The organism is Amycolatopsis sp. NPDC041971 (genome assembly GCF_055588925.1).
Window position 1 is genome coordinate 1 of the sequence record NZ_JBVJCE010000015.1, and the last position, 54,768, is coordinate 54,768.

Sequence of the window (54,768 nt, forward strand, 5' to 3'; positions counted from 1 at the left end):
CCCCCCCCCCCCCCCCCCCCCCCCCCCCCCCCCCCCCCCCCCCCCCCCCCCCCCCCCCCCCCCCCCCCCCCCCCCCCCCCCCCCCCCCCCCCCCGGCCCCCTGCTCAAGTACATGAAGGACCCCTTCCTTGCGCCTAGCTCCATGAAGGCCCCCTTCATGTACTTCCCCCTAGCGCCGGATCGCGTTTAGCCGGCTAAACGCGATCCGTAGAGAGTGACCGGCGGCGAAACGGGTCAGACGGCTCCGTACTGCCGGTCCCCCGCGTCCCCCAGGCCCGGCACGATGAAGCCGGAGTCGTTCAGCCGCTCGTCGATGCTCGCGGTCACCACCCGCAGCGGCAGCCCGGCCTTCTCCAGGTGCTCGATGCCCTCGGGCGCGGCGAGCGCGCAGATCGCGGTGACGCCGGTGGCGCCCCGGTCGGTGAGCAGCCGGATCGTGTACTCCATCGAGCCGCCGGTCGCCAGCATCGGGTCGAGCACCATCACCGGCCGGTCGGCGAGCGATTCGGGCAGCGACTCGAGGTACGGCGTCGGCTTGAGCGTCTCTTCGTCGCGGGCGAGGCCGACGAAACCCATCTGGGCGTCAGGGATCAGCTTGTGCGCCTGATCCGCCATCCCGAGCCCGGCGCGCAACACCGGCACCAGCAGCGGCGGGCTCGCCAGCGCGTAGCCGTCGGTGCGCGCCACCGGCGTGTGGATCCGCTCGATCCGCACGGGCATGTCGCGCGTGGCTTCGTAGACCAGCATGACGGTCAGTTCGTGCAGCGCCGCGCGGAAGGCGGCGCTGTCGGTGCGCGCGTCGCGCATGGTGGAGAGCCTGGCCTTGGCCAGGGGGTGATCAACGACGTGCACATCCATGCCGGTCAACTTAGCTCTTCACGCCTGCCGCGCGAACCAGCCGACCCAGCGGCGCTGCCAGGGCGTCTCCACCGAACGCTTGTCGTGGTTGGCCCGCGCCCACGCCACCGCCTCCTCGGCGCTCAGCCCGGAAAGGGTGGCGAGACAGGACAGCACCGTGCCGGTCCGCCCGACTCCGCCGTAACAGGCGACCTCGACGCCTTCGCCCGCCGCCGCCCGGGTGTGCAGGTCGACGATCCGGCGCCGAGCGTCCGTCCAGTCCGTCGGCAGCAGGAAGTCGGGCCAGCGGATCCACGTCCGCTCCCAGTCCATTTTGTGATCGTGCTTCCGGCGCAGCTTCGCGCCGCCCAAATACAGTCCGAAATCCGGCGAAGGACCCTCTGGCCAGGGGCGACCCAGGCCCCGTCCACGTACCTTCGTCCCGTCCGGCAGCTCCACGGCGCCGGGTAGTGAGTTCCCCATCAACGGAGGATGCCACTGTCGACCATAAGATGGACGCTCGGGCCTCTCCTCGGCGCTAGGCTCCTCCGCGTGAGTGAAGAACCGGCCCTGCCGGGCCCCGAACAGATGCGCATCTCCGACGCCGACCGTGAGCAGGTCGCGCAGGTGCTGCACGCGGCGATGTCCGAAGGGCGCATCACCATCAACGAGCTGGAAGAACGGCTCACCACCGTCTACGAGGCCAAGACCGTCGGAGACCTCAAGCCGGTCACCGCGGATCTGCCGCAGTCCCGTTCGCCGATCCAGCCGTCGACGTCGCGCGCGCTCGGCCTGCCCGACGATCGCATCGGCGGGCATCCGGGCTCCGGCGCGTCGATCGCGGTCATGTCCGGCGCGGCGCGCAAGGGCAGCTGGGTCGTCCCGCCGCAGCACAACAGTTTCGCGTTCTGGGGCGGCGCCGAACTCGATCTGCGGCACGCGCGGTTCGCCGAAAAGCATTCGACGATCACCGCGGTCGCGATCATGGGCGGGATCGACATCATCGTGCCCGACGACATCAACGTGGACGTCACCGGAATCGGCTTCATGGGCGCCTTCGAACTGGAGGACCGCGCCGGGACGCCCCCGGCGCCGCCGACCGCGCCGACGGTGAAGATCACCGGCCTGGCATTCTGGGGTGGCGTCGTCGTGAAGCGGAAACCGCGTAAGAAGGACGTACCCGAAGTGGAAGCCTGACCTGAACTGGGGGATTCACCACATGCGCCGAAGTTTCGTCGCGATCGCTTGTGCCGCACTGCTTTCCGTCACCGCCTTCCCGGCGGTGGCCGCCGGGAAGACCGATCCGCGCCAAGCCGCGATGGACGCGGCCGTCGCCGCGGGCATCCCCGGCATGGTCGCCGTCTCCGACGATTTCCGCGGCGTCAGCGGCGTCGCGAACATCGACCGGCCGGGCAAGCCCGACGCGTCGGGCCGCTGGCGGATCGCGAGTGTGTCGAAGGTCTTCGTCGCGACACTGGTCCTGCAGCTCGTGGCCGAAAAGCGTGTCGGGCTGGACGAACCCGTGCAGCGCTACCTGCCAGGGCTGTTGCCGTATCCGGAGCCGATCACCGTCCGCCAGCTGCTGCAGCACACCAGTGGCCTCCCGCGCGACCTTGCCCCCGAGGACTCCTGGGCGACGGGGCCGGAGATCGACACCGAACGCTTCAAGCACTTCGACAGTGACGACCAGATCCGCCTGAGCGTGTCGAAGCAGCCGCTGCAGTTCAAGCCCGGAACGAGCTGGGCGTACTCCAACACCGGCTACAACGTTCTCGGCCTGCTGGTCGAGAAGACCACCCGGAAGCCGCTGGAACGCGCGCTCGCCGAGCGCGTCACCGGGCCGCTGCACCTGCGCGACACCTCGCTCCCCCGCGATTTCCCGTTCCTGTTCGGCCCGGCCGCCCGCGGCTACGAGCAGCTGTACGACGCGCCGCGCGGCCTCACCGACGTCACCACCTACAACTACTCGCGCTACTTCGGCGCGGGTGGCATGGTGTCTTCGGGCAAGGACCTCAACCGCTTCTTCGAAGCACTGCTCGGCGGCCGTCTGCTGCCCGCGGACCTGCTCGCGCAGATGAAGAAGACGGTCCCCGCCGGCGGCATGGAGTACGGCCTCGGCCTGATGAAGGTGAACCTCAAGAGCGCGGGTATCTGCGCCGAAGACGTCACCATCTGGGGGCACGGCGGTGACTTGCCCGGCTTCGCCACCCTCAGCTTCCGTGACGACTCCGGCAAGAACATCTCCACGCTGGCCACCGTCGACCTCACCGCCTCACCGGAGGCGGCGCTCAAGCGCCAGCTCCCGATGACCAGCGAGTTCTGCACGCCGGTGCTGCCCACGCGGGCCACCGCCCAGGCCCCGGTGCCCAGCCTGTAGGCCGCCTACACTCACCCGTATGACAGCTACGACCAGCTCGTCAGCGGCGACGGCCACCCCGTCGCCGCTGGCGGACGCGACTCGCGACGAGGCGAGCCTGCGCCGGTTCCTGCACGGGCTGCCTGGTGTCGACCAGGTCGGCGTCGAGCAGCGGGCGGCGGGACTCGGCACGCGCAGCATCAAGAAGGCCGCCAAGCTCTGGGCGATCGACACCGCCATTTCGATGGTCGATCTGACGACCCTCGAAGGCGCCGACACCCGGGGCAAGGTCCGCGCGCTCGCCGCGAAGGCCATGCGGCCGGATCCGGACCGCCCGGACACCCCGCGGGTCGCGGCCGTGTGCGTGTACCCGGACATGGCCGAAACGGCTGTCGAGGCGCTTCGCGGCACGGGCATCCACGTCGCGAGTGTCGCCACCGGCTTCCCGGCCGGCCGCACGAGCCGCGAGATCAAGCTGGCCGACACCAAGATCGCCGTCGAGGCCGGAGCCGCCGAGATCGACATGGTGATCGATCGCGGCGCGTTCCTGGAAGGCCGCTATCTGGAGGTCTTCGAGGAGATCCAGGCCATCAAGGCCGCCTGTGGCGACGCTCACCTGAAGGTCATCCTCGAAACCGGTGAGCTGGCCACCTACGACAACGTCCGCCGCGCGTCCTGGCTCGCGCTGCTGGCGGGCGGCGACTTCATCAAGACCTCCACCGGCAAGGTCTCGCCCGCCGCGACGCTGCCGGTCACCCACGTGATGCTGCAGGCCGTGCGCGACTGGTTCGTCCAGACCGGTGAACTGCGCGGCGTCAAACCCGCCGGCGGCATCCGGACGACCAAGGACGCGATCAAGTACCTGGTCGCGGTGCACGAGGTCGCCGGCGAGCAGTGGCTGAACCCGGACCTGTTCCGGTTCGGGGCGTCCAGCCTGCTCAACGACCTCCTGCTGCAGCGCCGCACCCAGGCCGACGGCCACTACAGCGGTCCCGACTACGTGACGGTGGACTGATCCATGGGCATCTTCGAGTACGCGCCCGCGCCCGAATCGCGCGACCTCGCGAACCTCAAACCGCATTACCGGCCGTTCGTCAACGGCGAATTCGTCGACGGCTCCGGTGAGCCGCTCAAGACGATCAACCCGGCCACCGAAGAGGTGCTCGCCGAGGTCGGCACCGCGTCGGTGTCCGATGTGGACACCGCGGTGAAGGCCGCCCGTAAGGCGTACACCGGCGTCTGGTCCAAGATGCCGGGCTCCGAACGCGCCAAGTACCTGTTCCGCATCGCGCGCCTGATCCAGGAACGGTCGCGGGAGCTGGCCGTGCTGGAAAGCCTCGACAACGGCAAGCCGATCAAGGAATCGCGGGATTCCGACGTGCCGACGGCCGCCGCGCACTTCTTCTACCACGCGGGCTGGGCCGACAAGCTCGACTACGCGGGCTATGGCCCGAACCCGAAGCCGCTCGGTGTCGCGGGCCAGGTCATCCCGTGGAACTTCCCGCTGCTGATGCTGGCGTGGAAGATCGCGCCCGCGCTGGCCACCGGCAACACCGTGGTGCTCAAGTCGGCGGAGACCACGCCGCTGACCGCGCTGGTGTTCGCGGAGATCTGCCAGCAGGCCGAGCTCCCGCCCGGCGTGGTCAACATCCTGCCCGGCGCCGGGGACATCGGCGCCGCACTGGTGGGCCACGGCGACGTGAACAAGGTCGCGTTCACCGGATCGACCGAGGTCGGCAAGGCCATCCAGCGTCAGATCGCGGGCACCGCGAAGAAGCTGACGCTGGAGCTGGGCGGCAAGGCGGCGAACGTCGTCTTCGATGACGCTCCGCTGGACCAGGCCTTCGAGGGGATCGTCAACGGGATCTTCTTCAACCAGGGCCACGTCTGCTGCGCGGGCTCGCGGCTGCTGGTGCAGGAATCGATCGCCGAGGAGGTGCTCGAGAAGCTGCGTTACCGCGTCTCGACGCTACGGCTGGGCGACCCGCTGGACAAGAACACCGACATCGGCGCGATCAACTCCGCCGAGCAGCTCGCGAAGATCAAGGGGCTGGTGGAGTCCGGCGACGCCGAGGGCGCGGAGCGCTGGACCAGCCCGTGCCCGGTGCCGGAACGCGGTTTCTTCTTCCCTCCCACGGTGTTCTCCGAAGTACAGCAGTCGATGCGCATCGCCCGCGAGGAGATCTTCGGGCCGGTGCTTTCGGTGCTGACCTTCCGCACGCCGGACGAGGCCGTCACGAAGGCGAACAACACGCCGTACGGGCTCTCCGCCGGGATCTGGACCGAGAAGGGCTCGCGCATCCTGTGGATGGCGAACCAGCTCCGAGCCGGTGTCGTCTGGGCCAACACGTTCAACCGCTTCGATCCCGCCGCGCCGTTCGGCGGCTACCAGGAGTCGGGTTTCGGCCGCGAAGGCGGCCGCACCGGACTGGAGGCCTACCTCGATGTCTGACCGTATTTCGGTGGCGAAGACCTACAAGCTCTACATCGGCGGCAAGTTCCCGCGCTCGGAGTCGGGCCGGGTGTATCCGGTCACCGACAGCAAGGGCAAGTTCCTGGCGAACGCCTCGCACGCGTCCCGTAAGGACGTCCGCGACGCGGTTTCCGCCGCCCGCAAGGCTTTCGGCGGCTGGTCGGCGGCGACCGCGTACAACCGCGGCCAGGTGCTGTACCGGGTCGCGGAGATGCTGGAAGGCCGCCGCGAGCAGTTCGTCGCGGAGGTTTCCGCGTCGGAGGGCTTGGCCACCAAGAAGGCTCAGTCCATTGTGGACGCTTCGATCGACCGCTGGGTCTGGTACGCGGGCTGGACGGACAAGATCGCGACCGTGCTCGGCGCGGCCAACCCGGTCGCCGGCCCGTACTTCTCCTTCACCGTCCCGGAACCGACCGGGGTGGTGGGCGTGCTCGCGCCGCAGAAGTCGTCGTTGCTGGGTCTGGTGAGCGTGCTCGCGCCGGTGCTGGCGACGGGTTCGACGGCCGTGGTGGTCTCCAGCGCGGACCGGCCGCTGCCCGCGATCACGCTTTCGGAGGTCCTGGCGACGTCCGACCTGCCCGGCGGGGTCGCGAACATCCTCACCGGTCGCGCGTCGGAGCTGGGCTCGTGGCTGGCCTCGCACGGCGACGTCAACGCCCTCGACCCGACAGGCGCGGAGCCGTCCGCGCGGGCGGACCTGGCGCGCGAGGCCGCGGGCACCGTGAAGCGTGTCCTGACCGTCCCGGACGTCGAGCCGGACTGGACCACCGACGCCGACATCGCCCGGCTGCGGCGGTATCTGGAAGCCAAGACTGTCTGGCATCCGCTGGGCGTCTAACCTTTTCCGCATTTAGTCCTCTAGATGCGCTTGGGCTTTGAAGCGCGTGACATCGCGAGCAAGGGGCCGACGCGGCTGAAGGGGACTTTCCCCGCATCTCACGTAGCGAAGGACGCTTTCGCCGCGTGACACGCGGCGAAAGTTCCCTTCAGCCCGGCTCCCTGCGCCACGCGCTGTCCCGCATTTAGTCCTCTGGATGCGCTTTGGGCAAGCACGTGAGGGCACGTGCGTCCCGCATTTAGTCCTCTGGATGCGCGGGGGACCTTCCCGCGTCCAGGTCGGCGCCGGTCAGAGGCCGTCCCGGCAGCGGCTCGTTCTCGTCGACGGCCCGCAGGCCGTCGATCATGATCCCGATGCAGCGCCGGGTCGCCATCCGCGCGACCTCCTCGCCCTTGCCCGGCATCTGCCGCAGCAACGTCGCGAACAGGATCGCGACGTCACCGGTGGCGACGTCCGTCCGGAGCCTGCCCTCCGCCTGCGCGCCCCGGACGAAAGCGTCCATCACCAGGACCAGCTCGTCACGCAAGGCCTTGATCGCGGGGTCACTCTTCAGGATCACCAGTGCCCGGGGCGAGACCATCGCGAGCTGGATGCTCAACTGAAGCTCTATCGACTGGTGCAGGAGCCGGATCAGGGCGTCCCAGTCCGAGGATTCCTGGTCCCTCGCGGCTTTCGCATCCCTCAGGACCCGGTCGAAATTGTCGACGGCGACCGCCCGGATCAACGCGTCCCGGTCCGGGAACCGCCGGTACAGGGTGCCGACACCGACGCCCGCCGAGCGCGCGATCTCCTCCATCGGGACCTCGGCGCCCTGGGCGGCGAAGATGGCTCTCGCGGCGGCCAGGATCTGATCCCGGTTCCGGCGCGCGTCGGCGCGCAAGCGGGTCTCGGGGTCGGCAGTCATGATCCTCGCCTCTCGAAGGGTCCTTCAGGGCCGTGATTCTCGCACGTAAGGACATGTCCTTCACGCTTCCCGGGAAACCACCCCTTCGCGAGTGGACGACCTGTCTCCACTTGAGTACCTTGGTGACATAAGCGGAATGAAACCATCCGCATACGTTTTGGGGCCCTGTCCGATCTCTCGCCCGAACCCACCCGACAACTGGGGAAGGACACCCGATGACTGACGTCGAGGAAACCACCGCGACCTTGCCGCTGGCCCGGAAATGCCCGTTTTCGCCGCCGCCCGAGTACGAGACGCTACGCACGGAAAGTCCGATTTCCCGGGTCGGTCTGCCGTCCGGCCAAACGGCTTGGGCCCTCACCCGGCTCGAAGACATCCGGGAAATGCTGAGCAGCCCGCATTTCAGCTCCGACCGGCAGAATCCCTCGTTCCCGATGATGGTCGCGCGGCAGATCCGCCGCGAGGACAAGCCGTTCCGCCCGTCGCTCATCGCGATGGACCCGCCGGAACACACCCGGGCCAGGCGTGACGTCGTCGGCGAATTCACCGTCAAGCGCATGAAAGCGCTCCAGCCGCGAATCCAGCAGATCGTCGACGAGCACATCGACACCCTGCTCGCGGGACCCAAACCCGCCGATCTCGTCCAAGCGCTTTCCCTGCCGGTTCCGTCGCTGGTGATCTGCGAACTGCTCGGCGTCCCCTATGCGGACCACGATTTCTTCCAGACCTGCAGTTCCAAGATGCTCAACCGGGAGGTCACCCCCGAAGAACGGCAGTCGGCGTTCGAGCAGCTCGAAGGCTATCTCGACGAACTCGTCACCAAGAAGGAAGCGGACGCGACCGAAGACGACCTCCTCGGCCGCCAGATCTTGAAGCAGCGGGAAGCGGGCGAGGAGAACCACGACGAACTCGTCGGCCTGGCGTTCCTGCTGCTCATCGCCGGGCACGAGACGACAGCGAACATGATCTCGCTCGGCACGGTGACCCTGCTCGAGAACCCGGATCAGCTGGCGAAGATCAAGGCTGACCCGGGCAAGACCCTTCCCGCGATCGAAGAACTCCTGAGGGTCTTCACCATCGCGGAGATCGCGACCTCACGGGTCGCCACGGCGGACGTCGAGATCGGCGGCACGCTCATCCGCGCGGGTGAGGGTGTCGTCGGCCTGAGCAACGCGGGCAACCACGACCCGGACGGATTCGAGAACCCCGACACCTTCGACATCGAACGCGGCGCGCGGCACCATGTCGCGTTCGGGTTCGGCGTGCACCAGTGCCTCGGCCAGAATCTCGCGCGGATGGAACTCCAGATCGTGTTCGATACGCTGTTCAAGCGTATTCCGGGCATCCGGATCGCCGTTCCGGTCGACGAACTGTCGTTCAAGCACGACTCGTCGATCTACGGCCTCCACGCCCTTCCGGTCACCTGGTAGGAGGATCCATGAAGATCATCGCGGACACCGGGAAGTGTGTGGGCGCGGGTCAATGCGTGCTCACCGACCCCGATCTGTTCGATCAGAGCGAGGACGACGGGACGGTCATCGTGCTGAACGCCGAGCCCGAAGGCGACGAGGCCGAGGAGAACGCGCGCACCGCCGTGCATATTTGTCCTGGGCAGGCATTGTCGGTCCAGTAGGGCATGGGGCTCGTGAGTGGCGTTTCGGGTTCGTGCTGGGTGGTGTGAGCGGGGAGGGTTCCGGGCAGTGACCGTCCGGAATCCTCCTGCTCGATGGTGGTGGGTGCAACGCCCTTACGACGATGGAGGAATCGGGACACTCACCGTCCCGATTCCTCCATCGTCGACACCCGGCACGCGCTGAGCGCGCGAGACCGGCCTGGTCAGGCGTAGGTAAGCACATACCGGTCCGTTCTAACCCGACGCCACTCACGACCAACCGGACCCAGGCCTTACTTGACCGCGCCCATCGACAGGCCGCGGACGAGGTGGTTCTGCGCGATCCAGCCGACGATCATCACCGGCAGCGACGCGAGCAGCGCGGCCGCGGACAGCTGCGCCCAGTACAAGCCCTCGCTGGTGATGAACCCGACCAGGAACACCGGCACCGTCCCGGCGCGCGCGGCGGTGAGGTTGACCGAGTAGAAGAACTCGGTCCACGAGAAGATGACGCAGATCAGCGCGGTCGCGGCCACCCCGGGCGCGACCACCGGCATGATGATCTTCCGGAGCAGGATCGGCAGAGTCGCCCCGTCGATCCGGCCCGCCTCGATCATCTCCTGCGGCACCTCCAGGAAGAACGACCGCATCATCCAGATGGCCAGCGGCAGGTTCATCGAGGTGTACAGGATGATCAGCGCCCACACGTTGTCCAGCAGCCGGGTGTTCTGCGAGATCACGTACAGCGGGATGATCGCCGCCACGATCGGCAGCATCTTCGTCGACAGGAAGAAACCGAGCGCGTTGCTCGTCCCCTTCACCGGCGCCAGCGACAGCGCGTACGCCGCCGGGATCCCCAGCAGCAGCACGAAAAGCGTCGAAACGACGGTCACGAACGCCGAATTCGACAGGTACGGCAGGAAACCGCGTTCGAGCACGCCCGCGAACTGGTCGAGCGTCGGGGTGAAGAACAGCCGCGGCGGGTCGGTGTAGGCGTCGGCCTCCTGTTTGAAAGCCGTGAGGATCATCCACAGCAGTGGGAACACGAACAGGATCGCGATCACCCAGGTCGCGACCGTCAGCAGGCCCGGGCCGAAGCGGCTTTTCATTTCGCGCCTCCCTGGACCGAGAACGTGCGGAACATCAGCCGCAGCGCGAAGGTCGCGACGATCATCGTCAGGATCACGACGATGACGCCCATCGCGGACGACTGCCCGATGTCGAAACCTTGGAACGCCCGCTGATAGATGTAGAAGGGCAGGTTCGTGCTGGCCGTCCCCGGACCTCCTTGTGTCATCAGGAAGATCGCGTCGAAGCTGTTCACGATGTAGATCGCGCCCAGCAGCGTCGCCAGCTGCAGGAACCGGCTCAGATGCGGCAGTGTGATCGCGGTGAACGTCCGCCAGCGGCCGGCGCCGTCGACCGACGCGGCCTCCAGCACGTCCTTCGGCTGGCTCTGCAACCCGGCCAGGATCAGCAGCATCATGAACGGCGTCCACTGCCAGACGACCTGGGCCATCACCGCCGCCAGCGGGAACTCCGAAAGCCAGTCGATGTCGGTGCCGAACACGAAGTGCAGCAACCCGTAGGTCGGGTCGAACATCGTCGTCTTCCACAGCAGCGCGCCCGCCGCGGGCAGGATCAGGAACGGCGTGATCAGCAGGGTCCGGACCACACCGCGGCCCAGGAACTTGCGGTCCAGCAGGATCGCCAGTCCCAGACCGAGCAACAGCGAGAAGAACACGCACACGACCGTCAACACCACGGTGTTCAGCAGTGCGCCGAGGAACGTCGAGTCGGCGAAGACGTCGATGTAGTTCCGCAGCCCGACGAAATGCCGCGAACCCGGGCGCACCAGGTTCCACGACTGGAACGAATAGAACACCGTCAGTACGAACGGCAACTGCGTCACCGCGACGACGAACAGCAGGGCGGGTAGCAACGGCAGCCGTCGTTTGAACGGCGTGTCGGTGCCACGCTTAGGAGCCGCCTTCTTGGCATGGGCGGGTTCGGTGCGGGCGGGAGCGGAGAGCGTGGCCATCACCGCACCTCCTGATACGATTTGCCGACGGTCTGCGCGTACTCCTGTGACTGCTTCAGTGCTTCGTCCACGGTGATCCGGCCCGCGATCGCCGCCGAAAGCTGCTGGCTGACGCGGGTGCCGAGGTCCTGGAACTCGGGGATACCGACGAACTGGATCCCGGGGTACGGCACCGGATTCGCCATCGCCTTCCGCTGGTCGGCGTCAGCGATGCCGTCCAGTGTCGGCTGCGCGTAGGCCCTGGCGGCTTCGCGGTACTGCGGGATGTCGTAGGTCGACTTGCGCACGCCCGGCGGGACGCGGTTCCAGTCGCCGAACTCCTGGGCGACGCGCTGCACGTAGGCCTTGTCGGTCATCCAGGACATGAACTTGAAGGCGGCGTGCTTGTCCTTGGCCACCTTCGGGATCGCCAGCGCCCAGGTGTAGAGCCAGCCGCTCGCCCGCGTCTTCTCCACTGGCGCGGGGGCGTAGCCGGACTTCCCGACGACCTTGCTGGCCGACGGGTCCTCGTTCGTCCCCGCCATGACCGTGGCGTCGTACCACATCGCGGCCTGGCCTTGGGTGTACCGCGTGCCGCATTCGGAGAAGCCCGCGCTCGACGCGCCGACCTCACCGTGGTTCCGCACGAGGTTCACGTAGAAGTCGGCGGCCGCCTTGAATTCGGGGCTGGTCAGCTTCGCGTTCCAGTCCTTGTCGAACCATTGGGCGCCGAAGGTGTTGGCGACCGTGGTGAACGGCGCGAGGCTCTCGCCCCAGCCGGGCTTGCCGCGCAGGCAGATCCCGGCCACACCCTTGGCCTTGTCGTCGAGTTTCGCGGCGAAGCCGGCGATCTGCGTCCACGTCGGCTTGGCGGGCATGGTGAGTCCCGCCTGCTCGAACAGATCCTTCCGGTAGGCCAGGAACGACGACTCACCGTAGAACGGCACCGCGTAGAGCGATCCGTTGTGCGACAAGGATTCCTTGATACTCGGGATGAAGTCGTCCGCGTCATAGGACGGGTTCGCCGCGATATGCGGGTCGAGGTTTTCGAGCCAGCCGTTCGCGGCCCACTGCGGCGCCTCGTAGTTGCTGATCATGACGACGTCGAATTCACCGCCCTCGGTGGCCGTCGAGGCGGTGATCTTCGCGCGTGCCTGGTTTTCGGGCAACGACACGAATTTGAGGCTGACGCCGGGGTTCGCCTTCTCGAACTCGCCGGAAAGCTCGATGGCGTCCTTCATCTGCGGGTTCGCGACGATCGCGACGACGAGCGTCCGGTCGCCGGTCCCGAGCGCGCCCGCACCGGCGCACCCGGTGAGGGTGAGCAGGAGGACCGCGAGCAGAGCGGCTGCTTTACGCACTTTCGCCTCCCGGTATGACCTGCACCTTCAGGCCGGCGCCGCTGCGCATGAGGGCGAGCGCGTCGGGATACTGCTCCAGCGGCAGGGTGTCGGTGAGCAGCGCGGCGGTGTCGACGGCGCCGTCGGCGACCAGGTCGAGCGCGGCACCGAAGCTGTTCATGACGGCCATCGAGCCGACGACGGTGATCTCGTCGTTGTAGATCCGGAACGGCGAAAGCGCGACGCGTGCTTCGGCGGGCGCGACCCCGAAGACCAGCAGACGACCTCCGCGCTGAAGCGAGTCGAAAGCGGCTTCGATGGCGGGCGCGGCGCCGGTGCAGTCCGCGGCGGCGTCGAACTTCTCGTCGTCGAGGTCCTTCACGTCACCCGCGACCGCGACCGCGCCGAGGTCCTTGGCCCGGCCGAGGCGGTCGATGTTGCGGTCGACCACCGTGACGTGGGCGCCCGCGCGCTGCAGCAGCTGCTGCATGATCAGCCCCATCGTGCCCGCGCCGACGACGAGGAACCGCTCCCCCGCCTCGACGCCGATCCGGCGCACGCCGTGGACGGCGCAGGAAACCGGTTCGACGAGGGCGCCCTGTGCCCAGGTCATCGTGTCCGGCATGCGGTGGCAGTTCGCGGAGGGAACGGCGACGTACTCGGCGAAAGCGCCGTTGACGGTGTCGCCGGTGGCGTTCCAGTTCTCGCAGAGGTTGCCGCGACCGGACCGGCAAGGCTTGCAGTAACCGCAGAACAGCGACGGGTCGACGGCCACCCGGTCGCCGATCTTCCAGCCACCCGGGACGTCGACGCCGAGTTCGACGATCTCGCCGGCGAACTCGTGGCCGGGGACGATCGGATACGGCGTCGGCGGGAAGTGCCCGTCGGCGATGTGGAGGTCGGTCCCGCAGATCCCGCAGGCACCCACCTTGACGACGACCTGGCGATCCCCCGGTTCGGGGTCGGGTACCTCGCCGACCCTGATCTCCCCGGGCTTGTCCACGATCGCGGCACGCATGCCAGCTCCTCTTCTCTCCGCTCAAACGAGCGAGACAGGCTTTATGCTTTGGACTGCATGTCAGGGCATGGTGAACTTTTCCCTGGTGTTACGTCAACCTTTCGTGCGGATCTCGCGTTATGATGCTCAAATGAGCGCGAAGAAGCAGGCTCCCGGCCTGGTGGAGTCGCTACGCCTGGCCGCGGTGGCCCGGCGGTTCTACGAACAGGGCGCCTCGAAGCTCGAGATCGCCGACGAGTTCGGCATCAGCCGGTTCAAGGTCGCACGAATGCTCGACACGGCCAGGGAAAGCGGCATCGTAAAGGTCGAATTCCACCTGCCCGCGCCGGTCGACCTCGCCCTGTCCGAAGAGATCCGCTCCGCGTACCGGCTGGATCGCGTCCTCGTGCTCGAACGAGCGCCGGAGCCGGAATCCCGCGAAGTCGCCCGGCGCAAAATCGGGATGCTCGCGGCCCGACTCCTGGCCGAGATCGTCACTCCCGGCGACGTTCTCGGCCTGTCGTGGGCACGTTCCGTGAACGCGATGACCGACGCGATCCAGTCGTTGCCGAAGTGCCCGGTCGTGCAACTGTGCGGGGTGCAGGCGGGGGTGGACATGCGGGACCGGTCGGTGGAGACGGTCAGCCGGGTCGCCTCCGTCTCCGGCGGTCAGGCGTACCCGATCTTCGGCCCGCTCGTCCTCCCAGACCGCCGCACCACCGAGACGCTGCGAAGGCAACCCGGGATCGCGGAGACGTTCGGGCAGTTCAAAAACCTGACCAAGGCCGTCGTCAGCATCGGCGCGTGGAAGCCCGAGGAATCGACCGTCTACGACGCGCTCGACGAAGCCGAGCGCGGCGCCATAGCGAAACGCGGTGCCAAAGCCGAAGTCTCCGCGCGGCTGTTCGACGCCGACGGCACCCCGATGTCCACCGGACTGGCCCACCACGTGCTCGCCATCAGCGCCGAAGAACTGCTGGCCGTCCCCGAAGTGATCGCGCTGGGCTACACGGAACCGAAGGCCGACGCGATCGACGCCGTTCTGCGCTCCGGGATGGTCTCGACGCTGATCACCGACGCCGCCGCGGCCGTCCCGCTCCTCAAGCTGGCCGAGGCCCGCCCTCCCGCCTAGCCGCCCTCACGAGATCGCCCTCCAATCACGCGAGATCGCCGTTCAATCACGTGAGATCGCCGTCTGATCACGCGAGATCGCGTAACTGGGTCGCCTCGTCCTGAGCCGCCATCACCTCGTCACCGTGCCTGAACGCCCACTCCCCGAAGGCTTCGATAGGGCCGAGGAGGCTGGCTCCGAGATCTGTCAGCGAATACTCCACCTTCGCCGTCCGCCCGCAGTCACGCCTGCGGACCAGGCCGTTGAACTCCAGCCGCCGGACGGTCTCCGTGAGCACCTTCGTGCTGATCCCGCCGAGCCGTCGCCGCAGTTCGGCCGGTCGCAGCGGCCCCTGGCGCAGGGCCCACAGCACGACCGGGTTCCAGGTGTTCGCCATCAGGTCGAAGGCCAGCCGGGCACGGCAATCGGCGAAAAAGACGTCGTTCATCGGACCTCCGGTAACCAATCGGTACCCGCACGGCTTTCTACGGTCATGGGGTAACTCGATCTTAGGGAGCGGAACAGATGCGTATCGGTGTTTTCGGCGCGGGCGGGATGGCGGAGGCGCTCGGGGGCCAGTGGGCGGGGGCCGGGCACGAGGTGACGGTCGCGGCGCGCGACCGGGCCAAGGCCGACGTCCTCGCCGCGAAGATCTCCGCGCGGGCGGGGACCTGGGCGGAGATCGCTCACGCGAGTGAGGTGATCCTGCTCGCCGTCCCCGCGCCGTCGGTGACGGAAGTCGTCGCCGCGGCGGGAAATCTCACTGGGAAGGTGCTGATCGACTGCACCAACGCGGTCGGCCCCGGTGCCGTGCTCACGATCCCCGACCAGGCCACCCGGATCGCGCTCGCGGTGCCGGAAGCGCACGTCGTCAAGGCGTTCAACCTGTGCGCCGTGGACGTCTGGCGGATGACCCCGCCCGTGTTCGGCGGCCGCCCGCTCGCCGTGCCGCTCTGCGGTTCGCCGGAGGCTGTCGCGACGGTCAGCGGCCTCGTGCATGACATCGGGTGCACGCCGCTGAACGCGGGCGGCCTCGACCGGGCGCGGCTCATGGAGGCGACCATGGCGTTCATGGTCGGGCTCTGGTTCGACGGCCACGACGCCCAGGCCTGCTTCCCACCCCTTCCGGTGTGATTTCGGGGTCGTCCCCGATGTGCCGGGCCGGGCGGTCACGCGAGCCTGTCGACATGAGGACGAAGACCTGGCGGCAGCTGACCGTGTGGCTGCACGTCATCACGTCGGTGGGCTGGATGGGGCAGGCCCTGGCGCTGTTCACCCTCCTGACGATCAGCCACACGAGCGAGGACGGCGCGATCCGTGTCGCCGCCACGTCCATGGCGCACGAGATCGACTCGTTCCTGCTGGCGCCGCTCGCCAACGCGTCGGCCTTCACCGGCTTCATGCTCGCCGCGGCGACGGCCTGGGGTTTCGCCCGGCATTGGTGGGTGCTGGCGAAGTTCGCGATCACGCTCGTCCAGCTCTACGCCGGGATCTTCCTGCTGTCCGGCGCTTTGCAGGATTCCGTGGTGGCGGCCCGGGCCGGTGATCCGGCGCCGGTGGCGCTGGTGGCCGGGACCGCGCTGATGGCGAGCGCGCTCGCCTTCCAGGCGTGGCTTTCGGTGGCGAAACCTTGGGGTAAGGCCCGCTCCGGCGCGAAGCTGCCGACGGCGCCGACGTGGGTGTTCGTCGCCGCGGTCCTCGCGCCGCTCGCCGACATCACGGCGGGCTTGATGCTGGGCTATCCGTTGCCGGCGCTGTCGCTGATCGTGGTGATCGTGCAGCTGGTCCGGCGCCGGCGGCTGCTCGCGGCACCGAGTCCGTGAACGCCTCGTTTCACGCGCCCTCGCGTGCTAGGAACGGACCGTTCCTAGCAAATTTTGCAAGGAACGGTCCGTTCCTAGCACGAGCGAGTGGGTGAGTGAGTCGACGCGGCCGAGGCGTCAGAGCTGGTCCACCGCCGTGATCCGGATGACCGCCGAGCCCGCCTCGTCCGAGGCCGCCAAGTCGACCTCGGCGCTGATGCCCCAGTCGTGGTCGCCCGCCGGATCGTCGAAAATCTGCCGCACCCGCCAGATCTCCGTCTCCTTCTCGATGATCAGCAGCTTGGGACCGCGCGCGTCCGGTCCGATGCCGAGGGTTTCGTGCTCGTCGAAGTAGTCCTCGACGGCGTCTTCCCACGCGTCGGCGTCCCAGCCCGACGCGGCGTCCAGTTCGCCGAGTGTCCCGTAGGCCCGCCGCGACGCCAGCTCCACGCGGCGGAACAGCTCGTTCCGCACGAGCACCCGGAACGCCCGCTCGTTCCGCGTGACCGCGGGCGGCTCGGACGGCGGCCTCGTCGAAACCGGGCCTTCCTCTTGCGGATGCCGCAAGGCTTCCCACTCGTCCAGGAGACTGGAGTCGACCTGGCGCACCAGTTCCCCGAGCCATTCGATGAGGTCCTGCAACCCCTCGGTCTTGGCCTCGTCGGGAACAGTGTGCCGCAGCGAGTCGTACGTGTCGGTGAGATACCGCAGCACCAGCCCTTCCGAACGGGCGAGCTGATAGAAACCGATGTACTCCACGAAGTTCATCGCGCGCTCGTACATGTCGCGGACGACGGACTTCGGCTTGAGCTCGTAGTCGTCGACCCACGGATGTCCTTGCCGGTAGCGGGAATACGCCGCCTCCAGCAGTTCTTCGAGCGGCTTCGGGTACGTGACGTTCTCGAGCAGTTCCATCCGCTCGTCGTACTCGATGCCCTCGGCCTTCATCGCCTGGACGGCCTCGCCGCGCGCCTTGAACTGCTGCTGCGACAACACCGGACGCGGATTGTCCACAGTGGATTCCACAATGGACACGACGTCGAGCGGGTAGGACGGCGACTCGACGTCGAGGAGTTCGATCGCGGCCAGCGCGAACGGCGAAAGCGGCTGGTTCAGCGCGAAGTCGAACTGCAGGTCCACGGTGAGCCGCACGATGCGGCCCTGCTCGTCGGGCTCGTCGAGCCGTTCCACGACACCCGCCGCGAGCAGCGCGCGGTAGATCGCGATCGCGCGCAGGATCAGCTTCCGCTGGGCGGGACGGTCGGAATGGTTGTCCTCCAGCAGATGCCGCATCGAGTCGAACGCGTTGCCCGGCCGGGAGACGACGTTGAGCAGCATCGAGTGGCTGACCTGGAAACTCGACGTCAGCGGTTCCGGCTCGGCCGCGATCAGCCGGTCGAAGGTGCTCTCCGTCCAGTTGACGAACCCTTCGGGTGCCTTCTTGCGGACGATCTTCTTTTTCTTCTTGGGATCGTCGCCCGCCTTCTCCAGCGCTTTGGCGTTTTCGACGACGTGGTCCGGTGCCTGCACGACGACGTAGCCGTCGGTGTCGTACCCGGCGCGGCCGGCGCGGCCGGCGATCTGATGGAACTCGCGAGCCTTGAGATGCCGTTGCCGCACGCCGTCGTACTTCGTCAGCGCCGAGAAGACCACTGTGCGAATAGGTACGTTGATGCCGACGCCGAGGGTGTCGGTCCCGCAGATCACCTTCAGCAGCCCGGCTTGCGCGAGCTGCTCGACCAGGCGCCGGTACTTCGGCAGCATGCCGGCGTGGTGCACGCCGATACCGTGCCGGACCAGCCGCGACAGCGTCTTGCCGAACCCGGCCGAGAACCGGAAGTCGCCGAGCATCTCGGCGATGGCCTCCTTCTCCGCCTTCGAGGTGACGTTGATGCTCATCAGGGTCTGCGCGCGTTCGATCGCCGCGGCCTGCGAGAAGTGCACGACGTAGACCGGCGACTGGCCACCGTTGAGCAGCTCGGACATCGTCTCGTGCAACGGCGTCAGCGCGTAGCGGAAGGTCAGCGGCACCGGCCGCTCCACCGAGGTGACCACCGCGGTGGGACGACCCGTCCGGCGGGTGAGGTCCTTCTCGAAGAACGAGACGTCGCCCAGCGTCGCCGACATCAGCACGAACTGCGCCTTCGGCAGTTCCAGCAGCGGCACCTGCCAGGCCCAGCCGCGGTCCGGCTCCGCATAGAAGTGGAACTCGTCCGCGACGACCTGCCCGACCGGCGCGTCGGCACCGAACCGCAGCGCCATGTTCGCCAGGATTTCCGCCGTGCAGCAGATGATCGGCGCGTCGGCGTTCACCGCCGAGTCGCCGGTCATCATGCCGACGTTCTCCGCGCCGAAGATCTCGATCAGCTGGAAGAACTTCTCCGAGACGAGCGCCTTGATCGGCGCGGTGTAGTAGCTGCGGCGGCCGTGCGCGAGCGCGGTGAAGTGCGCCCCGACGGCGACCAGGCTCTTTCCCGAGCCCGTCGGCGTCGACAGGATCAGGTTCGCCCCGGAGACCACTTCGATGATGGCCTCTTCCTGCGCCGGGTACAGCTCGAGCCCGCGCTCGGCCGTCCAGGTGGAGAAGGCTTCGAACAGCGAGTCTGCGTCGGGATCCGCAGGCAGGAGGTCTGTAAGTGTCATCAGAGGACCTATCGTGCCATCCGTTGGTCGCTTCTTGCCCAGGGGTGATCGCGCCCTCCGATGGAAACCCGTAGGCTTCGCGGTACCGCGCACTTGTCGGGCAAGCAACACCCGGTCGCGCGCACACAGGCGGTAATCCGAGAGGGCTTAGGAATGGCACAGGACATCATCCCGATCGAACTCGGCCTGCCTCAGGGTGACGTCGTCACCCTCTGGGCGCCGCGCTGGCGGGAAGACGGCGAGGAGTGGGAAGCCTTCCTCGGCGACGAGGAAGACCTGTACGCCTTCCCGGACGCCGCGCATCTCGCCGCCTTCGTACGGACCTCCGAGCAGCACGACCTGCTCGACCACCCCGCTTGGGAGGCCGTGCCCGCGCTGAACGTGCCCGAGCTCATCCCGGACGACGACCACACCTACGACCTGGTGGGCGTCCCCGAGCTGGTCGCCGAGAAGCCGGACCAGTGGACGCTCGGCGAGCTGGCCGAGATCATCGGCATCGTGCGTTCGCTCGCGGACGTGTGCGAGCTCGAAGAGGTCCACGAAGTCCTCGACGCGCACGAGAGCTTCTCGCTGCTGGACCAGGGCACGCTGCCCTTCTCCGGCCGCGACGGCGAGCGCCTCTGGGAGGACCTGTCGCAGGCGGTCTCGGAGAAGTGGGACACCGTCCTCGACGCGATCGACGGTCTGGTGACCGCTCCCGACGTCGACGAGAAGGTGCTGGAGCAGACGGCGGAGGAGCTCGCGACCTTCCTCGCGGAGTCCGCCGAAGCCGAGGCCGCCGCCGTTGACGACGACCTCGTGGACGATGACGACGAGGACGAGGACGAGGAAGACGACGAGCCCGTCGGCTTCTGGGGCGAGGTCGGCATCGACCCGATCAAGATCATCACCTCCGGCGCCGAGTACTACACCCTGCGCTGCTACCTCGACGACAAGCCGATCTTCCTCGGCAGCGAGGGCGAGATCGACGTCTTCACCTCCGAAAAGGCCCTCATCCGCGCGATCGCGGACGGCAAGGACCTGGCGGACAACGACCTCGCCCAAGTGTCCACTTGGGACGACGTGACCACGAAGGCCACCGCGGGCGAGCTCGAGGTCGACGTCGACATCGAGAACACCTACGTGCTGAACGGAATCGCCGACGACATCGCCGAGGGCCCTGAGGCGATCGACCCGACCCAGCTGGAACTGGCCGTCGAGCTGATCACCGACGCCGCCGAGTGGGCCGAAGACGACAGCGTCGAAACCGCGCTGGCCACCAACGAAAGCCTCGGCTGGCTGGTGTCGTTCGTGCTGCGGCCGGACCCCTCGCGCCTCGAGCCGAGCGCTCCGTTCGACGCCGAGCAGTCCGAGTGGCGCAAGCTCGTCGAGACCTTCGAGAACCGTATGAATGTCGCCCGCTGACGAAAAGCGCGCCGAAGGGGCGCCGTTCCGATTCAACGTCTAGTTGAGCGGAGAGGCGCCCCTTCATCGCGTTTTCGTGGGCCTTCGGCTCAAAGAGGGCGCGCGAGGTGAAGTTTCCGTCGGGCGCGGAGCGCCCTTGGGGAGACCTCTTGGGTCACCTGAATGGGCGCGTTGATCTCGGGGCCATGGTTGCTTCGTCTTTGACGGGCACCACGGCCACGGCGAGCATCGGGAAGACCGCGGCCACGCAGAACGCCAGGGCGTACCGCGAATCACCGATCACGAGACCCAGCAGCGGCGGTGTCAGTGCCGCGGCGATGTTCTGACCGGTGTTCTGCGTGCCCATCGCCCGTCCCGCCCACGCGAGCCCGGCCATCTCCGCCGACGCGATGAACCCGAGCCCGTTGTCGGACACGGTGATCACCGCGGCCAGCACGAGCGCGAGCAGCACCAGCCATGGCCACGTGGCGTCCCCGACCGCGACCAGCACCATCACCGCGGCGCTCGCGACCGCCAGCTGCCGCATCGGCCGCAGCCTGCTGCCGGCGCGGTCGGACCAGTAACCCGACGCGATCCTGCCCAGCGCGCCGAGGATCTGGACGGCGCCGACGAACCAGCCCGCGGACGCCGCCGTCCAGCCGTGCATGGTCACCAGGTACACGGGGGTGAAGGCGGAGACCGTGAACTGCGGGACCACGAGCAGCGCGCTCGCGCCGTGGACCCGCCACAACGCCGCCTTCCGATACGGCGACGGCGGCTTCTCCCGCTTGCCCCCTTCGACCTCGGGACGCGGCGGATCGACCAGCAGCCAGGCGACGAGCAGCGCGACGGCGACCGCGGTCAGCGCGGGCAGCATGAGCGAGACCTGAAAGCCCCAGCGATCCGCGAGCGGCGGGAGACCGAAGGCGGCGACGCCCACCCCGAGCGGCTGGGCCATCTGGCGGATGCCCATCGCGAAGCCCCGCTCCGCCGGGCCGAACCAGCCGAGGACGGCCCGGCCGCTCGCGGCGTTCACTGACGCGGTGCTCGCACCGGCGAGCAGGAACACCCCAAAGAGGATCACGAGCGAGTGGTCGCCGAGGGCCGCGTACACGAGGAGTAACCCCGAGACGCCCAGTCCGAGGGCCATTACCAAACGCTCTCCGTAACGGTCCGCGGCCGCACCCCACAGGATCAAGGTGAACAACAGGCCAAGACTCGGCGCCGCGACCACGGTTCCCGCTTCGGCGAGCGTCAGCCCCTCCGCACGCTGCATGGACGGCACCAGGAACGGGAGCCCGTAGAGGAACGAACAGCTCGCGGTCTGCGCGGCGAGGCCGAGTGCGAGGACGAGCCAGCGTCTTTTTCCGCCGACCCCCACGCCCACCACCTGCGTCATCATGACCACCGTTTCACTATTTGGGAAATCACTCCTACATAGTGAACGGTAGTTGTCTATGCTAACGAACGCAAGGCGGCATACCCGGGCTTGATGACCGTGTTGATGAGGTCGAGACGCCGATCGAAATCGAGGAACGCGGATTTCATCGCATTGATGGTGAACCACTCGAGATCGGGGAGCCCGAAGCCGAACGCCTCGGCCAGTGCCGCGAATTCGCTGGTCATCGAGCAGCCGCTCATCAGCCGGTTGTCGGTGTTGACGGTGACGCGGAACCGCAGCCGGGCGAGCAGGCCGATCGGATGCTCGCCGATCGAGCGCGCCGCTCCCGTCTGGACATTGGACGTGGGGCAGATCTCCAGCGGGATCCGGCGGTCGCGGACGTAGGCGGCCAACCGTCCCAAATGGACCGTGCCGTCGCTGTCGGTCTTGATGTCCTCGACGATGCGCACCCCGTGGCCGAGCCGCTCCGCGCCGCAATGCTGAATCGCCTCCCAAATGGACGGCAGCCCGAACGCCTCCCCCGCATGAATGGTGAAATGCGCATTATTCGTCCGCAGAAACTCGAATGCGTCGAGATTTCTGGTAGGCGGAAATCCGTCTTCCGGTCCGGCGATGTCGAACCCGACGACACCGGCGTCGCGGTAGCGGACGGCGAGACCGGCGATCTCGAGGGCCCTGGCCTGCTGGCGCATCGCGCAGAGCAACGTCCCGACACGGATCCGGCCGCCGCCGTCCGCCACTCTCCGTTCACCTTCGGCGAATCCGGCCTGAACGGCCTCGACCACCGCATCGAGTGACAGTCCGCGTTCGACGAAGAGCTCGGGGGCGTACCGCACCTCTGCGTAGACGACACCGTCTGCCGCGAGGTCTTCCACCGCCTCGGCGGCTACTCTGACCAGCGCTTCCTCGGTCTGCATGACCCCGCAGGTATGCGCGAACGTCTCAAGGTACGAGACGAGGGAGCCGGAATCGGCGGCGTCGCGGAACCATCGGCCGAGTTCGACGGGATCGGTGGCAGGCAAGGCCGTGTACCCGGTCCGCTCAGCGAGTTCGGCGACCGTGGCGGGACGCAATCCGCCGTCCAGGTGGTCGTGGAGGAGAACCTTCGGAGCGCGGGCCAGTACCGCCTCCGGGATGCGGGAACCGCTGCTTTCAGAGGACATACGTAACGGTAACCAGGCTGTCATTCCCCTACATGGTGGTAACTCGTACGCTCTGGTTAACCCTCGGCTTTGTCGATCACGGGCTGAATCGGCCATCAGGGGCAGAGCTCGACATTGTCCGATCCCCGGGGGCCATACGCAGAGCAATTTCGCAATGGATAAGCTTCACGTCACGTCCCTCCCATTTCCCCGCCCACGAAGGACACCGCAGTGACCACTGACAACCACATTGCAGCCCCGTCCTTCGACCGGATGCGCAACATGCTGGTGCGCGCGGCCGAAGTGCGTGAGAGCGAACAGCAGCAGATCTTCGACGCGCTCGACGACATCTACGCACGTCTGGCCCCGGTCGACTCGCTCGGCGCGGTGCGCAAGCGGCTCTCGGAGATGCCCGACCGCACCGAGACGAGCGTGCTCGCCGAACGGCTCGACGAGACCATGTCGCGGCTCGAAGCACAGGACACCGCGATCGCCGCGCTGACCCGCGCCGTCGAAAGCATCGTCGACAAGCTGGCCAAGCCGTTCGCTCAGCTCGACGGCCGCCTCGACGGCATGGCCGCGCGCCTCGAAGGCGTCGGGGGCCGGATGGACGGGCTCGAGGACAAGCTCCAGAACATCCACCGCCGTCTCGACGAACTCGGCGCGCACCTCGACAAGCAGGACGTGAAGACCGACGCGCTGCCGCAGTCGGTGATCGGCCCGATGCGCGAGCGCGTGGAGCAGGCCGAGTCGACCCTGCGCGACCGCGTCGACACCGTCGACCGCGAACTGCGCACCCGCGTCGAGAACCTCGACAAGGCCACCAAGGAAAGCCTCACCGCGAACACCGAGGCGATCAAGACCGCGCTGACCGAGACCGGCGAGATGATCGACGCTTCGGACCGTCTCGACGGCCTCGGCGACCGTCTGGAGAAGGTCACCTCGCGCCTCGACGACCTGGCCGAGCGCCTCGACAAGGTCGAAGACGGCTTCACCGGCCGCCTCGGCGACCTCGACGGCTCGATCCGCTCCGGTCTGTCGAAGGTCGAGAGCACGCTGCAGAAGCAGCCGGACACCGACTCGGTCGACACGCTGGTGCGCAAGAGCAACGACGAGTCCGTGCGCCGCATCGGCGGCCAGCTGGACGAGGCCATGGCGACCTTCGCGGAGCTGATGCTCGGCGGTGGCCCGGCCGTGCAGCAGATCTCCTCGCCGCCGCCCGCCCCGCGTCAGCCGCGTCGCAGCTCGCGCAACGGCCGGGCGCCCAAGGCGGCCGACGCCAAGGCCAAGGCCGACGGCGTCGACGAGACCACCGACTGATCCGCTTGTAGCGCGTACGGCCGGCGTCGATGTCCCCCGCGTTTCGTCCTCTGATTGCGGTAGTTGCGCGTGCAACTACCGCAATCAGAGGACGAATTGCGTGAGTCCACCGCGGAGCGCGTTTAGCCCGCTAAACGCGCTCAGGGCCGCACGGTCTCCAGGACGAGCGGAGCGGAGGCCGGGGCCTCCGACGAGACGGCGTAGGCGTCAGCGAGCGCAGCGAGAGCCGAAGGAACCGCCTCCGGAGTGTCGGTGTGCAGCTCCAGCAACGGTTGCCCGGCCGAAACCTCGTCGCCCGGCTTCGCCAGGCACAGCACGCCGGCCGCGGCCTGCACCGGATCCTCCTTGCGCGCCCGCCCGACCCCGAGCCGCCAAGCGGCGACCCCGACCGCATAAGCGTCCAGCGACGACAAGACGCCGTCCGCAGGCGCCTCGACGACATGGACGTGTTCAGGTCGCGGCAGCGCCGCCTCCGGGTCCCCGCCCTGCGCGGCGATCATCCGGCACCAAGTCTCGTAGGCCCGGCCCGAAGCGAGCACCGCGGCCGGGTCCACATCGGACAATCCCGCCAGCGCCAGCATCTCCCGCGCGAGCGCCACGGTCAGCTCGACGACGTCGGCCGGGCCGCCGCCGCGCAGCACTTCGACCGACTCCGCGACCTCGATCGCGTTGCCGACGGCGTATCCCAAAGGCACGTTCATGTCCGTGATCAGCGCAGTCGTCGCGACGCCGTGCGTAGTCCCGATCTCCACCAGGGTCCGCGCGAGTTCACGGGCTTGCGGAAGCGTCTTCATGAACGCGCCCGAACCGGTCTTCACATCGAGGACGAGCCCGGCCGAACCCTCCGCGATCTTCTTGCTCATGATCGAGCTCGCGATCAGCGGGATCGATTCCACCGTCGAAGTCACGTCCCGCAGCGCGTACAGCTTCTTGTCGGCGGGAGCCAGCCCGGAGGTGGCCGCGCAGACCACCGCGCCGACCTCGTCGAGCTGCCGGATGATCTCCGATGTCGACAAAGCGGCACGCCAGCCGGGGATCGACTCCAGTTTGTCGAGTGTCCCGCCGGTGTGCCCGAGCCCGCGTCCGGACAGCTGCGGCACGGCCGCCCCGCAGGCCGCGACGAGCGGCGCCAGCGGAAGCGTGATCTTGTCGCCGACGCCACCGGTCGAATGCTTGTCGATGGTCGGACGACCGACCCGCAGATCCAGCCGTTCCCCCGACGAGATCATCGCGCCGGTCCAGCGCGCGATCTCGCCGGAATCCATGCCCCGCAGGAAAATGGCCATCGCGAGCGCGGCCATCTGCTCCTCGGCGATGTCGCCGCGGGTGTACGCGTCGATCGTCCAGTCGATCTGCTCGTCGGACAGCCGTCCGCCGTCCCGCTTCACGCGGATGACGTCGACGGCGGCGAACGCGCTCACGGCAGGTCGTCCGGCCCGAACGCGTCCGGCAGCACCGCGGACATCGGCAGGATGCCGCTCGGGGTGTCCACCAGGCAGCCGGCACCGCCGTGCTCGAACAGGATCTGACGGCAGCGTCCGCACGGCATCAGCAGGTCACCGGCGCCGCTGCGGCAGGCGACGGCGACGAGTTTGCCGCCGCCGGTCAGCCGCAGCTGTCCCGCCATCGTGCATTCCGCGCACATGCCCAAGCCGTACGAAGCGTTTTCGACGTTGCAGCCGACGACGATCCGGCCGTCGTCCACCACACCCGCGACACCGACGTGCAGACCCGAGTACGGCGCGTACGCCGACTTCGCCGCCTCGATGGCTTGAGCCCGCAGGGCTTCCCAGTCGTACTCCGCCATGTCAGTCCTCACCTCGCCGGTACAGCGCGCCGTCCGCCTTGGGCGGCCGTAGCCGCTGCGAAGCCACCGCCAGCACGATCAGCGTCACGAAGTGCGCGGTGTAGGGGATGAGGTCGCTGGGCAGGTCGTCGTTGGTCCAGTAGATCGCGTACAGCAGACCGGCGCCGACGACACCGAGCGCGGAGGCGATCCACTGACGGCGGAACAACTGCACCGCCACGAGCACGGCCAGCAGGATCACCGCGCCGTACAGCAGCGCGAGCACCGCGGTGCCGCCACCGGCGAGCTGGAGACCGTCCGCGTAACCGAACAGCGCCGCGCCGCCGAGCAGGCCGCCCGGCCGCCAGTTGCCGAAGATCATCGCCGCGAGGCCGATGTACCCGCGGTTGTTGGTCTGGTTCTCCAGGTAGTCCGCCCCGCCCGCGAGCAGCACGAGCGACGCGCCACCCATTCCGGCGAGCCCGCCGGAAATGATCATGGCGACGTACTTGTGCAGGTAGACGTTCACGCCGAGGGACTCGGCCGCGACCGGGTTCTCCCCGCAGGAGCGCAGCCGCAGGCCGAACCGCGTCCGCCACAGCACGAGGTAGCTGATCGGGACCAGCGCGATCGCGATCATCGTCAGCGGCGCGACCTCGGTGACCAGGCCGTTGAGGATTCCGGCGAGGTCGGAGACGAAGACGCGCTGCATCTTCTCCAGATCCGAAAGCCAGTCCGAGAGGAACGTCGCCGAATAGGTGTCGAACTTCGGGACCGGCGGCGACTGGCGCGGGTTCCCCGAAAGCGGGGTGAACACCAGGTTCGCCAGGTACTTCGCGACCCCGAGACCGAGCAGGTTGATCGCCACACCGGAGACGATGTGGTTGACGTTGAAGGTCACCGTCGCGACGGCGTGCAGCAGCCCGCCGAGCGCGCCGAACACCACTGCCGCCAGCAATCCGGCCCAGACGCCGCCGTAGAACGCGCCCCAGGCAGCCCCCCAGGTGCCGAGGATCATCATGCCTTCGAGGCCGATGTTGATCACGCCCGCGCGTTCGGCCCAGAGCCCGCCGAGCGCGCAGAGCAGGATCGGCAGCGCCAGCCTCAGCGCGGTGTGCGCGGTGTTGGTCGAGGTCAGCGTGTTGACGCCGGTGGCGTACGACGCGATCGCGAGCACGCCGACCGCCAGCAGCCCCCAGATGGCGCCCTTGAGCCAGCCGGGGATGCGGCGCTTCGACGGCTTCACCGGCATGGTGGTCCCGCCCGTGTTGGGCGAAAGAACGTCCGTGCTCACACCGCACCTCCCTCGGAAACGCTGGAACCCTTACCCGCCAGCGCGCGACCGACGCGACGCTGTTCGGCGGCCAGGTCCGCGCGGCGCACGATCTCGTACGCGATGACGACCGACAGCACGATCACGCCCTGCATGATCGTGGCGATCTCTTTGGACACGTTGATCTGCTCGAGCGACACCGCGGACCGGTCGAGGAACGCCCACAGCAGGGCGCCCAGCGCGATCCCGGCCGGATGGTTGCGGCCGAGCAGCGCGACCGCGATACCGGTGAAGCCGTACATCTGGGTGGAGGTGATGCCGTAGCTGAAGTCGCGGCCGAGGAGTTCCGGCATCGCGACCAGGCCGGCGACGCCACCGGAAAGCAGCATCGCGATCAGCGTCATCTTCTTGGCGTTCACCCCACCGGCGGCGGCGGCCGTCGTAGATTCACCGGAGGCCTTGAGCTCGAACCCGAACCGGGTCCGGTTGAGCATGAACCAGTAGGCCGCGCCGATCAGCGCCGCGATGAAGACGAAGCCGAACAGCTCACCGGAAAGGATCGGGATCCCCGGGATCCGGCCGGTGACGTCGATTTCGCGGGTGGCGATGTTGTTGCCGGTCTGCACGCCGAACTGATCCGCGTTGACCAGAAACGCCACGATGCCGCCGACGATCGCGTTCAGCATGATCGTCGAGATGACCTCGGAAACGCCCCGGGTCACCTTCAGCACGGCCGGGATGGCCGCGTACAGCATGCCGCTGGCCACCGCGACGACGAGGATCGCCAGCACGTGGATCACCGGCGGCAGCCGCAGTGCCCCGCCGATGATGGCGGTGACGATGGCGGCGAACCGGTACTGACCCTCGACACCGATGTTGAAGAGGTTCATCTGGAAGCCGATGGCCACCGCGAGCCCGGACAGGTAGTAGACCGTCGCGAGGTTCACCGTGTCGATGGCCGTCGAGCCCTTGAAGAGCTGGCCGATCATCGTGCCGTAGGCCTGGATCGGGTCGGCGCCCGAGATGATCAGCGCGATGGCCGTCAGGATGACGGCGAAAACGATCGCGAGCAGAGGCGGCAGCAGCCTCGTACGCCAGGAACTCACGCCGTGCCTCCCGCGATAGTGCGCGCGCATCGATCACCTTGGGAGCCGCGCGGCCAGAACCCCTTCACGCTGTGCCTCCATTTTCTTCAGAGTCTTCGGAGGCACCCGTCATCGCGGAGCCCAGTTCCTGCGGGGTCACGGTCGCGGGGTCGGCCTCGCCGACCAGTCGTCCGCGCAGCATGACCCGAATGGTGTCGGAAAGCCCGATCAGCTCGTCGAGGTCGGCCGAAACCAGCAGCACGGCCAGCCCGGCCGCGCGCGCCCGGCGGATCCGCTCCCAGATCAACGCCTGCGCGCCGACGTCGACACCGCGCGTCGGATGCGACGCGATCAGCAGCACCGGATTGCCGGAAAGTTCACGTCCGACGATCAGCTTCTGCTGGTTACCACCGGAAAGCGCGGCGGCCGGGACGTCGATGCCCGGCGTGCGGACGTCGTACTGCGCGACGATGCGGCGAGTGTCCTCACGCGCGCCGGCGATGTCGAGCAACTGTCCTTTCGCGACCGGCTCGCGGGTCTGGTAGCCGAGGATCCGGTTGACCCACAAGGGTTGCGTGAGCAGGAGGCTGTGCCGCGTGCGGTCTTCGGCGATGTATCCGATCCCGGCCTCGCGGCGGGCGAGCGTCCCCAGTTTGTGCAGTTCGACGACTTTGCCTTCGGCCTCGGTCAGTTCGATCCGGCCGCCGCCCTTGCGCATGCCCATGATCGTCTCGACGAGTTCGGTCTGGCCGTTGCCCTCGACGCCGGCGATCCCGAGCACCTCACCCGCGTGCACGGTGAAGGAGATGTGGTCGAGCACGTTCCGCTCGGAACCCTCGACACTCAAGCAGACGTCGTCCAGGCGGAGGACGGGCCGATCGGTCACGGTGGACTCACGGGTCTCGGGGCTGGGCAGCTCCGAGCCGACCATCATCTCGGCCAGCTGGCGTGAGGTGATCGTCTTCGGGTCGGCCGTGCCGACGGTGGTGCCGCGGCGGATCACGGTGACCGTGTCGGCGATCGCGCGCACCTCGTCGAGCTTGTGCGAGATGAAGAGGAACGTGAAGCCGTCCTTCTTCATGGCGCGGACGGTCTCGAACAGCGCCTCGACCTCTTGCGGCACGAGCACCGCGGTGGGCTCGTCGAGGATGATGATCCGGGCGCCGCGGTAGAGCACCTTCACGATCTCCACGCGCTGGCGGTCGGCGACGCCGAGTTCTTCGAGCAGCGCGTCCGGCCGGGCGTGCAGGCCGACCCGCTCGGCGAGCTCCGCCAGTTTCGCCCTGGCCGCGCGGCCGATGCCGTGCAGGTTCTCCGCGCCGAGGAAGACGTTCTCCCCCACGGTCAGGTTGTCGGCCAGCATGAAGTGCTGGTGGACCATCCCGATCCCGGCCTTGATGGCGTCCTGCGGGTTGCGCAGTTTCACCGGTTCGCCGTTGATCGCGATGCCGCCCTCGTCCGGCTGCTGCATGCCGTACAGGATCTTCATCAGGGTCGACTTGCCCGCGCCGTTCTCGCCGCAGACGGCGTGTACCTCGCCCTTGGCGACGGTGAGGTTGACGTCGGAGTTGGCGACGACGCCGGGGAACCGTTTCGTGATCCCGGTCAGCTGCACGGCCGGTTCACCCCGGTCGGGGGCGTCGGTGACCTCGGCCTGGGGAGCGCTCATGAAAAAGCCATCCAGTTCTGGGGGTTAAACAGGTGAGGGCTCGGAAGGGTCGTCCTTCCGAGCCCTGCTGCCTGGTGAAGCTTACTTCTGCGGCTTGTCCGAGACGGTGATCGCCCCGGAGACGATCTGCGCCTTGTAGCCCTCGAGGACGTCCTTGATGTCGTCGATCTTGCCACCGGAGGTGGCGTAGCCGATGCCGTCGACCTTGAGGTCGAACCGCTTCGGCAGCGACGTCAGGTCGCCCTTCGCCAGCGCGCGCAGGTAGTCGAACACCGCCACGTCGACGCGCTTGAGCATCGAGGTGATGATGACGTCCTTCGACGCCTCGACCGTCTTCTGGTTGTACTGGTCGGAGTCGACGCCGATGGCGAACGCGTTGTTGGACTTCGCGGCTTCGAAAACGCCCTTACCGGAGGCGCCGGCCGCGTGGTAGATCACGTCCGCGCCCTTGGCGATCTGGGCGGCGGCCTTCACGTTGCCCTTCGCCGGGTCCTGGAACCCGGAGAAGTCACCGGCCGGGGTGAGGTACTCGTCCTCGATGACGGCCTTGGCAGAAGCGGCCTTCACACCCTGGAGGAAGCCGGCCTCGAACTTCTGGATCAGCGGCGTGTTCACGCCACCGACGAAGCCGACGTGGCACTTCTTCGACTTGTAGGCGGCGGCGACGCCGGCCAGGAACGAGCCCTGCTCCTCGGCGAAGACGAGCGAGGTGACGTTCGGGGCCTTGACGGAGTCGTCGTCGACGATCGCGAACTGGGTGTTCGGGTACTTCGGCGCCATGGCGCCGACGGCCTTGGCGTAGGCGAAGCCGACCGCGATGATCGGGCTGAACCCCTGCGAGGCGAGCTGGTCGAGGCGCTGCGACTTGGCGGCCTCGTCCTCGGTCGCGGCGGCGGTGCTTTCGGTGACCGTGGTGACGCCGAGTTCGGCCTTGGCCTTGTCGGTACCGGCGGCGGCGGAGTCGTTGAACGACGCGTCGCCACGACCGCCGACGTCGAAGGCCAGGGCGACCTTGAGCTTGCTGCCGTCGACCTTCTCACCGGCCTGGCTGGTGCTGGTCGAGGCGGCCGCCGCGGCAGGCGGCTTCGGCGCCGTCACGCAGCCGGCGGACTGGTCCCCGGAGCCCGCGTTGGTGTTGTTCCCCGCACCTGAATCCTTCGCGCATCCGGCCAGTACCAGAGCACCGGCCATGGCGGCGGCCAGCGCGGTTCCACGCATGCGACGCAACGTGTGTCTCCCTCCCCGCTGATCCAGCGGATGGTCCGAAGAAACGACCCGGCGATACTGCCGGGTTCGACCGAGAGACGGTACCTAACGGCCGCTTAGCCGCCATAGGAAAGGCACGCTACGTAACACAAACGTTTACTCATGAGTCGTACGCGCGACGAACGAAACACACACGGTGATCACGGCCGAGTAATCGCAGGCAGCAACCGGCCTCCTGGCCGAAAGAAGGATCCAAAATCGTCACGCACCGTTCAGGGGCGCTTCGCCGCGACCCCTCCCGTCCACAGTGGACGAATCGGTGAGTCATCGGCCCGCGTCACCCGATCGTGCGGGCCCCCGATGTCTGGTCCATCACACAGAGGAACCCGGAGGTGAGCCCACCGTGAGGTGCGGGTCTAGCATCCTTTTCATCCACGCTCGATGACCATGATCTCGGCACCGTCGCCGGAGCCGTCCCCAGGTGGACGTCCCGGCGGCAGGCGCGGAAACCAGCGGTCAGCGGGCTCAAGCCATGACGTTGGAGGCCGTTCACCGATGTCCACCACGGCTACGCCTAGCACCGCCGCCGAGGCGGGTGCGAGCGCCTCCGCGGGCGCCTCGCGCCGGAAGGGGACTTTCTACCGGGGAGACCCCGGTATGTGGTCCTGGGTGCTGCACCGCATCACCGGCGTGCTGACATTCTTCTTCCTCTTCGTGCACGTGCTCGACACCGCGCTCGTGCGTGTGTCACCCGACTCGTACAACGAGGTCATCGAGACCTACAAGACCCCGCTGGTCAACCTCCTCGAGGTCGGCCTCGTCGGCGCGGTGCTGTTCCACGCGCTCAACGGCATCCGGGTCATGCTGGTCGACTTCTGGGAGAAGGGACCGAAGTTCCAGAAGCCGATGCTCTGGACCATCCTGGCCATCTGGGTCGTGGTGATGATTCCCGGTGCCTTCTTCATGATGAAGCGCACCGTCGAAGTTATGTTCGGGGGGCACTGACCATGGCATCCGAAGTTCTCGCACTCGACAAGCCGCGCTCGCCGAAGCGCCCCGCTGCCCGCCGCAGCAACTTCGAGCTCTACAGCTGGCTGTTCATGCGCATCTCGGGCCTGGCACTGGTCGTGCTGGTGCTCGGCCACCTGTTCATCATGAACATCCTCGACGGCGGCGTGCACCGCATCAACTGGGGCTTCGTCGCCGGCCGCTGGGCCTCGCCGTTCTGGCAGTTCTGGGACCTGTCGATGCTGTGGCTCGCCGAGATCCACGGCGGCAACGGGCTGCGCACGATCATCGACGACTACGCCCGCAAGGACAGCACCCGGTTCTGGCTGAAGATCGTGCTCTACGTCTCGATGGTGCTGATCCTCGCCGTCGGCACCATGGTGATCTTCACCTTCGATCCCGGTATCTCGGCCAACTGACGCCCCACCACAGTGCTCGATTCCTGATAAGCGGAGCATCCCTATGCAGTTCCACAAGTACGACGTGGTGATCGTCGGCGCCGGTGGCGCCGGCATGCGCGCGGCCATCGAATCCGGCCAGCGTGCCCGCACCGCGGTCCTCACCAAGCTCTACCCGACGCGTTCGCACACCGGCGCCGCCCAGGGCGGCATGTGCGCCGCGCTGGCGAACGTCGAGGAGGACAACTGGGAGTGGCACACCTTCGACACGATCAAGGGTGGCGACTACCTGGTCGACCAGGACGCCGCCGAGATCATGGCGAAGGAAGCCATCGACGCGGTCCTCGACCTCGAGAAGATGGGCCTGCCGTTCAACCGGACGCCCGAAGGCAAGATCGACCAGCGCCGCTTCGGCGGGCACACCCGTGACCACGGCAAGGCCGCGGTGCGCCGCGCCTGCTACGCCGCGGACCGCACCGGGCACATGATCCTGCAGACGCTGTACCAGAACTGCGTCAAGCACGGCACCGAGTTCTTCAACGAGTTCTACGTGCTCGACCTGGTCCTGACCCCGGACGAGGACGGCAACCCGGCCGCTTCCGGCGTCGTCGCCTACGAGCTGGCGACCGGCGAGCTGCACGTCTTCCAGGCGAAGTCGATCGTGTTCGCCACCGGCGGCGCGGGCAAGATCTTCAAGACGACGTCGAACGCGCACACCCTCACCGGTGACGGCCTCGGCATCATCTTCCGCAAGGGCCTGCCGCTGGAGGACATGGAGTTCTTCCAGTTCCACCCGACAGGTCTCGCCGGGCTCGGCATCCTCATCTCCGAGGCCGTGCGCGGTGAGGGCGGCATCCTCCGCAACGCCGACGGCGAGCGGTTCATGGAGCGCTACGCCCCCACCATCAAGGACCTCGCGCCGCGTGACATCGTCGCCCGGTCGATGGTGCAGGAAGTGCTGCAGGGCCGCGGCTGCGGGCCGAACAAGGACTACGTCGTCCTCGACGTCACGCACATCCCGGAAGAGACGCTGAACGCGAAACTCCCGGACATCATGGAATTCTCGCGGACGTACCTGGGCGTCGACCCGGTCACCGAACCGGTGCCGGTATTCCCGACCTGCCACTACGTGATGGGCGGCATCCCGACCAACATCCACGGCGAGGCGTTGCGGGACAACGAGAACGTCATCCCCGGCCTGTACGCCGCCGGCGAGGTGGCGTGCGTGTCCGTGCACGGCTCGAACCGGCTGGGCACCAACTCGCTGCTGGACATCAACGTCTTCGGCCGTCGTGCCGGCATCGCCGCCGCCGAGTACGCGCTGGCGCACGAGCACATCGAGCTGCCGGAGAACCCGACTCACGTGGTCGAAGAGCAGCTGTCGCTCCTGCTGTCGGAGCACGGTGACGAGCGCGTCGCCGATATCCGCACCGAACTGCAACGGACGATGGACTCGCACGCCTCGGTGTACCGCACGGAGGACACGCTGAAGCAGGCGCTGACCGACGTGCAGGCGCTGAAGGAGCGGTACAGCCGGATCACCGTGTCGGACAAGGGCAAGCGGTACAACACCGACGTCCTCGAGGCCGTCGAGCTGGGCTTCCTGCTCGAACTCGCCGAAGTCCTGGTCGTCGGTGCCCTGGCGCGCAAGGAGTCCCGCGGCGGCCACGCTCGCGAGGACTACCCGAACCGCGACGACACGAACTTCATGCGGCACACCATGGCTTACAAGCAGGGTTCCGAACTGACCGCCGACATCCGACTGGACTACAAGCCGGTGACCTTCACCCGCTACGAACCGATGGAGCGGAAGTACTGATGACCACGGCCACCCCCGAGAAGTCGGAGGCCGTGTCCTCCGACCACACGCCGATCACCGTCACGCTGAAGATCCTCCGGTTCAACCCCGAAGTCGACACCGAGCCGCACTGGGAGTCCTACGACGTCCCGGCGCAGCGCACCGACCGGCTGCTGAACCTGCTCTTCTACGTGAAGGACTACATCGACGGGACGTTCTCGTTCCGTCGCTCGTGCGCGCACGGCGTCTGCGGTTCCGACGCGATGCAGATCAACGGCATCAACCGCCTGGCGTGCAAGGTCCTGATGAAGGACCTGCTGGAGACCGGTGGCAAGAAGACCACCATCACCATCGCGCCGATCAAGGGTCTGACCACGCTCAAGGACCTTTACGTCGACATGGACCCGTTCTTCGAGGCGTACAAGGCCGTGAAGCCGTACCTCATCGCCTACGGGAACGAGCCCACGCGCGAGCGGATCCAGTCGCAGGCCGACCGCGACCGGTTCGACGACACGACCAAGTGCATCCTGTGCGCCTGCTGCACGTCCTCGTGCCCGGTGTACTGGAACGACGGCTCGTACTTCGGCCCGGCCGCGATCGTCAACGCGCACCGGTTCATCTTCGACTCGCGTGACGAAGGCGCCGAAGAGCGGCTTGACATCCTGAACGACTCCGAGGGTGTCTGGCGCTGCCGGACGACCTTCAACTGCACCGACGCCTGCCCGCGCGGCATTCAGGTGACGAAGGCCATTCAGGAGGTTAAGCGCGCTCTGCTGTTCAAGCGCGTCTGACGCTTTTGGGCTCGTCTCTAGTACATGAAGGCCCCCTTCCTTGCGCTAGGCGCAAGGAAGGGGGCCTTCATGTACTAGGAACTGAGTTATCCACAATGGGGCAGTTATCCACAGGTCGGCAAATCAGCTCTGGCGGGACTGTCTGCTCAAGGCTCACGCTGAGCTTCATGACCAAGAAGGGGAGATGGGCTCAGCATCCCGAACTGCTGCACGAACGGAGTCGCAACGGTGTCGTCCGGGCGTCCGATCTGGAGGGCCTGGAGATGAGCAGCCGGACGATCTACACTCGCTGCCTGCCCGGCGGCCCTTGGCAACGCTTGCTGCCGGGCATCATCCTGTTGCACAACAACGAACCCACGAGCGAACAGCTCGTGACCGCGGGGCTCCTGCACGGCGGGGCGGACGCGGTTCTCACCGGAATCGAAGCCTGTCGGCGGCACGGCTTGCGCCCAACCGCGATGCCACCGGACACGGGTCTGCACCTGCTGATCCCGCATGATCGGAAGATCCGCAGCACCGGCTTCGTGACGATGGAACGGACGATCCGCTTGCCGTCGCCGATCATCCGGAACGAAGTTCCCTTGGCGCCGCTGCTCCGGGCCACGACGGATACGGCGCGGCGGCTCGGGAACGCCGAGCAGGTCGAGGCGATCTTGATCGAAGCGGTCCAGAAAGGCGGTTGCCATCCAAAGGCTCTGCTTCGCGAACTCGATCACGGCTCACTTCGAGGTACCGCTGTACCGCGGCGCCTGCTCACGAACTGGGTAGATCTCCGGTCCATGGCGGAATCGCGCGCCAGGATCCTCAGCCAGCGCATGCCGACACCACCGAGCCACTGGAACGCGGCGATCCATGACCGGAAAGGGCGCTACATCGGACGTCCCGACGCGTTGTGGAAGGATATCGGTCTCGTTTGGGAGATCGACTCCTTCGAGTTTCATTTCCGCAAGTCGGACTATGCGCGAACCATTGAGCGCAATACGCGGTATGCGGCGGCGGGCCTCGTCGTCGTGCAAACTCTGCCCTCCCGGCTGCGAGACGACCCCGACGGCGTCCTCGCTTCTCTCACTGCCGCGCACGACGTAGCCGCGGCCAGACCCGGACCGGACATCCACCTGGCGGCGGCAGCCTGAACCGGAGTACATGATGGCCCCCTTCCTGTACCCAGGCAAGGAAGGGGGCCATCATGTACCCCAGAGGCAGGCGGGCGAGCTACTCAAGAATGCGCGCGTCCAGTGAGTGGCTGTCGGCGGTTCCGGGCAGTAGGTCGAAAGCCTCCGGGTCGATGTAGTCGACAGCGCCCGTGCTCACGTCCCGCAGCATGTTGTACAGCCCGGCCATCACCGCGCGCGTGAAGTGCTCCCGGTGCTGCTGTCCCAGCGTCTGCGTCTGCCCGCGCACCTCGAACAGCACCGTCCCCGTCCCGTTCAGCGCGAACGAAGACCGCGCCTGCCCCGGCAGATCCCGATCGGCACCGTGCGGGTACCGCGCCCCGACGAACCCGCGCGACGTCATCCCGTTGAACGCGCTGATCGCCAGCTGCCGCGATTCGTCCTTTGTGTACACATCGCGGTACTTCGCGTACTTCTGACCGGGCTCGAAGAACTTGTCGGGCAGCGGCGGGTAGTCGATGCCGACGTCGAGGAGCCGGTTGCTGCCTTCCTGCCGGACGCAGGCGCCTTGATGGTGCAGATCGACGTAGACGTCAGGGACCTTTCCGCGCTGAGCAGTCAACCCGGCGTACACCGAACGCAGTGCCCGCGCCTCGGGCGTGATGAACCAGCCCGGCTGATCCGGCGCGCCCGGGAAGTCTTCCGCGCGCGGGACGTAGTTCAAGTCCGGGTTGAAGTCGCGGTTGACGTCGAATCCCGGACGTTTCCGGTAGTCGTCGCCCTGGAGGACGCCGCTGAGGTAGTTCCACGCGGGCGGCCGGTCCTTGAGTTGCGGGAACTTCCGCTGCACTTCCGCCCACGACAGGTCGTTGCCGCGCCGGTCGAGTTCGGCGCCGTCCGGGTTCAGTTTCGGAACCGCGACGAAGGTGATGGTCTTCCGCAGCCGCTCGGCGTCCCGCGAGTCCGACGTGCCGAGGTAGTCGAGGATGCGCAACAGAGCGTCGGTGCCGGTCTTCTCGTTCCCGTGGATCTCACTGGAGACCACGAGGACCTTCGGACCGGTCCCGACGGTCGCCTGGTGGATCACCCGCCCGCGGTTGGACCGTCCGACCTCCTTGACCGCCACCCGCCCCTTGCTCACCCGCTCGAGCCTGCCGAGTTCGCGGACCATCTCGCGATAGTCGGTGAACTCGTTGATGGGCAGCTCCCGAGGCTCCTCGCTGCAAGGTGCCACCGGAGCCGCCGCCGCGGGCGTGCTGACGAGCGGGAGCATCGCCAGCCCCACCACCACGGGAACCACCCGACCGAACACCGACATCGTGAACTCCCCACTGTCGAAGGTGTTCACAACCTAACGAGCAGAACGCGATCGCGGATCCGACGAAAGTGCCGATCCCCCAATGCCTGACAGAGCTAGCCTGGAGGGTCATCGGCTGACCGATCCAAGGGGATCCCATGGAAACGACAACCGAACTGCGCAAGACCCTGTCCCACCGGCTCCTGCCGCTGCTCTCAGACCTCGAAGATCTCGTCTACCGCCACGGCTACCTCCGAGTCGTCGCAGGCACGGTCGCGGCCTTGAGCACGATCGGGATACTCGGCCAGGTCCTCGGGCTCGCCTGGTTGCGTACGACCTTCGCGACAGCGGCCGCCGTTCTCTTCGTGGTCGTCGCGCTGATTTCGTTCTCCGCCACCCGAAATCTACGCGATCGCTTGACCAGAACCGAGCGGCTTCTTCATTCCTACCTGCCGGACTTACCAAAACCACGCCGGTGGGCATTCGCCGCTGGAAGCAGGAAACAAGGATCGACGAAAGCGGCGACACCTGGATTCGCCGAGAGGTGACGATGGCCAAGTCGGCCGGTCATCACCTCCGGTACCTCACCTTCACCTCGGTTTGCTACGGCACCACCAAGTACACCAAGCGCGAGAAGCGAAGCGTGACGTATGACTTCGTCCACGCCACCGCTTCGACTCCGGAGTCAGGAATACGCGTTCCCACGACTTCGAGCTGGTCGGAGACGGAGCGAGGTGAACCGAAGCTGACGGTTTACGTCCATCTCGGCCGCACCGTCGAGGAAGGGGACGTGGTCACCGCAGAATGGCATTGGCCGAAATACTCGGCCGACCTCATGAAGGGGCGCCGACCCGAGGCTTTCGACACCTCGTTCACCACTACGGTCGCCGAGTTCGATTTCAAGGTGACTTTCCGCAACTTCAGAGACGATGCGGCACTGAAGGTGAAGTCTCTGCCCCCGACAGAGGTAGAACGCTCACGTGAAGGCAGGGACACCGTCCTGAGGCTGAAGGGAACCGCACCACAGATCGGCCAACGCTTCGGATTCGTCGCTGACGTACGAAGGACTGAATGAAACCGGGGCCCGCCCGCGAAACGCGGACGGGCCCCGGCGATCGAAAAGATCTACTTCACCGCGTCCAAAGCGTTGACGCGGCCGTGCCCGTAGTACGAGTTGTTCTTCGCCGGGCCTTCACAGACCGGCGCCGCGGTGCCGCACTCGACCGCGTCGGCCTGGTGCTCCAGCAGCCAGGTCAGCAGCCGCGGCGGAGCGTGGCGGTAGCGGGACGCCAGCAGCGCGGCGACGCCGGCGGCGTGCGGGGACGCCATCGAGGTACCGCACTTGGTGCCGTAGGCGCCGTTGAAGATGGTCGACAGCGGGCAACCGGCGCCCTGGCCGGCGGGCGGCAGCTGGGCGCGGTCACCGCCGGGGGCGGTCACCTCGACCTGACCGGCGCCGAAGTTGCTATAGGACGACTTCGTGCCCGCGTAGCCGATGGCCGAGACGGTCACGACGCCTTCGATCGCCTTCGGCAGGATGCCGCAGCTCGAGTCGACGGGGTGCGGGCGGTTCGGGTCGGTGGTCTGCTTCGTGACGTCGAAACCGCTGTTGCCGGCGGCGGCGACGTTCAGCACGCCACGGCCGGTCGAGTGGACCACCGCGCGGCGGACGGCCTCGTACGCGGCCGCGTCGCCCGGCTCCTTCGAGCAGTAGAACATGCCAGGGTCGATGTAGTAGCTGTTGTTCGTCACCGGGAAGCGGTGCTTCGCCGCCCACATGAACCCGCACACCGCGGCCTCGGGGAGGATCAGGCCGTCGTCGTTCACGACCTTCACCGACGCCAGCTTGACGCCGGGCGCGACGCCCGTGAAGCCGCGCGCGGTGTCCTTGCCCGCGATCGTGCCGGCGACGTGCGTGCCGTGGTCGGAGTTCGTGGGCGCCCAGGCGGCGGGGGTGGTGTCGGGCGCGCCCGAGTTGCAGCCGGCGGACACCTTCGGGTCCAGTGCCGTCTTCAGCGCGGGGTGGGTGGGCTCGATGCCCGAGTCCAGCACGCCGACGGTCACCGAGCGGCTGCCACCGGAGACCTTGTTCGCCTCGGGAGCCTGGATCGCCCGCATGTCCCACTGCTGGGCCGACAGGTCCTCGTCGACGGCGACGCTGGTGGTCTCTTCGCTCTCCTTGGTGTCGACCACGGCGGAGCGGGTCGACCTGGCCGGGGCCGCCGGCGGGAACGCGATGTCACGGCCGCCCGAGTAGGCGCGGAAGACGCCGATCTTCGCCTGGAAGTCGGCGTTGCGGGAGGTCGCGACCGCGACCCCGATCTCCGGGTAGTACGCGACCTTCTCTCCGCACTTGGCGCGCAGTTCGGCGTCGACCTTGCGCTCCGGGGTGCGCGGGTCGTAGAGCACCACGTAGTTGAACGGCGCGCTAGCGGTGTCGCACTGGGGTGCGGGCGCGGCGCTCGCCGACGGGGCCGCGAACACACTTCCCGCCGCCGCCGCGACGAGCGCGGGGACGAGCAGTCGTCTGATCCGGGACATTCCACCTCCATGATTCGGTGGAGTGAACGTATGGGAGGCGGCGCCCGGCCACCACCGTCAAAAGGACGACAAACCTGATCAGGCGTCAGCCTTTTCCGCATTCTGTGACTTGGCGCCACGAAGCGTGCGCAGACCGATCAGGCCGATGATGGTGCCGAGCACGAACGAGACGACCGTCAGCACCGCGTGCACGATGAAGTAAGCGGTGGGTGAGCCGTCGGCGGCCCAGGCGCGGTCGCTGTCCCAGAGGTTCTTGGCGAAAGTGATCCAGATGATCCACGACCACACGCCGAAACCCAGCAGGAACATCGAAGTACCTCGCGAAATGCGCATGCCCCTGAGTATGCAGCGAGCCCGGCGACGCTACATTGCTCGGGTGCACAGCGCTATCTCCCGGTCGCTCATGGTCCTCGTTTCCGGTGTGCTCGCCCTCGCGGTGACGCCGGTGGCCACAGCCGCTCCGAAGCCACCAGCCCAGGCGCAGCCGTGCGCGAACAAGACGACGCCTCCCGCGCCGGTCGACACCTCCGAGAAACCGCGCCCCGGGGAGACGGCGCCGGCGCCGTTGCCGGTCCCGCCGGTCCCGGTGGGGGGCGACCGGATGGCCGAATGCGGGCTCGTGCTGCCGAAGCGCGCGCTGAACCCGCCCGAGGGAAGCACCGCCGCGTCCTGGGTGCTGCAGGATCTCGAAACCGGCGACATCATCGCCGCGAAGGATCCGCACGCCCGTCAGCGGCCCGCCTCGCTGATCAAGATCCTGCTCGGGCTGGTGGTGGTCACCGAACTGCCGCCGAACAAGGTCGTCGTGCCGACCAAGGAGAACGCCGAGCAGGAGTGCACCTGCATGGGCATCGCCGCGGGCGGTCAGTACACAGTGGACCAGCTGCTGCACGGCCTGCTGATGCACTCGGGGAACGACGCGGCGCACGCGCTCTCCACCGTGCTCGGCGGTGTGGACGCGGCCCTCGCGAAGATGAACGCGCTGGCCACCAGCATCGGCGCCACGGACACCCGGGCCGCGACACCGTCCGGGCTCGACGGTCCCGGCATGTCGACCTCCGCCTACGACATGAGCCTGATCTTCCACCACGCGATGAAGAACCCCGAATTCGCCAAGGTGGTCAAGACCAGGAGCTTCGAAATCCCGCCCACCGCGGGAAAACCGGTCGTCACGATCTACAACGACAACAAACTCCTCGGCAACTATCCCGGTTTCACCGGCGGAAAGACCGGCTTCACCGATGACGCGCGCCACACCTACGCCGGCAGCGCGGTCCAGAACGGGCACCGGGTCGGGGTGGTGATGCTTCGCGCTGAGCAGCGCCCGACGCGGGTCACCGAACAGGCCGCGAAGCTCCTCGATTACGGTATCGCGCTGCGCGAGGCCAACGCCGAACCGGTGGGGCGCATCGAATACCGGCCGCCGGACCCGGTGGTAGCGGCTCCGGCCAATGCCGCGCCGAACGCCGAGGGCGCGCCGAACAGTGGCGCCGCGGCCGCGGCCGAAGACCCGTTCGGGGTGACGGGCTGGATCATCACGCTGGTCGTCTTCCTGGTCATCGTGGCGTCGTTCGTCGTCGGTCACCAGCGCAAGAAGGCCATGGCGGGCGAGTAGCCGAGATCGGCGGGCAGCGGCCGCCCCGGCCGTGACAGCCCGTCGCACAGGAGGCTTCTCGGAACCCCGGTCAGTAGCCGGAGCTTCAGGACTTTCGGCGGCCGAGCCAGCCCAAAAACGCGCCGGTCGCGAAAGCCCCGCTGACGGCACCGAGCCCCGGCCCCTGCTGAACGGTCACCCGCGGGTGGATCAGAACCGGGGCCGGCGGCTCGATGACCGTCTTCGAGTTTTCCTTCGCCGTCGCCGTCCACGCGGTGACGAAGAGCAGGAATCGCGAGACGAGGTTCGCGAACACGAGCAGGCCGATCACCGGGCCGAACAACGTGAACGCCGGTGATTTCGTGACACTGCCGAGGTAAAGGGTCGCGGCCTGCTGGAGCACGATGAACCCGACCGCGGCGAAGATCGCGCCCTTGACCGCGCTGCGCAACGCGACATGCTCACGAGGCAGCCTCGCGATGACCCACAGGAAGACCAGGGTGTTCGCGAGCAGGCCGAGCACGATCGTCGCGACCTTCAGCAGGAACACGGCCCAGCCCTGGTTCTCGAGACCGACCAGTTCGAGCAGGTACCGCCCGACGCCGCTGCCCGCCGCGGTGAGACCGAACGAGACCACCAGCGCGAGGCCGAGCCCGACGAGGGACAGCAGATCCTTGATGGTCGTCGAAACCAGCGGGAGCTTCTGCTTTTCCTGGCCCCATTGGGCGGTCAGCGCGTCACGCAGGTTCGACATCCAGCCGACGCCGGAGTACAGCGCGAGCAGCAGACCGAACACCCCGATACCGCCGCCGGAGTCCAGCGCCGCCTTGATGATGCTGCCGACCAGATCGCTGAGCCCCTCCGGGACCGACTTCTTGATGCCGTCGACGAGCTGGTTCGTCACCACCTGATCGCCCGCGAGCACGATCTTGAGGATCGCGAAGGCGACCATCAAGATCGGGATCACCGAAAGCACACTGAAGTAGGTGATCGCGGCGGCGTAGTGGTTGCCGTAGCGCTCGGTGAACGCGTCGTTCGCCCGGATGAGGTGATCGAGCCAGCCGTACTTCCGCCTCAAACGCGGTAACAGCTTATCCTCTTCCGGCTTCGCGCCGTCATCATTCGCCACCGTCGAACGCTAACCACACGGCGACGACATCGCAGCGCGAATCAGCCTGCCGGGGGAAGGAACCCGATGTTGTCGTAGACGTTCCGCAAAGTCACCGAAGCGACTTCCCTGGCCCGTTGCGCGCCGAGAGCCAGCGCCTTGTCGAGCTCGGTGACGTCGTCCAAGTAGGACTGGACGCGCTCCTGCACCGGCGTGACCCATTCGACGAACGCCTCCGCGACGCCCTTCTTCAGGTCGCCGTAGCCCTTGCCCTCGTACGAGTTCTGGAGTTCGGCGACCGGCTGGTCGGTCAGCGCGGAGAGGATGGTCAGCAGGTTCGAGACGCCCGGCTTGTTCTCGGTGTCGAAGACGATCTCGCGGCCCGTGTCGGTGACCGCCGAGCGCACCTTCTTCGCCGACTTCTTCGGGTCTTCGAGCAACTCGATGAGGCCGTTGCCGGTCGACGAGGACTTGCTCATCTTCGCGGTCGGCTCCTGCAGGTCGTAGATCTTCGCCGTGTCCTTGACGATATGCGGCTCCGGCACGGTGAAAGTCTTGCCGTAGCGATTGTTGAACCGCTGCGCGAGGTTGCGCGTCAGCTCCAGGTGCTGCCGCTGGTCCTCGCCGACGGGGACCTCGTTCGCCTGGTACAGCAGGATGTCCGCGGCCTGCAGGACCGGGTAGGTGAACAGGCCGACGCTGGCGCGATCCGTGCCCTGCTTCGCGGCCTTGTCCTTGAACTGCGTCATCCGGCTCGCTTCGCCGAACCCGGTCTGGCACTCCAGCACCCACCCCAGCTGGGCGTGCTCGGGTACCTGGCTCTGGACGAACAGCGCGCTGCGAGCCGGGTCGACGCCGAGCGCGAGCAGCTGCGCGGCCGAGCGGCGTGTGCGGTCGAGCAGCACCTTTGGGTCCTGTTCGACGGTGATCGCGTGCAGATCGACGACCATGTAGAAGGTGTCGTGGGTGTCCTGCAGCCGCACCCATTGCCGCAGCGCACCCAGGTAGTTGCCAAGGTGGAACGAGTCGGCGGTCGGCTGGATCCCGGAGAGCACCCGCGGGCGCTTCAGTTCGTCGGACACGCCCGGATTCTCTCAGGCCCCCGCTCGGCGGGTCACCCGGCCTCACCCCCGGCCGAACGTTCTAAACGGTTAACCGCCACATACTTCCGACGGTTCTGAGCGCGGTGTCCGATTCCTAGCGTTCATGGCACCGGATCTTCCGGCCACACCGAAGGAGAACCCAGATGAAGGCACGATCCCTGCTGATGGGCTTGGCCATCGCGGCCGCGGCCGTGTTCTCGCTCCCCGGCGTCGCGGCTGCGACCGAGCCCACCGGCGGCGTCCAGCCGAACATCGTCGGCGGCGGCAACGCGACCCAGGTCTACTCGTTCATGGCGTCGCAGCAGTCGAGCGGCGGCGGCCACCAGTGTGGTGGCTCACTGATCAGCTCGACCTGGGTGGTCACCGCGGCGCACTGTGGCACGCCGTACCAGGTGCGCGTCGGCACCACGAACCGCACCAGCGGCGGCACCGTCGCCCGCGTGGCCCAGCGGATCGCCCACCCGACCGCCGACCTGGCGCTGCTGCGTCTCTCGACGGCGGTGTCGCAGGCGCCGATCACGATCGCCGATTCGTCCGGGGCCGTCGGCACCGCGACGCGGATCATCGGCTGGGGCCAGACCTGTGCCCCGCGTGGCGCCTGCGGTGCCCCGATCACCCTGCAGGAGCTGAACACCTCGATCGTCGCCGACAGCCGTTGCCTCGGCATCCGCGGCGCGAGCGAGATCTGCACCAACAACCCCGACGGGAACAAGGGCGCCTGCTACGGCGACTCGGGTGGCCCGCAGGTGAAGCAGGTCAACGGTGTCTGGCAGCTGGTCGGCGCCACCAGCCGCGCGGGGAACAACAGCAGCACCTGCGCGACCGGGCCGTCGATCTACGTGGACGTCCCCTACTTCCGCAGCTGGATCCGCACCAACTCCGGAGTCTGATCCGGTTCCCGCGTCGCCCCACCGTCCCCGGGGGCGACGCGGGCCCAGCCGGTTCAGCAACGAACCGCGCGGAAGTTCGAACAGCCGCTCCAGCAGCGCGACCGCCTTCAGGGAGTCGCACCGCTCGGGGCGGCTTCTTCCGGTCCGCCAATAGCTCAAGGTCGCGACACTGACCCGGACGCCCTGCTGGGCGAGCCGGTGCCGGATCCGGTCGAGGCCGAGACCGCTCTCCGTGATCGCCCGGTCCAGAGCGCGCGGGAAGGGGTCACCGGGCCGGCTGCGACGCCGCGTCACCGTCATGGACCCGAGCGTGGCGATCAGCGGGCGGCTAAACAATCCGGGCCGGACTAGGTGTACCTACCCAAGAAATCCGCCACGTCGCCTTTAGCGGGCTAAACGCGATCTACCCGGCCTCGCCCCCGACCTGCGTTCAGCGGGCTAAACGCGATCCGAGGGGCCGGGGGCACCCAGGCGGGCGGACTCGCCTTTAGCGGGCTAAACGCGATCCGGGAGGGCAGGTCGCCTTTAGCGGGCTAAACGCGATCTGGACCGGGAGGACGCAGGTCAGGGGCGCGGCTGGCGGGTGAGGGCGTCGTTCGCGAGGACGGCCTCGGCCATCGCGGCGACGTTCGGGGCGGCGGGCCGGGCCGGGGCCACGGGAGCGAGGGCGACGGCGGCCGCGCGGGCCTTCCGGCGCTGACGGAACACACCGAAAGCCATCCCGACGATGCCGAGCGCGACGGCGATCAAGCCGACCGGGCCCAGAAGACCGAACGCCATCTCCGAACGCGTCGCCGACTCCGCGGCCGATGCCGGACCGGCACCCGCGACGAGCAGGGCGACCGGGATCGCGACGACCGCCGCGGCCCTGGCCGCGGGCAGGGCCGATCGCATCAGGAGATGAACTGGGTTCCGCACCGGAGTGCCTCCCGTGACGTGACATTGCCGAACCGGAACGCTAACCCGAACGAGTGAGCATTTCCAGGCTGCTGGTCAAAAAACTACAGAGCGTGTCAAGACCTGTGGGTTCTGATCAACTCGGGGCCCGAGACTAGCCCCTCACAGGGGGGATCATTCGAGCACCCCTCTTCTCAGAGTTGTCACCGCCGGAATCGGTTCAGGGCAAAAGCGGACAGCATTACGCCATTCGGCTGTCACCGCGCGGCCGAACAGGCAATACCCCACTTCTCCCGGTTGGTTTCTTGTGCGCAATGGTCTATACCTGTGGCCATACCCCTTAAAAGGTATAGACCAATCCCTGCATGGTCCCCTCGCACGAAGGAGCCACCGATGTCTCTTCGACGTATTCTCGCGGCGGTCGCCGCCACCATCGCCGCCACCACGGTCGCCGTGGTCGTCCCGGCCCAATCCGCCTCCGCCGCGGACTGCGTGGCGCCGTGGAACGCGAGCTCGGTCTACCGGGGCGGCAACACCGCCTCCCACAACGGGCACAACTGGTCCGCGAAGTGGTGGACACAGAACGAAACCCCTGGTAAAGCGCAGGTGTGGGCCGATCAGGGCGCCTGCGGCGGCACGACCAACCCGCCGAACCCGTCCGGCTTCGTGGTCAGCGAGGCCCAGTTCAACCAGATGTTCCCGAGCCGGAACCCCTTCTACACCTACAACGGCCTGGTCACCGCTCTCAGCGCGTATCCGGCCTTCGCCGGCACGGGCAGCGATACGGTGAAGAAGCAGGAAGCGGCCGCCTTCCTGGCGAACGTCAGCCACGAAACCGGCGGCCTCGTCCACATCGTCGAACAGAACCAGGCCAACTACCCGCACTACTGCGACACGAGCCAGTCCTACGGCTGCCCCGCGGGCAACGCCGCGTACTACGGCCGCGGTCCGATCCAGCTGAGCTGGAACTTCAACTACAAGGCCGCCGGCGACGCGCTGGGCCTGCCGCTGCTGACCAACCCGTGGCTGGTGCAGAACGACGCGGCGGTCGCCTGGAAGACCGGCATCTGGTACTGGATGACCCAGAACGGTCCGGGCACGATGACCCCGCACAACGCGATGGTCAACAGCCGCGGTTTCGGTGAGACCATCCGCAGCATCAACGGAAGCATCGAGTGCAACGGCGGCAACCCGGCCCAGGTGCAGAGCCGCGTGAACAAGTACCAGCAGTTCACCGGCATCCTCGGCGTCAACCCCGGGGGCAACCTGCACTGCTGATCCATTCAGGGAGGGGCCCTTCGCCGCATGTGAAGTGGCGCAGGGCCCCTTCAGTTTTCGTCGAGGGACACCAGCAGGCGGCGCAGCGCGGCATCCAGGACGCCGAGGTCCTCACCCAGCGGCGACAGGAGCTTCGCGACGTTCGCCGTGTGCTCGGTCATCGCGACGTCGACGACTTCGAAACCGCGCTCGGTCAGCGTGACCCGGAAGCTGCGCCGGTCTTCGGGGTTCAGCGCCCGTTCGACCAGTCCAGCCGCCTCGAGCCGGTCGATACGGCTGGTCATCCCGGCCCTGGACATCATCAGCGTCGCGGACAGCTCGGACGAGATCAGCGTGTACGGCTTCCCGGATCGCCTGAGCGCCGCGAGCACGTCGAACTCTCCGTTTTTCAGGCCGTGCCTCGCGAACACGGCTTCCACCATCGGCGTGGTCAGCATCGCCACCCGGCCGAGTCGCCCGGCGACCCGTTCGCGCCGCCATGCGCCGACCACCGCGTCGATCGCGCCCGCGTTTCGCTCACGACCTCAGTCCATTCGACAGGAGATAGTTTGCCCGCGAATTATCAGTGGTGAAACTATCGTCGGCATGGCTCCACGTATCTTGGCCACAAGCGGAGTCAGGAGCGGGGCGAGAACACAGCTGGACGTCGGAGCCGTTGGAGCGGCGACGCACTATCACGCCGGCTCCTCCGAGATGTTCTTCATGCTCGTCGTTCCGCCGCTGACCACACACGCTTTCCGCGCGGCCGCGGACTCGTCGGCGGACGTACTGGAAAAGTCGGCCACGACGAGGCGAACGTCCGAGATCTCTTGGACAGCCAGGAAAACTCGACAACCATTTCGTCGAGAGTCCAGTGTGGACAGCCCGTCAGTAACCGCGCGGCGGGTAACCCGGCGGCGGATACCCGGGTTGCGGGTAGTGCGGCGGCGGGTAGTGCGGCGGCGGGTACTGGGGCGGCGGATATCCCGGCTGCTGCGGCGGATACGGCGGCGGGCCGTACTGCGGCGGAGGCGGATACTGCTGCGGATACCCGGGATTCTGCGGCGGATACGGCTGTTGCGGGTACTGGGGTTGTTGCGGGTACTGGGGCTGCTGCGGTGGCGGCGGCGGCGCGGCGGGCTGTCCGCCACCGAGGTGGAACGGCAGCAGCGGCACCAGCTGCGCGAGCTTGCCGAGCGTCGCGAGGATCTCGTCCGGTTTCGTCCGGCCGAACGTCGGATTCTCGACGTAGACCAACTCCGCGCCAACCAGCGACCAAGTGTGCAGCTTCGAGGAGCGCATCGTGGCGGCCACTTGCGGTGTCAGCACTCCGACCGCGACGTTCGGGTCGGTGTCGATCAGCTTGTACCAGCGGTTGAACTTCCGGTCCGCGGTGGCGGGCTCCGGGTACTGCTCGACGTCCCAGGCGGACTCGATACTCGACACGATCTGGAAATTCGGCATCGGCGCGGGCAGGGTGACCACCCAGACCGTGTCGATCGAGATCGTGTCGAGCTCGTTGACCTTCTTGTTGGTCCACCGCGTGTGCACGCTCGTGACCGTCGGGCGGCGGTGATAGTCGAAGACGCTGAACCGCAGCCCCTGATACGCGCCGCTCAGGGCGCCGAACGCCATCCGCTTGTCCCCGCGCTGACTGAACGGCAGCACCGTCCACCGCTCCAGGAGGTTCGGCGCGTCCGGGCTGAACTCCCACCCGTACTGGCCGGACATGGCGTAGCGCTCGGCGTTGGTCGCCTCGATACGCCTGGCTTCGTTCGTTTCCATCGCAACCCCCGGATCTCCCGCGCGCAGATTATCCGGAGCACGTTGCCGGCGCGTGGTCGGACCTACGCATCTTGCAACCGCCGCGGAACACCGATCAATCCAGGAAGTCTCTCAGTGAGTACCTGCCACACCAAGGCATCGTCGACCGTCGCGTAACCGTGGATGAGGATGTCGCGAAACGCGCCGATACGCCCGAGGTCAGGGGACTGACTCGCTCAACAGCTCCGCAGCCCTCAAAGCGAGCGTCACGCCGCTTAGAGAAGCTCCCGTGTCTCCAGCACCCGCTGTTTGAGGTACGGATTTCGAATGCTGGTCACGCTGATGAGATCGACCGGGCGACCGAGCACCTGCTCGAACCTTCAGGTCGAAGTACGTGCCGAAGTACTCAAACCCCGGCCCCGCGTCGAACTCGATTGTGCCTGACCGGATCCCGGAGGTCACGGCGAACAGCCGTGATCCTGGACCTTCGGCCGGTCGCTCAGTCCCGGTACGTCGCCGTCACCGGCGCGTGGTCGGACCAGCGCTGGTCGTAGGACTCGGCGCGCTCGACGACGACGGAAGTGCACCGCTCGGCCAGGCCGGGGGTGGCGATCTGACAGTCGATGCGCCAGCCCGAGTCGTTGTCGAACGCCTTCCCGCGGTACGACCACCAGGTATACGGGCCGGGGCCTTCCGGCTCGAGCTTGCGCTGCACGTCGACATACCCGGCCTCGGTGAACACGCGGCCGAGCCACTCTCGCTCTTCCGGCAGGAAGCCCGAGCTCTTCTGGTTGCCGCGCCAGTTCTTCAAGTCGGTCTTGTCGTAGGCGATGTTCCAGTCGCCCACGACGACGACCTCACGGCCACCGGCCGCTGCTTTGGCGCGCAGGTCGACGAGGTACGGCAGGAACGCCGCCATGAAGCGCTCTTTTTCGTCTTGGCGCGGGGTGCCGACGTCGCCGCTGGGCAAGTACAGGCTCGCGACCACGACGTCCGGCAGGTGGATCTCGGCGTAGCGGCCGCTGTCCTCGAATTCGGGCTCGCCGAACCCGATGCGGACCTCTTCCGGCTCGGCCCGGCTGAAGAGCATGACGCCGTTGCGCCCCTTCTGCGCCGACGGCGCGTGCACCACGTGCCAGCCTTCGGGCGCGGCGGCGCCGGCCGGGAGCTCCTTGAGCTCGGCTCGGACCTCCTGGCAGGCGACGACGTCGGCCGTCGTCGAGCCCAGCCACTCGACGAAGCCTTTTTTCGCGGCGGCACGGAGGCCGTTGACATTCACAGTGGAGACGGTCAGCACTCTTCGCACGCTACCCGGGGGGTCCGACAGAACCGGCACGGCGTGCGCTCTGCGAGACTGCGCGCATGAGCGAGCTGACCGTGCTGGGCAGCTGCGGCGCCTGGCCGGAACCGGGCCGGGCCTGCGCCGGTTTCCTCCTGGTCCACGAGGAGTTCAAGGTCGTACTCGACCTCGGTTACGGCGCCGCGTCACGGCTGTTCGAACACTGTCCCGGCGGCCGGGTCGACGCGGTGGTGGTGACGCACGAGCATCCCGATCACTGCGCCGACGTGAGCGCGCTCGGCCGTGCCCGCGCCTACGGGCTGCCGGACGAGCCGAGGATCCCGCTGCACTGCACGCCGGGCACGGTGCGGCGGCTCGAAGCGATGGAGCCGCGACCGCATCCGACGACGATCTTCGACGTGTCCGAACTCGGTCCGCCGCGCGAGGTCGGGCCGTTCCGGATGACCACGTTCCCGCTGCCGCACCATGTACCGAATCACGGCGTCCGGCTGACCGCGCCCGGGCTCACCGTCGCCTATACCGGGGACAGCGGGCCGAGCCCGATCCTGGCGGAGCTGGCGCGCGACGCCGACCTGCTCATCGCGGACGCCACGTTGCAGGGCCCTTCTCCTGACGAGACGCCGCGCCTGGTGTCGACGGCGGGCGAGGCCGGGTACTGGGCCGAGCGCGCGGGTGCCCGGCGGCTGCTGCTGACCCACTTCTGGCCAGGCTCCGACCGCGCGGTCTCGGTCGCCGAAGCACGGAAGGAGTTCAGCGGCGAGGTGCTGGCGGCCGAGGAAGGCGCCCACTTGCGTTTAGCGGGCTAAACGCGAAGCCGCAAGTCACAGGCCCGCCGCGGTTAGCAGGCTAAACGCGAAGCCGCAGGTCACGGGCCGCATTTGGCGCCTTCGATCGGGGTCGTGAACTCGGCGGAGACCCATTTGCCCTCGGCGATCTTGCGGAAGCCCTTCTCGACCACCGGCTGCGCGTCGATCTTCGCGTCCTTGACGTACTTGCCGACGATCTTCTGCCCACCGGGGGCGTCGCGCGCGTTGAGCACGTCGGCCGTCACCACGACCTGGCATCCGGTCGGACTCGAAGCGCTGGACTCCCTGTCCTGTCCCGAGATGGCGACGACGACGATCAGCGCGAGTCCGCCGCCGATGAACAAGACCGGTTTCGAGATGGCCATGATGGTCACTCCTCGAACAAGGGAATCGTTTTCTGTCTGGACCAGAGTGGCAGAAGCCGGGACGGCCGCCCAGATCCCGGATTGCCAACCACCCGGAGGCGCCAACCGGACGGCGGGCGTGCTACCCACGGTCACAAGTACGCGAAAGCCCCCTTCCGGCGAGGGAAGGGGGCTTTCACACACTCGACGCGAAACTCAGCCCTGGGCGATCTTCTTGGCCAGGTTGGCGTCCAGCGTCGCGAGGAATTCCTCGGTGGTCTGGAAGGCCTGGTCCTTGCTGATCAGCAGCGCGAGGTCCTTGGTCATCTTGCCGCTCTCGACGGTTTCGACGACGACCTGCTCCAGCTTGTTCGCGAACCCGATCAGTTCCGGGTTCGAGTCCAGCTTGCCGCGGTGCTCGAGGCCCCGGGTCCACGCGTAGATGGACGCGATCGGGTTGGTCGAGGTCGGCTTGCCCTGCTGGTGCTGGCGGTAGTGCCGGGTCACGGTGCCGTGCGCGGCCTCGGCCTCGACGGTCTTGCCGTCCGGGGTGCGCAGCACCGACGTCATCAGGCCCAGCGAGCCGAAGCCCTGCGCGACCGTGTCGGACTGGACGTCACCGTCGTAGTTCTTGCAGGCCCAGACGTAGCCGCCCTCCCACTTCATCGCCGCGGCGACCATGTCGTCGATCAGGCGGTGCTCGTAAGAGATGCCCTTGGCGTCGAAGTCGGCCTTGAACTCGGCCTGGTAGATCTCCTCGAACACGTCCTTGAACATGCCGTCGTAGGCCTTGAGGATGGTGTTCTTGGTCGACATGTAGACCGGGTACTCGCGGTCGAGGCCGTACTGCAGCGAGGCGCGCGCGAAATCCTCGATGGACTTGCGGTAGTTGTACATGCCCATGGCGACGCCGCCGCCCTCGGGGAACTTCGCGACCTCGAACTCCATCGGCTCGGAGCCGTCGTCCGGGGTGTAGCTGATGGTCAGCGTGCCGGGACCGGGGACCTTGAAGTTGGTCGCCTTGTACTGGTCACCGTGCGCGTGACGGCCGATGATGATCGGCTTGGTCCAGCCGGGCACCAGGCGCGGGATGTTCTGGATGACGATCGGCTCGCGGAAGATCACGCCGCCGAGGATGTTGCGGATCGTGCCGTTGGGCGAGAGCCACATCTTCTTCAGGCCGAACTCTTCGACGCGCGCCTCGTCCGGCGTGATCGTGGCGCACTTGACGCCGACGCCGTGCTTCTTGATCGCGTTGGCCGAGTCGACGGTGACCTGGTCGTCGGTGCGGTCCCGCTCCTCGATACCGAGGTCGTAGTACTCCAGGTTCACGTCCAGGTACGGGTGGATCAGCCTGTCCTTGATGAACTGCCAAATGATGCGGGTCATCTCATCACCGTCGAGCTCGACGACGGTGCCCTGGACCTTGATCTTGGCCATGAGCAGCGGTGCTCCTTCCGCGGATCTTCGCGTTCTTCTTCAGTCTTTCCGGTAGCGGTACAAGCGTACTGCTTAACGGTCCTGGATGGTTCCAGTAGTGGTCGGTATCAAGTCTCCACGAGGACGCTGTGACCGACGTCACCTGGTCGGACGACGGCCATCCGGCCGTCACGGAACCGCGCGGGCCGCGAAATCATCGAACAGCACTCCTCTGCCGGCCCACCGGAAAGGGCGGTCCCATGACGAACGATCCCTACGCCGTGCCCCCGTACGAGCAGTCCCAGGTCCCGGAGCCTTACGGCGCCCAGCCTAGGCAAGCGAGCCGGGCCGTGCCGCGCGTGCTCAGCGCGCTGGGCGGAGTGCTGCTGACACCCGCCGCTCTCGGCCTGACGATCTACGGCGGCTCACGGTTGCAGCGTGGTTTCTCGCAGTACATGTCCGTCGGTGAAGACCCGCTCAGCCTGTTCTTGCTGGCCCTCGGCGGCGTGCTCCTGCTCGGCGTCGCGCTCCTCGGAGCGCTGTCCGGGATCGGGCCGGCGGTGGGCGGACTGCTGTGGGGTGTGCTGCCGGGGCTGGCGTTCCTGCTGAGCCCGCTGGACGTCATGCGCCTCATCCACGACCTGACCGGGGCGAGCCTCGGGATGGGCTTGGTGACCTGGCTGGCGATGGGCGCCCTGATCGGGAGCGGATTTCTGCTCATCGGGGCCGGCCTGGTGGGCACCTTCTCGCGGCGCCGCCCGAATCGCGTTTAGCGGGCTAAACGCGCTTTGCGGAGATCGAAGTGAACCGAAGGGGGCCGAGGTCCGTAGTCCGGTTAAGGGAGGTGACCCGCCCATGTCATCGCACCGGTACGTCGCGGAGTACGACGACGAGGACTACCAGGAGTACGGCGAGTACGAGCAGCCACCGAAGGACCCGCGGAGGCCGTACGAGGACGTCGAGTCGTATGAACCGTACGAACCCGTCGACGACGACCTGGGCGCCGAAGACTCGCGCGCGGGCCGAGGCGTGCGTCGCGTCCTCAGCGGCGCAGGCGGTCTGATCCTGACGCCGGTCGCCCTCGGCCTGTTGTCTTGGGGCGGCCTGCGGCAGCAGATGCTCGTCCAGGCGACGCTCAGCACCCAGCGTGACGTCTTGAGCATCGGCCTGCTCGTGGGTGGCGGGCTCCTGTTGCTGGCGGTCGGGCTGCTCGGCGCGCTCTCGGCGACCGGGCCGATCCTCGGCGGTCTCGTCTGGGGCGTCGCGCCCGGCGTGGCGACCATCGCCGTCCCGGAATGGGGTTTCCGGCTGGTGAAGTACCTGCCGCAGAACGACGTCACCTACGGCGTCACGAGCTGGCTCTTCATCGGCGGGCTGCTCGCGACGGGCTTCCTCCTGATCGGCGCGGGCCTCGCGTCGAGACTCGCCCGGCGGCGCGACCGAGCGGGCTGAGACCATCGGCGCATGGGTTTGTTCACCGTTCCCGAAGCCCGCGCCGAGCTCGCCCGGCTACGTCCCGTGCTCGACGAGCTGGTCCGTCTTCGCGCCGACGCGGCCGAACTCGCCGCGTCCCTGCGCCCCGGCGGCCGGGAGACCGCGCTCGGCGGGATGCCGGAGTGGAAGGCCGCGCAGGCCCGGTTGGACGATCTGATGACGACCGTCCAGCGGACCGGTGCGGAGTTGAAGGGGTTCGCCCCGCTCCTGATCGACTTCCCCGCCGAACTCGACGGCGTCGACGTCCTGCTCTGCTGGCTCGAAGGCGATTCGGAACTGTGCTGGTATCACCGCCTCGACCTGGGTTTCGCCGGCAGGCGCCGCCTCCCGGATGAGGTCGCCGGCGTGCGCGAGGAGATCGCGGCCGGACTGTTCGACGGCATCGCCGCACACTACGACGAAGACACTTTTCACGGCCTCGTCGCCGACGCGCTCGTCGACGGTCTCGGCCTTGCGGCGCCCGAACGAGTTCTCGACGTCGCGACCGGTACGGGTGTGGCCGCGTTCGCCGCGCTGCGCCTGGAGCCGGGCGAAGTGCTCGCGATCGACATCTCGCCGGGCATGATCGCCCAGGCCGAGGCGAAGGCGGCGACGCGCGATCCCGGCAAGCTCATCACCTGGCAGGTCGCCTCGGCGGTTCCGTCGCCG

At 67.6% G+C, this 54,768-nt stretch carries 55 protein-coding genes (1 of these 55 only partly in view); 26 read left to right on the forward strand and 29 right to left on the reverse strand.

Annotation, left to right across the window (positions count from 1 at the left end; translation table 11 throughout):
• Positions 1 to 234: 234 nt before the first annotated feature.
• On the reverse strand, positions 235 to 858 hold the full coding sequence (gene upp / locus ACZ6DT_RS26750; RefSeq protein WP_465600073.1) for a uracil phosphoribosyltransferase: 624 nt from the start codon (positions 856 to 858) through the stop codon (positions 235 to 237).
• Between the two features lie 18 nt (positions 859 to 876).
• A complete protein-coding gene (locus tag ACZ6DT_RS26755) occupies positions 877 to 1,320 on the reverse strand; it encodes a protein-tyrosine phosphatase family protein (RefSeq protein ID WP_465600075.1) in 444 nt (147 codons plus the stop codon).
• 105 nt (positions 1,321 to 1,425) lie between these two features.
• On the opposite strand from ACZ6DT_RS26755, the gene ACZ6DT_RS26760 reads away from it, so the two are divergent.
• From ACZ6DT_RS26760 to ACZ6DT_RS26780, 5 genes are read left to right on the forward strand one after another with little or no spacing between them, the layout of a single operon-like run.
• Complete coding sequence (locus ACZ6DT_RS26760) at positions 1,426 to 2,034, forward strand: DUF1707 SHOCT-like domain-containing protein (RefSeq protein WP_465600560.1); 609 nt, start codon at positions 1,426 to 1,428, stop codon at positions 2,032 to 2,034.
• Between the two features lie 22 nt (positions 2,035 to 2,056).
• Positions 2,057 to 3,214, forward strand: coding sequence for a serine hydrolase domain-containing protein (locus ACZ6DT_RS26765; protein ID WP_465600077.1), 1,158 nt, complete (start codon positions 2,057 to 2,059; stop codon positions 3,212 to 3,214).
• Positions 3,215 to 3,233: 19 nt separating this feature from the next.
• Entirely contained in the window at positions 3,234 to 4,208 is a 975-nt protein-coding gene (deoC, locus tag ACZ6DT_RS26770) for a deoxyribose-phosphate aldolase (RefSeq protein ID WP_465600079.1), read from the forward strand.
• Between the two features lie 3 nt (positions 4,209 to 4,211).
• Entirely contained in the window at positions 4,212 to 5,645 is a 1,434-nt protein-coding gene (locus tag ACZ6DT_RS26775) for an aldehyde dehydrogenase family protein (RefSeq protein ID WP_465600081.1), read from the forward strand.
• A complete protein-coding gene (locus ACZ6DT_RS26780; RefSeq protein WP_465600083.1) occupies positions 5,638 to 6,504 on the forward strand; it encodes an aldehyde dehydrogenase family protein in 867 nt (288 codons plus the stop codon). The genes ACZ6DT_RS26775 and ACZ6DT_RS26780 overlap by 8 nt, the downstream gene beginning before the upstream one ends.
• A gap of 238 nt (positions 6,505 to 6,742) precedes the next feature.
• On the opposite strand, the gene ACZ6DT_RS26785 is transcribed toward ACZ6DT_RS26780, so the two are convergent.
• Complete coding sequence (locus tag ACZ6DT_RS26785) at positions 6,743 to 7,408, reverse strand: TetR/AcrR family transcriptional regulator (RefSeq protein ID WP_465600085.1); 666 nt, start codon at positions 7,406 to 7,408, stop codon at positions 6,743 to 6,745.
• A 215-nt stretch (positions 7,409 to 7,623) separates the two neighbouring features.
• Here ACZ6DT_RS26785 and ACZ6DT_RS26790 point away from each other — a divergent pair, with 215 nt between their 5' ends.
• Positions 7,624 to 8,838 (forward strand): cytochrome P450, encoded by a 1,215-nt coding sequence (locus tag ACZ6DT_RS26790; protein WP_465600087.1) that lies wholly within the window; start codon positions 7,624 to 7,626, stop codon positions 8,836 to 8,838.
• Positions 8,839 to 8,846: 8 nt separating this feature from the next.
• Positions 8,847 to 9,041 carry a ferredoxin gene (locus ACZ6DT_RS26795; RefSeq protein WP_465600089.1) on the forward strand — a complete coding sequence of 65 codons (195 nt, stop codon included), beginning with the start codon at positions 8,847 to 8,849 and terminating at the stop codon, positions 9,039 to 9,041.
• 272 nt (positions 9,042 to 9,313) lie between these two features.
• Here ACZ6DT_RS26795 and ACZ6DT_RS26800 read toward each other — a convergent pair whose 3' ends face one another.
• The 4 genes from ACZ6DT_RS26800 to ACZ6DT_RS26815 are packed head-to-tail and all read right to left on the reverse strand — an operon-like array spanning position 9,314 to position 13,398.
• Positions 9,314 to 10,129 carry a carbohydrate ABC transporter permease gene (locus ACZ6DT_RS26800; RefSeq protein WP_465600091.1) on the reverse strand — a complete coding sequence of 272 codons (816 nt, stop codon included), beginning with the start codon at positions 10,127 to 10,129 and terminating at the stop codon, positions 9,314 to 9,316.
• The gene (locus ACZ6DT_RS26805; protein ID WP_465600093.1) at positions 10,126 to 11,061 is read right to left on the reverse strand and encodes a carbohydrate ABC transporter permease; all 936 of its coding nucleotides are present in this window, start codon (positions 11,059 to 11,061) and stop codon (positions 10,126 to 10,128) included. Before ACZ6DT_RS26805 ends, ACZ6DT_RS26800 begins: the two co-directional genes overlap by 4 nt.
• The gene (locus ACZ6DT_RS26810) at positions 11,061 to 12,401 is read right to left on the reverse strand and encodes an ABC transporter substrate-binding protein (RefSeq protein ID WP_465600095.1); all 1,341 of its coding nucleotides are present in this window, start codon (positions 12,399 to 12,401) and stop codon (positions 11,061 to 11,063) included. Before ACZ6DT_RS26810 ends, ACZ6DT_RS26805 begins: the two co-directional genes overlap by 1 nt.
• Positions 12,394 to 13,398, reverse strand: coding sequence for a zinc-dependent alcohol dehydrogenase family protein (locus ACZ6DT_RS26815; RefSeq protein WP_465600097.1), 1,005 nt, complete (start codon positions 13,396 to 13,398; stop codon positions 12,394 to 12,396). Before ACZ6DT_RS26815 ends, ACZ6DT_RS26810 begins: the two co-directional genes overlap by 8 nt.
• Before the next feature lie 130 nt (positions 13,399 to 13,528).
• On the opposite strand from ACZ6DT_RS26815, the gene ACZ6DT_RS26820 reads away from it, so the two are divergent.
• A complete protein-coding gene (locus tag ACZ6DT_RS26820) occupies positions 13,529 to 14,509 on the forward strand; it encodes a sugar-binding transcriptional regulator (RefSeq protein ID WP_465600099.1) in 981 nt (326 codons plus the stop codon).
• 67 nt (positions 14,510 to 14,576) lie between these two features.
• Here ACZ6DT_RS26820 and ACZ6DT_RS26825 read toward each other — a convergent pair whose 3' ends face one another.
• Positions 14,577 to 14,936 (reverse strand): winged helix-turn-helix transcriptional regulator, encoded by a 360-nt coding sequence (locus ACZ6DT_RS26825; protein ID WP_465600101.1) that lies wholly within the window; start codon positions 14,934 to 14,936, stop codon positions 14,577 to 14,579.
• A gap of 77 nt (positions 14,937 to 15,013) precedes the next feature.
• Between ACZ6DT_RS26825 and ACZ6DT_RS26830 the strand changes: the two genes are divergently transcribed.
• Positions 15,014 to 15,622: an NADPH-dependent F420 reductase gene (locus ACZ6DT_RS26830; RefSeq protein WP_465600103.1), complete on the forward strand. Its 609-nt coding sequence runs from the start codon at positions 15,014 to 15,016 to the stop codon at positions 15,620 to 15,622.
• Between the two features lie 53 nt (positions 15,623 to 15,675).
• On the forward strand, positions 15,676 to 16,311 hold the full coding sequence (locus tag ACZ6DT_RS26835; protein WP_465600105.1) for a hypothetical protein: 636 nt from the start codon (positions 15,676 to 15,678) through the stop codon (positions 16,309 to 16,311).
• A 117-nt stretch (positions 16,312 to 16,428) separates the two neighbouring features.
• Here ACZ6DT_RS26835 and ACZ6DT_RS26840 read toward each other — a convergent pair whose 3' ends face one another.
• A complete protein-coding gene (locus ACZ6DT_RS26840) occupies positions 16,429 to 18,933 on the reverse strand; it encodes a DEAD/DEAH box helicase (protein ID WP_465600107.1) in 2,505 nt (834 codons plus the stop codon).
• Between the two features lie 153 nt (positions 18,934 to 19,086).
• Here ACZ6DT_RS26840 and ACZ6DT_RS26845 point away from each other — a divergent pair, with 153 nt between their 5' ends.
• Positions 19,087 to 20,337 (forward strand): primosomal protein, encoded by a 1,251-nt coding sequence (locus ACZ6DT_RS26845; protein ID WP_465600109.1) that lies wholly within the window; start codon positions 19,087 to 19,089, stop codon positions 20,335 to 20,337.
• Positions 20,338 to 20,491: 154 nt separating this feature from the next.
• Here ACZ6DT_RS26845 and ACZ6DT_RS26850 read toward each other — a convergent pair whose 3' ends face one another.
• Both ACZ6DT_RS26850 and ACZ6DT_RS26855 read right to left on the reverse strand, forming a co-directional pair.
• Positions 20,492 to 21,715, reverse strand: coding sequence for an MFS transporter (locus tag ACZ6DT_RS26850; protein WP_465600111.1), 1,224 nt, complete (start codon positions 21,713 to 21,715; stop codon positions 20,492 to 20,494).
• A gap of 56 nt (positions 21,716 to 21,771) precedes the next feature.
• Positions 21,772 to 22,881, reverse strand: coding sequence for an adenosine deaminase (locus ACZ6DT_RS26855; protein ID WP_465600113.1), 1,110 nt, complete (start codon positions 22,879 to 22,881; stop codon positions 21,772 to 21,774).
• Between the two features lie 210 nt (positions 22,882 to 23,091).
• Between ACZ6DT_RS26855 and ACZ6DT_RS26860 the strand changes: the two genes are divergently transcribed.
• Positions 23,092 to 24,180 (forward strand): PA containing protein, encoded by a 1,089-nt coding sequence (locus tag ACZ6DT_RS26860; RefSeq protein ID WP_465600115.1) that lies wholly within the window; start codon positions 23,092 to 23,094, stop codon positions 24,178 to 24,180.
• 140 nt (positions 24,181 to 24,320) lie between these two features.
• On the opposite strand, the gene ACZ6DT_RS26865 is transcribed toward ACZ6DT_RS26860, so the two are convergent.
• From ACZ6DT_RS26865 to ACZ6DT_RS26890, 6 genes are all read right to left on the reverse strand, one after another.
• Positions 24,321 to 25,601, reverse strand: coding sequence for a thymidine phosphorylase (locus ACZ6DT_RS26865; RefSeq protein WP_465600117.1), 1,281 nt, complete (start codon positions 25,599 to 25,601; stop codon positions 24,321 to 24,323).
• Complete coding sequence (locus ACZ6DT_RS26870) at positions 25,598 to 25,987, reverse strand: cytidine deaminase (protein ID WP_465600119.1); 390 nt, start codon at positions 25,985 to 25,987, stop codon at positions 25,598 to 25,600. Before ACZ6DT_RS26870 ends, ACZ6DT_RS26865 begins: the two co-directional genes overlap by 4 nt.
• Before the next feature lies 1 nt (position 25,988).
• Complete coding sequence (locus ACZ6DT_RS26875) at positions 25,989 to 27,218, reverse strand: ABC transporter permease (RefSeq protein ID WP_465600563.1); 1,230 nt, start codon at positions 27,216 to 27,218, stop codon at positions 25,989 to 25,991.
• Between the two features lie 38 nt (positions 27,219 to 27,256).
• Complete coding sequence (locus tag ACZ6DT_RS26880; protein ID WP_465600121.1) at positions 27,257 to 28,345, reverse strand: ABC transporter permease; 1,089 nt, start codon at positions 28,343 to 28,345, stop codon at positions 27,257 to 27,259.
• 64 nt (positions 28,346 to 28,409) lie between these two features.
• Positions 28,410 to 29,993 carry an ABC transporter ATP-binding protein gene (locus ACZ6DT_RS26885; RefSeq protein ID WP_465600123.1) on the reverse strand — a complete coding sequence of 528 codons (1,584 nt, stop codon included), beginning with the start codon at positions 29,991 to 29,993 and terminating at the stop codon, positions 28,410 to 28,412.
• Between the two features lie 81 nt (positions 29,994 to 30,074).
• Complete coding sequence (locus tag ACZ6DT_RS26890; protein WP_465600125.1) at positions 30,075 to 31,211, reverse strand: BMP family lipoprotein; 1,137 nt, start codon at positions 31,209 to 31,211, stop codon at positions 30,075 to 30,077.
• Between the two features lie 543 nt (positions 31,212 to 31,754).
• On the opposite strand from ACZ6DT_RS26890, the gene sdhC reads away from it, so the two are divergent.
• From sdhC to ACZ6DT_RS26915, 5 genes are all read left to right on the forward strand, one after another.
• Positions 31,755 to 32,204, forward strand: coding sequence for a succinate dehydrogenase, cytochrome b556 subunit (gene sdhC / locus ACZ6DT_RS26895; protein WP_465600127.1), 450 nt, complete (start codon positions 31,755 to 31,757; stop codon positions 32,202 to 32,204).
• A gap of 2 nt (positions 32,205 to 32,206) precedes the next feature.
• Positions 32,207 to 32,626: a succinate dehydrogenase hydrophobic membrane anchor subunit gene (locus ACZ6DT_RS26900; RefSeq protein ID WP_125796445.1), complete on the forward strand. Its 420-nt coding sequence runs from the start codon at positions 32,207 to 32,209 to the stop codon at positions 32,624 to 32,626.
• A 43-nt stretch (positions 32,627 to 32,669) separates the two neighbouring features.
• Entirely contained in the window at positions 32,670 to 34,424 is a 1,755-nt protein-coding gene (gene sdhA / locus ACZ6DT_RS26905) for a succinate dehydrogenase flavoprotein subunit (protein ID WP_465600129.1), read from the forward strand.
• Positions 34,424 to 35,194 (forward strand): succinate dehydrogenase iron-sulfur subunit, encoded by a 771-nt coding sequence (locus ACZ6DT_RS26910; RefSeq protein WP_007032047.1) that lies wholly within the window; start codon positions 34,424 to 34,426, stop codon positions 35,192 to 35,194. The genes sdhA and ACZ6DT_RS26910 overlap by 1 nt, the downstream gene beginning before the upstream one ends.
• Before the next feature lie 263 nt (positions 35,195 to 35,457).
• Complete coding sequence (locus ACZ6DT_RS26915) at positions 35,458 to 36,327, forward strand: hypothetical protein (RefSeq protein WP_465600132.1); 870 nt, start codon at positions 35,458 to 35,460, stop codon at positions 36,325 to 36,327.
• Positions 36,328 to 36,406: 79 nt separating this feature from the next.
• Here ACZ6DT_RS26915 and ACZ6DT_RS26920 read toward each other — a convergent pair whose 3' ends face one another.
• A complete protein-coding gene (locus ACZ6DT_RS26920) occupies positions 36,407 to 37,624 on the reverse strand; it encodes a M14 family zinc carboxypeptidase (protein WP_465600134.1) in 1,218 nt (405 codons plus the stop codon).
• Positions 37,625 to 37,761: 137 nt separating this feature from the next.
• On the opposite strand from ACZ6DT_RS26920, the gene ACZ6DT_RS26925 reads away from it, so the two are divergent.
• Positions 37,762 to 38,151, forward strand: a complete 390-nt coding sequence (locus ACZ6DT_RS26925) for a hypothetical protein (RefSeq protein WP_465600136.1) — start codon at positions 37,762 to 37,764, stop codon at positions 38,149 to 38,151.
• Entirely contained in the window at positions 38,079 to 38,678 is a 600-nt protein-coding gene (locus tag ACZ6DT_RS26930) for a hypothetical protein (RefSeq protein WP_465600138.1), read from the forward strand. Before ACZ6DT_RS26925 ends, ACZ6DT_RS26930 begins: the two co-directional genes overlap by 73 nt.
• Positions 38,679 to 38,728: 50 nt before the next feature.
• Here the strand turns inward: ACZ6DT_RS26930 and ACZ6DT_RS26935 are convergent, their stop codons facing one another.
• Positions 38,729 to 40,144, reverse strand: a complete 1,416-nt coding sequence (locus ACZ6DT_RS26935) for a S8 family peptidase (protein ID WP_465600140.1) — start codon at positions 40,142 to 40,144, stop codon at positions 38,729 to 38,731.
• A gap of 78 nt (positions 40,145 to 40,222) precedes the next feature.
• Complete coding sequence (locus tag ACZ6DT_RS26940) at positions 40,223 to 40,477, reverse strand: SCO4848 family membrane protein (protein ID WP_465600142.1); 255 nt, start codon at positions 40,475 to 40,477, stop codon at positions 40,223 to 40,225.
• Positions 40,478 to 40,520: 43 nt separating this feature from the next.
• On the opposite strand from ACZ6DT_RS26940, the gene ACZ6DT_RS26945 reads away from it, so the two are divergent.
• Positions 40,521 to 41,759, forward strand: coding sequence for a D-alanyl-D-alanine carboxypeptidase family protein (locus tag ACZ6DT_RS26945; protein ID WP_465600144.1), 1,239 nt, complete (start codon positions 40,521 to 40,523; stop codon positions 41,757 to 41,759).
• A gap of 85 nt (positions 41,760 to 41,844) precedes the next feature.
• On the opposite strand, the gene ACZ6DT_RS26950 is transcribed toward ACZ6DT_RS26945, so the two are convergent.
• Both ACZ6DT_RS26950 and trpS read right to left on the reverse strand, forming a co-directional pair.
• Positions 41,845 to 42,867, reverse strand: coding sequence for a YhjD/YihY/BrkB family envelope integrity protein (locus ACZ6DT_RS26950; RefSeq protein ID WP_465600146.1), 1,023 nt, complete (start codon positions 42,865 to 42,867; stop codon positions 41,845 to 41,847).
• A gap of 41 nt (positions 42,868 to 42,908) precedes the next feature.
• Positions 42,909 to 43,928, reverse strand: a complete 1,020-nt coding sequence (trpS, locus tag ACZ6DT_RS26955) for a tryptophan--tRNA ligase (protein WP_465600148.1) — start codon at positions 43,926 to 43,928, stop codon at positions 42,909 to 42,911.
• Between the two features lie 164 nt (positions 43,929 to 44,092).
• Here trpS and ACZ6DT_RS26960 point away from each other — a divergent pair, with 164 nt between their 5' ends.
• Positions 44,093 to 44,839: a S1 family peptidase gene (locus tag ACZ6DT_RS26960; RefSeq protein WP_465600151.1), complete on the forward strand. Its 747-nt coding sequence runs from the start codon at positions 44,093 to 44,095 to the stop codon at positions 44,837 to 44,839.
• A gap of 564 nt (positions 44,840 to 45,403) precedes the next feature.
• Here the strand turns inward: ACZ6DT_RS26960 and ACZ6DT_RS26965 are convergent.
• Positions 45,404 to 45,733, reverse strand: coding sequence for a hypothetical protein (locus tag ACZ6DT_RS26965; RefSeq protein ID WP_465600566.1), 330 nt, complete (start codon positions 45,731 to 45,733; stop codon positions 45,404 to 45,406).
• 396 nt (positions 45,734 to 46,129) lie between these two features.
• Between ACZ6DT_RS26965 and ACZ6DT_RS26970 the strand changes: the two genes are divergently transcribed.
• Positions 46,130 to 47,014, forward strand: coding sequence for a glycoside hydrolase family 19 protein (locus ACZ6DT_RS26970; RefSeq protein WP_465600153.1), 885 nt, complete (start codon positions 46,130 to 46,132; stop codon positions 47,012 to 47,014).
• A gap of 50 nt (positions 47,015 to 47,064) precedes the next feature.
• On the opposite strand, the gene ACZ6DT_RS26975 is transcribed toward ACZ6DT_RS26970, so the two are convergent.
• The 4 genes from ACZ6DT_RS26975 to ACZ6DT_RS26990 form a co-directional block, all read right to left on the reverse strand.
• Positions 47,065 to 47,505, reverse strand: a complete 441-nt coding sequence (locus ACZ6DT_RS26975) for a MarR family winged helix-turn-helix transcriptional regulator (RefSeq protein WP_465600156.1) — start codon at positions 47,503 to 47,505, stop codon at positions 47,065 to 47,067.
• Positions 47,506 to 47,881: 376 nt separating this feature from the next.
• The gene (locus tag ACZ6DT_RS26980) at positions 47,882 to 48,778 is read right to left on the reverse strand and encodes a hypothetical protein (RefSeq protein ID WP_465600159.1); all 897 of its coding nucleotides are present in this window, start codon (positions 48,776 to 48,778) and stop codon (positions 47,882 to 47,884) included.
• Positions 48,779 to 48,840: 62 nt separating this feature from the next.
• On the reverse strand, positions 48,841 to 48,966 hold the full coding sequence (locus ACZ6DT_RS26985) for a HepT-like ribonuclease domain-containing protein (protein WP_465600568.1): 126 nt from the start codon (positions 48,964 to 48,966) through the stop codon (positions 48,841 to 48,843).
• 290 nt (positions 48,967 to 49,256) lie between these two features.
• Complete coding sequence (locus ACZ6DT_RS26990) at positions 49,257 to 50,063, reverse strand: exodeoxyribonuclease III (protein WP_465600162.1); 807 nt, start codon at positions 50,061 to 50,063, stop codon at positions 49,257 to 49,259.
• A gap of 56 nt (positions 50,064 to 50,119) precedes the next feature.
• On the opposite strand from ACZ6DT_RS26990, the gene ACZ6DT_RS26995 reads away from it, so the two are divergent.
• Positions 50,120 to 50,863, forward strand: a complete 744-nt coding sequence (locus ACZ6DT_RS26995) for an MBL fold metallo-hydrolase (protein ID WP_465600164.1) — start codon at positions 50,120 to 50,122, stop codon at positions 50,861 to 50,863.
• 59 nt (positions 50,864 to 50,922) lie between these two features.
• On the opposite strand, the gene ACZ6DT_RS27000 is transcribed toward ACZ6DT_RS26995, so the two are convergent.
• On the reverse strand, positions 50,923 to 51,228 hold the full coding sequence (locus tag ACZ6DT_RS27000; protein ID WP_465600167.1) for an SH3 domain-containing protein: 306 nt from the start codon (positions 51,226 to 51,228) through the stop codon (positions 50,923 to 50,925).
• Positions 51,229 to 51,423: 195 nt separating this feature from the next.
• Complete coding sequence (locus ACZ6DT_RS27005) at positions 51,424 to 52,647, reverse strand: NADP-dependent isocitrate dehydrogenase (protein ID WP_034304555.1); 1,224 nt, start codon at positions 52,645 to 52,647, stop codon at positions 51,424 to 51,426.
• Between the two features lie 239 nt (positions 52,648 to 52,886).
• Between ACZ6DT_RS27005 and ACZ6DT_RS27010 the strand changes: the two genes are divergently transcribed.
• From ACZ6DT_RS27010 to ACZ6DT_RS27020, 3 genes are all read left to right on the forward strand, one after another.
• The gene (locus tag ACZ6DT_RS27010; protein ID WP_465600169.1) at positions 52,887 to 53,399 is read left to right on the forward strand and encodes a hypothetical protein; all 513 of its coding nucleotides are present in this window, start codon (positions 52,887 to 52,889) and stop codon (positions 53,397 to 53,399) included.
• Between the two features lie 82 nt (positions 53,400 to 53,481).
• Positions 53,482 to 54,078, forward strand: coding sequence for a hypothetical protein (locus tag ACZ6DT_RS27015; protein ID WP_465600172.1), 597 nt, complete (start codon positions 53,482 to 53,484; stop codon positions 54,076 to 54,078).
• 12 nt (positions 54,079 to 54,090) lie between these two features.
• Positions 54,091 to 54,768 carry the 5' portion of a DUF2203 family protein gene (locus ACZ6DT_RS27020; protein WP_465600175.1) on the forward strand. 318 nt of this gene lie beyond the right edge of the window, so only the first 678 of its 996 coding nucleotides appear in the window; it begins with the start codon at positions 54,091 to 54,093; the stop codon falls past the right edge of the window.

What these genes read in the sequence shown, in the direction of transcription:
- ACZ6DT_RS26885 (WP_465600123.1), bottom strand. Translation starts at nt 29,993, where the DNA reads ATGAGCGCTCCCCAGGCCGAGGTCACCGACGCCCCCGACCGGGGTGAA.
- ACZ6DT_RS26765 (WP_465600077.1), top strand. Translation starts at nt 2,057, where the DNA reads ATGCGCCGAAGTTTCGTCGCGATCGCTTGTGCCGCACTGCTTTCCGTC.
- ACZ6DT_RS26940 (WP_465600142.1), bottom strand. Translation starts at nt 40,477, where the DNA reads ATGCGCATTTCGCGAGGTACTTCGATGTTCCTGCTGGGTTTCGGCGTG.
- ACZ6DT_RS26840 (WP_465600107.1), bottom strand. Translation starts at nt 18,933, where the DNA reads ATGACACTTACAGACCTCCTGCCTGCGGATCCCGACGCAGACTCGCTG.
- sdhC (WP_465600127.1), top strand. Translation starts at nt 31,755, where the DNA reads ATGTCCACCACGGCTACGCCTAGCACCGCCGCCGAGGCGGGTGCGAGC.
- ACZ6DT_RS26870 (WP_465600119.1), bottom strand. Translation starts at nt 25,987, where the DNA reads ATGGCGGAGTACGACTGGGAAGCCCTGCGGGCTCAAGCCATCGAGGCG.
- ACZ6DT_RS26980 (WP_465600159.1), bottom strand. Translation starts at nt 48,778, where the DNA reads ATGGAAACGAACGAAGCCAGGCGTATCGAGGCGACCAACGCCGAGCGC.
- ACZ6DT_RS26915 (WP_465600132.1), top strand. Translation starts at nt 35,458, where the DNA reads ATGAGCAGCCGGACGATCTACACTCGCTGCCTGCCCGGCGGCCCTTGG.
- ACZ6DT_RS26925 (WP_465600136.1), top strand. Translation starts at nt 37,762, where the DNA reads ATGGAAACGACAACCGAACTGCGCAAGACCCTGTCCCACCGGCTCCTG.
- ACZ6DT_RS26845 (WP_465600109.1), top strand. Translation starts at nt 19,087, where the DNA reads ATGGCACAGGACATCATCCCGATCGAACTCGGCCTGCCTCAGGGTGAC.
- upp (WP_465600073.1), bottom strand. Translation starts at nt 858, where the DNA reads ATGGATGTGCACGTCGTTGATCACCCCCTGGCCAAGGCCAGGCTCTCC.
- ACZ6DT_RS26835 (WP_465600105.1), top strand. Translation starts at nt 15,676, where the DNA reads ATGAGGACGAAGACCTGGCGGCAGCTGACCGTGTGGCTGCACGTCATC.
- ACZ6DT_RS26900 (WP_125796445.1), top strand. Translation starts at nt 32,207, where the DNA reads ATGGCATCCGAAGTTCTCGCACTCGACAAGCCGCGCTCGCCGAAGCGC.
- ACZ6DT_RS26780 (WP_465600083.1), top strand. Translation starts at nt 5,638, where the DNA reads ATGTCTGACCGTATTTCGGTGGCGAAGACCTACAAGCTCTACATCGGC.
- ACZ6DT_RS26850 (WP_465600111.1), bottom strand. Translation starts at nt 21,715, where the DNA reads ATGACGCAGGTGGTGGGCGTGGGGGTCGGCGGAAAAAGACGCTGGCTC.
- ACZ6DT_RS26970 (WP_465600153.1), top strand. Translation starts at nt 46,130, where the DNA reads ATGTCTCTTCGACGTATTCTCGCGGCGGTCGCCGCCACCATCGCCGCC.
- ACZ6DT_RS26995 (WP_465600164.1), top strand. Translation starts at nt 50,120, where the DNA reads ATGAGCGAGCTGACCGTGCTGGGCAGCTGCGGCGCCTGGCCGGAACCG.
- ACZ6DT_RS26855 (WP_465600113.1), bottom strand. Translation starts at nt 22,881, where the DNA reads ATGTCCTCTGAAAGCAGCGGTTCCCGCATCCCGGAGGCGGTACTGGCC.
- ACZ6DT_RS26805 (WP_465600093.1), bottom strand. Translation starts at nt 11,061, where the DNA reads ATGGCCACGCTCTCCGCTCCCGCCCGCACCGAACCCGCCCATGCCAAG.
- ACZ6DT_RS26775 (WP_465600081.1), top strand. Translation starts at nt 4,212, where the DNA reads ATGGGCATCTTCGAGTACGCGCCCGCGCCCGAATCGCGCGACCTCGCG.
- ACZ6DT_RS26935 (WP_465600140.1), bottom strand. Translation starts at nt 40,144, where the DNA reads ATGTCCCGGATCAGACGACTGCTCGTCCCCGCGCTCGTCGCGGCGGCG.
- ACZ6DT_RS27005 (WP_034304555.1), bottom strand. Translation starts at nt 52,647, where the DNA reads ATGGCCAAGATCAAGGTCCAGGGCACCGTCGTCGAGCTCGACGGTGAT.
- ACZ6DT_RS26755 (WP_465600075.1), bottom strand. Translation starts at nt 1,320, where the DNA reads ATGGGGAACTCACTACCCGGCGCCGTGGAGCTGCCGGACGGGACGAAG.
- sdhA (WP_465600129.1), top strand. Translation starts at nt 32,670, where the DNA reads ATGCAGTTCCACAAGTACGACGTGGTGATCGTCGGCGCCGGTGGCGCC.
- ACZ6DT_RS26875 (WP_465600563.1), bottom strand. Translation starts at nt 27,218, where the DNA reads ATGCCGGTGAAGCCGTCGAAGCGCCGCATCCCCGGCTGGCTCAAGGGC.
- ACZ6DT_RS27000 (WP_465600167.1), bottom strand. Translation starts at nt 51,228, where the DNA reads ATGGCCATCTCGAAACCGGTCTTGTTCATCGGCGGCGGACTCGCGCTG.
- ACZ6DT_RS26760 (WP_465600560.1), top strand. Translation starts at nt 1,426, where the DNA reads ATGCGCATCTCCGACGCCGACCGTGAGCAGGTCGCGCAGGTGCTGCAC.
- deoC (WP_465600079.1), top strand. Translation starts at nt 3,234, where the DNA reads ATGACAGCTACGACCAGCTCGTCAGCGGCGACGGCCACCCCGTCGCCG.
- ACZ6DT_RS27010 (WP_465600169.1), top strand. Translation starts at nt 52,887, where the DNA reads ATGACGAACGATCCCTACGCCGTGCCCCCGTACGAGCAGTCCCAGGTC.
- ACZ6DT_RS26965 (WP_465600566.1), bottom strand. Translation starts at nt 45,733, where the DNA reads ATGCGATCGGCCCTGCCCGCGGCCAGGGCCGCGGCGGTCGTCGCGATC.
- ACZ6DT_RS26820 (WP_465600099.1), top strand. Translation starts at nt 13,529, where the DNA reads ATGAGCGCGAAGAAGCAGGCTCCCGGCCTGGTGGAGTCGCTACGCCTG.
- ACZ6DT_RS26890 (WP_465600125.1), bottom strand. Translation starts at nt 31,211, where the DNA reads ATGCGTGGAACCGCGCTGGCCGCCGCCATGGCCGGTGCTCTGGTACTG.
- ACZ6DT_RS26910 (WP_007032047.1), top strand. Translation starts at nt 34,424, where the DNA reads ATGACCACGGCCACCCCCGAGAAGTCGGAGGCCGTGTCCTCCGACCAC.
- ACZ6DT_RS26815 (WP_465600097.1), bottom strand. Translation starts at nt 13,398, where the DNA reads ATGCGTGCCGCGATCGTGGACAAGCCCGGGGAGATCAGGGTCGGCGAG.
- ACZ6DT_RS26830 (WP_465600103.1), top strand. Translation starts at nt 15,014, where the DNA reads ATGCGTATCGGTGTTTTCGGCGCGGGCGGGATGGCGGAGGCGCTCGGG.
- ACZ6DT_RS26790 (WP_465600087.1), top strand. Translation starts at nt 7,624, where the DNA reads ATGACTGACGTCGAGGAAACCACCGCGACCTTGCCGCTGGCCCGGAAA.
- ACZ6DT_RS26920 (WP_465600134.1), bottom strand. Translation starts at nt 37,624, where the DNA reads ATGTCGGTGTTCGGTCGGGTGGTTCCCGTGGTGGTGGGGCTGGCGATG.
- ACZ6DT_RS26800 (WP_465600091.1), bottom strand. Translation starts at nt 10,129, where the DNA reads ATGAAAAGCCGCTTCGGCCCGGGCCTGCTGACGGTCGCGACCTGGGTG.
- ACZ6DT_RS27015 (WP_465600172.1), top strand. Translation starts at nt 53,482, where the DNA reads ATGTCATCGCACCGGTACGTCGCGGAGTACGACGACGAGGACTACCAG.
- ACZ6DT_RS26960 (WP_465600151.1), top strand. Translation starts at nt 44,093, where the DNA reads ATGAAGGCACGATCCCTGCTGATGGGCTTGGCCATCGCGGCCGCGGCC.
- ACZ6DT_RS26795 (WP_465600089.1), top strand. Translation starts at nt 8,847, where the DNA reads ATGAAGATCATCGCGGACACCGGGAAGTGTGTGGGCGCGGGTCAATGC.
- ACZ6DT_RS26785 (WP_465600085.1), bottom strand. Translation starts at nt 7,408, where the DNA reads ATGACTGCCGACCCCGAGACCCGCTTGCGCGCCGACGCGCGCCGGAAC.
- ACZ6DT_RS26825 (WP_465600101.1), bottom strand. Translation starts at nt 14,936, where the DNA reads ATGAACGACGTCTTTTTCGCCGATTGCCGTGCCCGGCTGGCCTTCGAC.